Origin of the sequence: Lacticaseibacillus sharpeae JCM 1186 = DSM 20505, assembly GCF_001436225.1 — a bacterium.
GTDB classification, from domain to species: Bacteria; Bacillota; Bacilli; order Lactobacillales; family Lactobacillaceae; genus Lacticaseibacillus; species Lacticaseibacillus sharpeae.
Genome location: NZ_AYYO01000044.1, coordinates 92542 through 150212 on the forward strand (window position 1 = coordinate 92542; position 57671 = coordinate 150212).

Here is a 57671-nt window from a genome sequence, read left to right on the forward strand (position 1 = left end):
CGACACGATGGACTCCATTACTGACGCCATCGAAGACAAGGCTGTTGGTTACGTGCAGGTCATCAAGGAAGTGGAAGCTGACGCTGCCAAAGTCGATGCCGAAATTAAGCGCCTCACCGAACGCAGAAACGGCTACATCCGCAACGCCAAGACACTCAAGCAGGTGCTTATTGGTGCAATGAACGACACCAACGCCAAGAAGTTCAAGACGCCGCTGTACACCATCTGGATTCAGCAGAGCACGTCTGTGGCGATTGATGCAGACGACCCGAAAAAGCTGCCAGTGGATTACGTGCAGACGGTGACAACGTACAAGGCAGACAAGAAGGCCCTTGCCGCTGACCTCAAGGCCGGCAAGGAAGTCAAAGGGGCGAAGCTCGTGTACAACGACTCGCTACGGGTGCGCTAATGGCAGAAGAACAGAAGGCAATTGAACCGACCACAGCCAAGCAGCGACTGATTCTCAAACTGGTGGCGGCTGATAAGATGGTGTCTGGCGTCTACAAGGACGGGGAGAACTCCTTCCAGCACTATGTCTTCCAGTCAGAGGCGGCTATCAAGGACGCCGTGAAGCCGGCACTTAACAGCAATGGATTGACCGTGGTGCCAAAGTACACCATCCTCGGCCAGCGTGACGTGCAGACCAAGAAGGGCATCCAGCACGTGGTGGATGTGATGGGTGAGTTCACCATCTCTGACGGCATTGAGAGCATCACAGGCTCGATGGTGGCAAGTGGTGCGGACACGTTAGAGAAGGCAACTGCCAAGGCGTGCACGACAGCCGAGAAGTACTTCTACAAGCAGCTATTCCACATCACCGACAAGGAGCAGGATCCAGACAGCGAGAATGCTGCCGACAATCAGCAGACACAGTTCCCACCAGCAGACTCGGCAATGATTAATGCGCTCAAGGCGCTGGCAGCGGATACGGCACAGAAGATGGGTGCGGACTACAAGCAATTCTGCAAGAACGTGTTTGTGGCGGCTCAAGTGGATGTACGCAAGGGCTGGAAACTAGATACAGAGGAGTACAAGCGCGTCGACACGACTATCGCGCAAATGACTAAGAGGTGATTGTATGCGGCTTACAGGCAAGCTGACGAAGGTGGAAGGACAGCGGGTGACCGTGGAGCTCGACGACAAGCCGGACGTGTTGAGGCTTAGACAGCTTAGCAACCACAAGAGGCCAAGTGTGCAGGTAGACGTCGAGGACGGGCGCAACATCAGCCCTGACCAGCGTAAGAAAGCTTGGGCGCTAATCAACGACTTCGCCTGGTACACGGGCTACAGTCCGATGGAAATGGAAGAAGTACTCAAGGTTAACTACATGGCGCTCACTGGGGCAGACTACTTCAGCATGGCTGATACCTCGATGGAGAACGCTGCGGGGTTCATCACATCTATTCTTAATTATGGATTTGATAACGAGATTCCGTGGCGGTTGAAGAACATGGACGCAATTCCGGACGGCTATCCGTTGATGATGCAGTGCCTCAAGCATCGCATCTGTGTTATTTGTGGCAAGCACGCAGATATTGATCATTCGCCTTCTGTTGGCATGGGGAACAACCGCGACCACATCGACAATCGTAAGTACAAGTTCATGGCGCTATGCCGTGAGCACCACACATTGCGCCACAACAAAGGGTTGCCGTGGTTCATGGAGTTCTACCATATCAAGCCAGTACGCCTAGACGAGGACACGATTGTCAGCTTGCATCTCAACAGCCGCAAGCAGTTACGAGAATATGATGAAGGGAGTGACACGGGTGCGGAGACTGATTAGCACCGTGGTAACTGATACAGATACTTTTTTGGACATGCCGGCAACGGCACAGAACCTGTATTTTCACCTTAGTATTCACGCTGATGATGATGGATTCGTCGGGAACCCGAAAACATACATGCGAATCTGTGCAGCTAGGGACGACGATTTAAAAATCTTAATTGCGAAGGAATTTCTCATTGCATTCGATAACGGTGTAATCGTGATTAAGGACTGGCGAATTCACAACACCATCCGAAAAGACAGGTATCATCCCACCACTTATCAGGAAGAATTCAAACATTTATCGCTTGCTGAAAATGACTCGTATGTCTATCAGACGGGCATTATCAAGCGGGCTGAGGTGGAAGAACCTAAGACGGTTGACAGTTTGACAACCGCTGGTGAACCATCTGGCAACCAGTCGGCAACCATAACGCGACCGGTGGTTGCCAAACGGTTGCCTGAAGTTAAGTTAAGTAAAGCTAAGTTAAGTAAAGATAAAAAGACATTACGTGGCAAGTCCGACAAGCGGACTTACGCACCCGACTCGGACGAGCTAAAGTTAGCAACCAAACTCTGGGAGAAGATTCTGGAGAACAACCCAGAGGCTAAGTACCCGAACCTACAGAGTTGGGCGAACGATGTGCGGTTAATGCACGAGCGGGACAAACGCACATGGCAGCAGATTAGCAACATGATTGATTGGTGTCAGAATGATGATTTCTGGCAGGCGAACATCTTATCAGCCAAGAAGCTGCGTGAGAAATACGATCAGCTCAAAGCCCAGGCGCTACGGTCTGCGAAGCCGCGCCAGAGCGTGTACGGTCGCCAACAGCGCAAGGAGCCGGTACCTGATTGGGCCAAACCCGATTACAAGGCACCAACCGGTGATATTAGTGCAGAAGCCAAGGCCGCCATTGCCGCAGCCAAAGCACGGCTAGCAGCGGGGGGCACCAATGATTAGCATCGTGATACCGATTGAACCAGTGGCACAAGGCCGGCCAAAATTCGCACGCATGGGGCAAGCGGTGCGAGCATACGACCCCGCCAAGTCGCGGAAATACAAGGCGTTGGTTGCCGGGTATGCTCGGGAGCAGTATACGGCGCAGCCCCTTGGTGGAGCCTTGAACCTGCAGGTGACGTTCTACCGGCCGATACAGACTAGCGGGTCGAAGCGGCTAAAGCACGACAAGGTGGTCGGGGCTGTATTGCCCACCGTCAAACCCGACCTAGACAATTACTTCAAGGCCGTCACAGACGCTTTGAAAGGCATTGTGTGGGTCGATGATAACCAGATTGTTAGCGTGGACATGCGTAAGCTATACGGCACGAAGCCACGCACGGAAATCGAAATCAAGGAGATTAAGCCATGATTAATCAAGTAGCACTGACGGGCCGACTGACCCGAGACATCGAAGTTAAGTACACGCAGAGCGGCACGGCGGTTGGCACTTTTACGCTGGCGGTAACGCGGCGGTTTCCTAACAAGCAGACTGGTGAACGCGAGTCCGACTTTGTGAACTGCGTAATCTGGCAGAAGAGCGCAGAGAACCTTGCAAAGTTCACGCATAAGGGTTCGCTAATCGGGGTGCAGGGGCGCATCCAAACGCGGACGTATGACGACAAGGATGGCAAGCGAGTTTACGTGACAGAAGTCGTAGTTGAGGACTTCGCTTTGCTCGAGAGCCGCAGCACAAGTGAGAATGGCGCCAGCGCTGCTCAAAACGCCCAGCCTAGCGTTCAAGGCCAGAGCCGGGGTAATTATGCCAATCGGCAGCAGAACGTCCCACAGCGCCAGCAGACGTCAAATACATCAGCACGTACAACGCCTCCTGACCCATTTGCAAGTAACGAGCAGTTGGACATCAGTGATGATGACCTGCCGTTCTAGGGGGGTACAGCATGGCAGTTAAGAAGTTGAGTGAAGTACCGGCATATGAGTTGTTCCGCCCTGGTGACCAAGTGATAGTGCACCAGCTGGAAAACCCTGACAGTGGAGCGGTAGTTAGCGGCGCATGGCCAGCAGAAGTGACCGCAGCCCACCTACAGCGAACGGTGGTGGTTACGACAAAACGATTTCCAAAATGGGCAAAGACCGTATTTGGCAGCAAGCACTCAGTTTCCATTAAATGGCTGCAGGTGGTGTCCAGAATGCCCCGGGACAGCAAGAATCCAAACTATGCTGGCATTCTTGGCAAGTCGATGACATCTGTGTATGCAAGTGGCACTGCAAATCAATCTGCGGAAGAACGTAAAAAGATAATCGGTCAGATTAAGCATTGCGCGGCTTACGGCATGGATAAAAAGGCAACCTGTGCAAAGCTCGGTATGACAATGACCACGCTGCAGGCAAACTGCACCAAGGACAACATCAACTTCCCGGCTGAACGGTGGCGCTACCTGAATGATCAGGTTCCACCCATGCTGGCGCGCGGGATGAGGCGAACAGACATTGCTAGTGATTTGCATTGCTCGCTGCACTCTATCGCCAAGATTATCAACGCCGAGAAGGCCGAGGCCCGCCTATGACTTCGCACGAAGATATGCTCGAAGCGTGCCACCTGATGGACGAGCTAAATGCGCAGTACCATAGCAAGCCGTGGCCAGCGACTGACCCACGCGCCAAACGGGTACGATCTATCCTCCGCGTGGGCGAGGTTGCCGACAATTCTGAGACCACCGTGCAAGACCAGAAGCTACTGGATATGTTTTACGCCGGATTGCCGAATGAACGTATCGCCGTCAAGCTAGGCATCAGCGTGCTGCAAGTACGGCGGCTGATTGAGAAACTCCGGCGCACCGGTAAACTGCGTGGGCATCAGGTGGAGCTGTTCCGCTGCGATGACTACACCGGCACGCTGGCCCAGATTGCAGGGCACTTGAACATCTCGATGCAGATTCTGGAACATCGCAGACACGTGGGACTGCTGAAGTTGGTACCAACGGGCATGATGATAATCCAGTATACAAAGCAGCACCGTGGCGAGCACGTGCCCGCTGGTGTGGGTGTGAAGACAACGACGCACAGAGGAGTTGGACGGAAATGAACGAGTTAAAAGACACAGCAGAAGGAATCCCCGCAGGCGCCGCATGGGCGTACGAGGAATGGCTAAGAGAGCAGGAGGAAGAAGAATGAAGAAATTTATGGCAATATTCGCCGCCTTGGTAATGGCGATTATATTGGCCGCATGTGATGAAGATTCGAATGTGACACTGAACAGTGAAACCGACGCACAGATTGGCAAGAAAGCAGCGGTCGAGGCTAAGACGCCAATAACCAAGCGCATTACAATTGCGCACGTGATTGATTTTGACGGAGTGAAAATTCCGCTCACAACCACATACGCGATTGACAAGAGCCTCGCAAACAATTGGCGTTTTACGTATCAGTCGATGGTTGACCTCAAATTGGGAGTCGCAAGCCTGCCAGATAATCTGCAACTAGTTGTTAATAACGTATATGCAAATGTGTCGTTAGTATCAACAAAAATGAGCACAAACGGCGTGCGACAAGACAGCTTGAACCAGAATTATTCAACGTTGCCACAAGGCGGTGTCTCGATTAATGCGGCCAGCGATTACGAAATACCTTTTCAGGTGGAAGGTATCAACCAAAACGAAACCAGTATGACCGTCATCAACGGTTACGGGTCAGCAAACACTTCGCGCGTAACCGAAAGCGACCTTCGTGGCAGAGGAGTGCAAGGCGGAAAGCTAAATGTCGTGTGGACGCTGCTAGTTAAGGCTGGCGACCGGCATTTTGTAAAAACGGTGACTGATCGTATTGGACTGCCGTATGCAGCTAAGGAGTAAGAATAATGAGTGATTTTATTAGGGGATACATGGTGAACAATGATTTAGGGTTTTCCTGGAACTTTAACCGCAATAACGGTTACTTCGGCCTTGCCGTTGCTGGCACAGGCGCGATAACCACCGACCGTGCCGCAGCCGACCACGTAGCCTCAGAACAAGATGGCCACAGGCTTGCTAACACTCCTGACGTCCCAATCACTAAAAACGATCGTGCCCTTATTGTAAAGGCTATGAAGCCAAAAATCATGCTTACTTTAGGTGAATCTGGGAAACTTGAGCCGACTATTTATCATGAAGGCGGAATAGATTATGGTGCCATGGCATTTTCACCGTTAATTAACGGCCATGGGGTGACCGACGATGAGCAATGAGACGAAGCGGGAAGTGTTTAACAGGGCTCTTGATTTTTTCGTAGCGACCGGGCTTGTGAGAAACAGTAACTATAACTTGGAAAGGTATCAATATCTTTCAGAATATGACGCCGCCTTGCCAGATAATCTGCCGGTGATTCCGGAAGACGTTAGTGAATGGTTGACATGGTGCAAAATGAGTCACCATTCGTTAAAGGATGCGCTTGATGGTGAAACGCGCGTCAGCGAAGACGTTTTTGCCCGTGCATGGGCGCTAGGTGTCTGGCAGGTCGAAGAAACAGGCGAAATCGTGAAATTGGAGGCGGAGGACTGATGGCAACTACCACGACAGAAATTTGGGTTGAATGCAATGATGGCCACACGAAACTGTCAGGGCTGAGCGTTGACGGGTTCCCAATCAGCGATATTTGCAAATACACTGGCATTATAAGGTTCGTGCTCACCGAGCATCAGGAGGTGCGAGATGAAGCGGATTAAGCATTTCTCCACGTGGGCAGACAGAATGCTGAACACATACGCGATTGGCCCGACCGAGGCAGAACTCATATCTGGTGTCGACGAAGCAATGGCGAAGAATGGTATCGGCACGCGAGTTCGTCATTTGGTAATTGAGGACCTTTTAAACCAAGAGGTAGTTAAGGGCCGAAGTTATGACCTTGCCAAGGCGCTTGAAAACCTCAAACACCCTGAAAGGTGCTCCTTGACTGAGGCTGAAACGAACACTGCCCTGAAAATTTTAAGCACGGAGGTGACCGACAATGTTAATTAAGCTAGACAGCGGGGACTACATCAACACAGAAGCAGTCGAAGTAATCAAGGGCGGTGACAACCCGTACATCGGATTGCGGAGCAACAATTCGTTCGACATCACTCCCGCCGACCGCGACCGCATCGTGGAAGCGATGGGCGAAAAGCCGAGTGGCGAGTATGGGGAAGTCATTCGGTGGAATATAGCAGGAAATCCATATGAGATAGATCTTGACGGAAAAACCTACACACTCACGGAGGTGGAACGGTGACAGCACACAAATACTACAAGCGCGGTCTCGTTATCGCAGAGCAGTTTGACGGGTCTGCGGAGATGGCAGAAAAGATGCTTCCTGGCTGTGAGCGAGGAAACAATGAGGTCTGGCTCAGGAACGCCTTTGACACAGAAGGCAACTTCATCTATCAAGACGAATTGAAAGTTGGCGACTGGGCTGTGCCTAACGACTATGCCACATGGCTCATGTCTGACGAAGATTTCCATGCAACGTATGCCGAGTTGCCTGTGATTCCGCAGAAGGTAGCTGATTACATCCAGAAGGCCAAGGCTGGCACATGGGGCATCATTGACTGTTACTACCACGTAGCCGATAACGTGACTGCGTGTGGCTTGGATGGCGTGCGGGACTGGGAACGATGGATTGTTGACCATCAAGACACATTTGCTCGCGCATGGCTCGATGGCTACCAGATTGAGGAGGGACAGCATGAAGAAAGTTAACAGCAATCCGGTACAGCTCACCTTGCACACAGCCACGACGAAGCAAACGTGGACTTGGTTCATGGTTATGGATGGCGCCAAGTACTTCCACGGCGTATGGGGCAAGCCTATCGCACCCACGCTCAAACGCTGGCGGCGACTACGGCGGTTACTAATGCAGGAGGAACGAAATGACTGATAAAGACCTTGATACCGTTTTCCAGCGCGCTGTGCCGTCATGGTTAATGCTCCTACTACTCATTCCACTTGGTCTGTTAGACGCATGTGTCGCCAAATATGGCTGGAATACCTTTGTAGTGCCAACCTTCGGTGGTCCACGGCTGACCATCATGGTCACGTGGGGACTGCTGGTATTCTTTAATTACCTGATTACTAAACGTAGAGATATGGAGAACAGCAAAACCTCGTGGAATGAATTAATCGGAGCAGTGTTCATCTGTTTATGGTCGTGGTTAATAATGTTCCTACTACACTTTTTCATCTGAGGAGGCGCGAGAATGACTGAAACCAAACAGGCTTACGCGAAGATTAAAGCTAGTGATTTAATGGACTATTTCCTAAAACGTGCAGCGCAATTGCCGGATGAGTTATCGGCACAGTTTATCGCTGACATTTCATTCGGAATAAACAATGTGCTTAATCCAGACGAAATTTTGCGCATACCAACCAAGGGAGTGATTTACCGATGACTGAAACCAAACAAGACATATTTAACTATCTGGTCAACCGGACGATTGCAATCAGCCTCCAGCTAGGTATGGCTAAGCCGATGACCGAGCAGTTTGAGCGGGACATGCGTGCGCTCTACGATGCCGCCACTGATGGCGACCCTGATTGCCCGTACTGCCACGATGATGATAATTGGATTGCCGATAGTGATGGTTGGAAGCGACTGTATGTTAATCCAAGTGGCGCAGTTGAGATGTGGAACTTTAGCGAACTCATTATCATTCACTATTGCCCTATGTGTGGGAGGCATCTAACCAATTTCAGGCGCGAATGATGGGCGCGCCAGCGTACTTCCGCGACGATAAGCCTGTCAGTATCGGCGACTGGATTATCGGCGGAACTCTGATTATCTCTAACACGGAATTTCGCAAACTGTATGCGGCTGTGAAATGATCAACAAAAATCATCATGTCTACAGCGGAGGAAAAATCTTGGAACGAGCAAAGTTTAACTATCTGATTCAAATCATCAAAGACTACCCGAACGTGCCAAAATATCTGCACGAGCGCGAAGACGAAATCCTCCACCCGTGGCACGAGCAAGACAATAACATCGGAGGCGGCCGTCCTAGCTCTTCTAATGGACAGGAACGTTTGCTGGTGAAGTTATCCGACGACCGGCGTTTAAACGCTATACGGACTCAATATGATGCCGTGGGAAGATGTTTGGCGAATACTGACCCAGACACGTTTCGAATTATCAACGAACTGTATCTCAAGCCACGTACAACGCTAACCGTGGACGGAGTGGCAGACCTACTGCACATGCCCACGCCAACTGTGCGCAAGCGTAAATCACGGTTTGTTGAAACACTTGCTGACGAACTGGGTATTTAATAAATTGTCACAAAAATGGTCTCAATTGCACTTGTCAACGCCTTATATTAGTAGAGTAGACATCTGTTGATTGTTATCTCGCGATTAAGCTCAATATCGTAGTGCCCTATCACTGCGACACCACCCGGTCAGGTCAAACTGCTGGGTGGCATTGTAGTCGGACTCTTCACCGACTACATCTCTCCACACTCACCCGGGCAACCGGGGTACATATTGGAATATAGCCAAGTGGTAAGGCAAGAGGCTTTGAACCTCTAATCGCAGGTTCGAGCCCTGCTATTCCATTAGGTTAAGAAGGTGCGTAGAGCACTAACGTGGTTGACTATCCTCAATACCACAGTGCCAGTAGCCCAGTTGGTAGAGCTTAACGTCGCGGGTTCGATTCCCGCCTGGCACATACGGCACAGCCGTAAATATTTTATTGGTGGACTATCATCCGCACAATACATCTTAACAGTCGATAGTCACTCACATCATGGGTGGCTATTTTTATGTGAACTGGAGGGCTACCATCGTGCAGACTAAGCTCGTATTCATTAATGGTCACCGCAAACTCGTACCACTAGACTATCGTCCGCGTCAGGATTCAGACCGCGCATATAACAGGCACCGGACGCAGACTAACGGCAAGTACGTGGCGTTCTATCGGTCAGCACAGTGGCTACATTTACGGCAACAAATACTGGAGCGTGACAATGGTATCTGCCAACGATGTGGTATGGAGGCAACGCTCGTGGATCACGTTGTTCCAAGCGAAGACGATTGGGATGACCGGCTGAATGCCGACAACCTGCAATCACTGTGCAAGGATTGCCACTATTACAAGACGCGGCGCGAGACGGCTAAGCGAAAGAAAGGTGTGAAGCGTTCGATGCGCATCAACGTGATTGCTGGTTATCCAGCAAGCGGCAAGACAACCTACGTTGCCCACCACTGTGGAAGCCATGACTTAATCTTCGACTACGATGCTATCATGCACGCACTTACTGGGCTGCCTGAACACATCAAGAACATTGACGTTCACGACTATGTAACGCTTATTCGTGAACTGATACTTCGCAAGCTCAAGGCAGAACAAACCTTCGACAACGTTTGGATTATCACAACGTTTCCAGACGAGAAGCTCGATAGTCTGTTAGTCAGTCGAGACTTGCATCATCTCATGCTGAACACATCAAAAGAAGTTTGTATTGAACGATTGAACAAACAACACAGAAACGTTCCTGAACTTGTGAAGGTCATGTCACGGATTGATGAGCAAAAATCGGAAGGAAAATTTTCCGGCTTCGAAATTATCGCGCAATAAAATCCCCACCCCACCCCCGTCTATTTTTTCGGGGGCTACATTTTCGGCTGCTCCTGAACGGACAGCCTCTTTTTTGCATCCCAATTTCCATCAATTTTAGGGGATGTTGTGGTGGTACATCCCATATTCTTACTATTTAGGAGGTGAAAGTGGGTAATGGCTAGAAAACAAAAGATACTGTCCCAATCTCAAGGGCACTTAACCGTACTTCAACAGGAAGCAAAGATGCAGGCCGAGATTTTAGCTGCTGATGGTTTGCCGGAATTGCAGAAGACACCGCCAGCACATCTTGAACCGATTGCTAAAGCCGAATACCGCCGCATCGTGGGCAGTATTGGTAAGCTACCGCTACGGAACTTGGATCGTACTGAACTTGAAGCATATTGCACGTGGTATGCGAGCTATCGTCACATCGTGGACGCGATGAATAAAGCACAGGCCGATGGCAGTACAGAGGAATATTTAGGCTATTTGAGCCAGCTACGCAAGGCTACGGACGCAATCAAGGGTCTGGCGAGCGACTTAGGTTTGAACGTTAACAGCCGTATGGCGATGAATATGCCGAAAGTGGAAAAAGAGAAGAAGTCACTCACGGATATGTTTGGATAGGGAGGTTAGACGATGAAATTCACAGACCCGACCCCAAATTTTATAAAACGTGTGCTGGACGGGCGCTTGCTAACGTCCGCAGCGGTACTGCAGGCGGTCAAACGCCAGGAATCCGACTTAAAACGTACCGACTGGCGCTGGGTATGGGATACGGAGCTTGCTGGCAAGGCTGTGAAGTTCATGGAGCTCCTACCTGAACCGAAATCCGGCAAGGCACAACCACTAGCACCGTTTCAGAAGTTCATTATTGGCGTTTTATACGGCTGGGTGGACAAAGACGACCACACAATCAGACGGTTCACGGATGCGTTTATCAGTATGAGCCGAAAAAACGGTAAAAGTCTGCTAGTGTCGGGTGTTCTACTCTATGAGTTCCTATTCGGCAAGAATCCCGCTAACAAGCGTCAACTATATACCGCCGCCAACGACCGCAAACAGGCCAGCATCGTGTTTAACATGGTCAAAGACCGATTACGGGCGCTCTGCCGAAAAGACCCGGAAATAAAGCGAATGACGAAAATCATGCGTGACGAGATGGCCAATCTGGATGACGGCAGTACCATTCGCAGCTTCTCACGCGATGCGGGTCTAGTCGATGGTTATGAGCCACACGTCGCTGTCGTGGACGAATATGCGAACGCCAAAACAACCGACATGCTCGAAACGCTCGCTTCTGGGCAGGTGCTGTTACCTAGTTATCTGACGTTTATCATCTCCACTGCCGGATTCGACATGAACGTGCCGATGTTCACGCAGAACTACCCATACGCTAAAAAGGTGCTCTCTGGCGAAGCCGAGGGCGAGCGGTATTTCGCGTTTATTGCTGAACAGGAATCAGTCGAAGAGATTAATGACGAACGCCAGTGGATTAAATCGAACCCACTGATGGATGTGGACGTTTTGCATGACCAAATTCACGACTATTTGGCGCAAAAACTCGAACAAGCCCGCGAAGATGGCAGCTTGAACGCAAAATTAGTCAAAAACTTCAATATTTGGCGACAAGCCACCGAGGATAGTTATTTGAACTTTGAAGACTGGAAATCCGCTGAAACGGACGAAAAACCCGATTTGCGCGGCCAAAAAGTCTGGTTCGGCATTGACGTAGGTCGTACAAGTGACTTGTTCGCTATTACGTGGCTGGTTTTGCAAGAAGGTCACTGGTTTGCGGACGGCTATGCGTTCATCGCCAGCAAGGGCGGCATTGAAAACAAGATTAAAACCGACAAAATGGACTATCTAGCTGCCGAAAAACGCGGCGAGTGCGAGATTACCACACTCGAATCCGGAATTATTGACAACGACCGTGTTTATGAATGGCTGGAAGACTTTATCGAACGCAACGACATTGACGTGCAGGGGATTTGTTATGACCCATACCAATTCGGGCCAATGCTAACAACCATTGAAAAGAACCACCCTGAATGGCCGATGGTTGCGGTACGTCAGGGGACGCTCACACTGTCGATGCCAACTAAACAGTTCCGTGATGACATCATCGGCGGCAAAATTCAACACAGTGGTAACCAGCTAATGCAGATGGCCGCGATGAATGCGGTGCTGATTAGCGACAACAACGGTGTGCGGATTAACAAGAATAAATACGCCAATAAGATTGACATGATGGACGCGCTGCTGGACGCATATGCGGTTGCATTTACTGAAGATGTTGACGCGTTTTTGAATGACGAAGACGTGTTCAGCGATGACTTTGGATTTTAAGGAAGGCGATTATATGAATCAAAAAATATTAACCGCTATGTATTGGCTGGTGACTAACATCGCCCCTCTACTTCTGCTTGCGGGGATGGCAATAATCACAATCGCCAGTTTTAGAATCTCCACTACGATCGGTTTGTATACGCTTGGCGGATTAATCGTGCTAGTTGCCACTGTTTTACTGCTCCCCGATGAAAGGGGGTGATAAATAATGAAGCTATTTCGCAGTATTGATTATGCGACTAATACCGACCCACACTGGGCGGGCAGTTTGCTCGATGAAGGAATTTTACCGTCCACACGCCATGGGTACACGGGTATCGGTGCATTGCGCAATTCGGACGTTCTGACTGCCGTTTCGATTATTGCGGGTGATATTGGTCGGTTTCCATTAGTCGTGGAAGACCGCAATAACGACAAAATTGTCTCACTGGAAAACGTTGAGTATCTGATGAACACGAAGGCTAATAACCGGCTGACCGCTTATCAGTGGAAATTCAGCATGGCGGTGAATGCGATTCTGTCTGGTAACGCGTATTCGCGGATTGTGCGTGACCCGTTAACCGGCGAACCGGCGATGTTTGAGTTCTACGCACCATCGCAGACACAGATTGACGACAACGACCCCGCACAAATCGTGTACCGATTCACGCCATACAACTCGGGTGTGCAAAAGGTGTGCGAAGCAGCAGACGTGATTCACTGGAAGTTTTTCAGTTATGACACGATTCGTGGGCGGTCGCCGCTGTTGTCACTGGGCAAAGAAATTAGCTTGCAAGATTCCGGTGTGTCCACGTTGCAAAAGTTTTTCTCTGACGGCCTGAAAGGGTCAATCCTGAAGGCAAAGGGTAAGCTCGGTGCTGATGCTCGCCGTAAAATGCGGCAAGACTTTGAGAAAGCACAGGCTGGTGCCTCTGCTGGTGCGCCGATTGTGGTCGATGACACTATGGACTACACACCGCTTGAAGTTGACACCAACGTACTAAACCTGATTACCAGTAACAACTACTCCACAGCACAGATTGCTAAGGCTTTGCGCGTTCCGGCGTTCCGGTTGGCACAGAACAGCCCGAACCAGTCCGTCAAGCAGTTGTCTGACGACTACGTGCAGAACGATTTGCCGTTTTACTTTATGCCGATTACGACTGAATTCGAGATGAAGCTACTTGATGACCAGCAACGACATAACTATTCAATCAGCTTTGACACTAGTGCCGTTGCTGGGATGTCTGTCGATGACGTAGTTAAGCTCAAAAAGAACGGCGTTATTGTCGGTGATGAAAGTCGCAAGCGTTTGGGCATGAAGGCTACCGGCTTGCCAGATATGAACAAACTGGAAACTGACTTGAACACAATCTTTTTAGACCAGCGCAGTGTTTACCTCGCATCGAAGGGAGGTGATGAAAATGACAAAGGAAATTCGAACAACCACAACGCCAATGGAAATTCGGGAAGCGACTGATGACCAGCCAATGGTGATTGAAGGCTACGCGCTGAAATTCAATCGTGCATCTAGCCCGATGGGTGTTGGCGAATATACATTCCGCGAACGGATTGACCCGCACGCGCTCGACAACACCGACATGCGTAATGCCGTGGCATTGTTCAACCACGATCAGTCGCAAGTTCTCGGACGTAACGGCGTTAACCTTGAGCTTTCTGTGGACGAAACGGGATTGCGGTACAAGCTGACGCCGCCAAACACCCAACTTGGTCGCGATTTGGTTGAAAACGTGCGTGCGGGCATTATCAGTCAGTCTAGTTTTGCGTTTACCATTCCAGACAACACCGATGCCGAAAAGTGGACCCGCGACGGTGATGCTGAAGCTCCGTACAATCGCCTGATTCGGTCAATCGACCATATCTATGACGTTTCACCCGTAACCACGCCAGCATATCCAGACACCGAAGTGAAAGTCAGTGCACGGTCACTAGACGCAGTAAGAGCGCTCGATTTGCCGCCAAAGTGGCAGACTGAACGTGAAAAAATGATTTTGTTGCAAGGTCTCGACTAGTCGGGGCCTATTTTTATACCAAAAAACAGGAGGTCAATCATGACTTTAGATGAAAAACTAGCTGCCATTAAGAAGCAACTCGACGAAAAGCGAGCTTCTGCGGAAGCTCACAAGGCAGAAGTTCGCTCTCTGCTCGAACAGGACACCGAAGACGCCACTGTCAAGGCTAAGGAAGCACGCGCAGCGTTCGACAAGGAATCTGCCGAAATCAAGGACTTGGAAGAAAAGCGCAGCCTTTATGAAGGCGCACTCGAAGGCAAGCAGGAACCCGCTAAGACTGTTGCCCACAAGCCAACCACAGACGAACGCCGCAAGGAAATCAACGCGTTCATCCGTAGCAAGGAACTGGGCAAGGAAATGAATATTCCAGCATACATGCTCCGTGACGGTGAAGCCTCTGCCGACCCTACCACCACCGGTGTTAAGTCCGCGGACAACCAGTTCCTGATTCCAGTTGACCAGTCTTACGTTCCACAGCGTGAATTGCAGACGGTTGTTGACCTCAAGCCATTCACCCACGTAATCCCTGCAAAGCACGCACAGGGTGTTTACCCAACGCTCAAGAACGTTACCAGCGTTCTTCACACTGTGGAAGAACTCGAAAAGAACCCAACCCTTGCTAAACCTGAATTTGACAAGGTTGATTGGAAGGTCGCAACCTACCGTGGCGCTATTCCTATCTCACAAGAAGACATCGACGATGCAGAAGCCGACCTGGTGGGCATCGTCAACGAAAATGGCCAACAGCTCAAGCGCAATACCGCAAACGCAGCAATTGCAGGCGAATTGAAGAAGTTCGCTGCTAAGACTGTTTCTTCCATTGACGACCTTAAGGAAATCAACAACGTAGCGCTCGACCCTGCATACAACCGTGCGCTGATTGTCTCCCAGTCCTTCTACAACTTCCTTGACACCGTGAAGGATGGTAATGGTCGCTACCTGCTCCAAGATTCCATCATTAGCCTATCCGGTAAGACTGTTCTGGGCATGAGTGTTGTGGTCGTCGGTGACACCGTACTCGGCGCCGCTGGTGAAGCTCACGCTTTCCTTGGCGACTTGCCACGCGCAATCATCTTCGCAGACCGTGCCGACCTTGACATTCAGTGGGTTGATAACGACATCTACGACAAGTACCTGCGCGCGGGTATGCGTTTTGGCGTAGCAACTGCCGACACCAAGGCTGGATTCTTCCTGACCTACACAGCCCCAAAAGCGTAGAGCCGGACACTCCGGCGGCTTTTGACCCCAACGGCGACACTAAGCCAACTAGCAGTAACACGGTTGATGAAATCAAGGCATGGCTGACAGCGCACAGCATTGCCTTCACCGGCAAGACTGCGAAGGCTGACTTGCTGGCCCTTGTTCCCGCTGAATAGAGGTGGCGTAAATGGTTGACGAAGTAAAACACGCCGGCCTGACCACGGCACAATTTGCGGTGCTGAAAATGTACTGCAAGATTGACCAAACTGTGGAAGATGACATGCTGGAAGCACTAATCTCCAGCGCATCAACACAGATTGCCAGCGCCGTGCAGACCGGCATTGCCCCTGAATTATTACTCAAAAAGCCTGAAACACGTGACCGATTTTTTACAGCCGTTATTAAGCAGGTCAAGGAAGAGTACGACTATCGCGGTGAAGGTGCAGACGTTATGCGCTATCCGCTGCTAGATACAGTCTCTGCTATCGTTAACCAGCTTCGAACGGAGGTGTCTGACGATGCGAACGACTAACATGCGCGAACGCATTACGTTCATCTCGTATGGTCGGGGCGTTGTGAACGGCGTACCAACAAGCAACACCGAAACCGAGCACATGACGGTCTGGGCGGAAGTGCCTAAGACGCCAATGCGTGAGGCCAGCAATGACTTGGGCATTCGCACCGAAAAACCCACGTTCATCGTACGGTTTTTAACCGATGAGGACATCGAACCGACATGGCGGATTAAGTGGCGTGGCAGTGAATACGAAATCACCGGTCTAGATCCAGATTATCAGCGCCGCGACATTACGACTATTACCGCGAAGAAGGTGGGGTCATGACTGTTACTGGCGATGGCGATTTGCTGGCGAAGATTCAGGCACTGGACAACGGCGTTCAACGTAACGCCCGCGCAGCAATTCGTGACGGTGCAGAGACATTCGCCGATGCTTTGAAGACTGACACGCCTGTCTGGTCGGGTGAAACCGATGCCCCCACCCACATGCGTGACGACATTCGAGCAACGGGTGTTCGCGACCGTGGTGGGATTCTTGAATCTGACGTTGGCTATGGGACAGACACCGGTTACCGCGTGCACTTTCCAAACAATGGGACTAGCAAGCAATCGCCACAGCACTTCGTGGAAGAAACACAGGAACGCACGCGTGGCAAGGTGCTAGAGACGTTTTTATCACACTTAAAGGTAGGTGGTTAAATGCTCGCATTAAATCTGGTTTATGATGCGCTTTTTGGTAGCGAACAATTAACGCAAAAACTCGAAGATGTGCGCGGAACCACCGACCCACTAGGTGGCATTTACATTGGCACACCGGATTTTGACAACACGACCGATGCGGATATTGTTGCACTCTCTCCGTGGATTAGGATTACCGATTTACCGGGGGATGAGACTACGGACGCGGACGATGATCGCTTCCTTGAATATCCACGCGTGCAGGTTGATTTTTGGTGCAAGAATGAACTCTTGCCGCAAGCGTCAGAGATTGACACGCTAATTAGTAAGGCCATGCACGCCGCTGGTTGGGAGCGGGTTTACCATCATTCAGATGTTGACCACGACACACCGCAACTGCGCATGGTAACAGCATATTTTCAATCACAAGGGATTCCCGTTTAGGGGTCTCTTTTTTAATTAGGAGGAAAAAACATGAGTGACGTAACTCCAAAGAAGCAAGCCAAATTTGGTGCTTCTGGATTTGAATACGGGATTGTCGGTGACGACGAACTCGTAAAGACGACAACTAAGGTTCCCGGCCTTAGTTCTGTAAAGATGGACATCACGACCGAAACTAAGACGTTGGCCGCTGACGATGGCCCATACCTGATTCTTTCTGGTGGTATTACCGAAGCCACTGAAACCATCGAAAACTACGATGTTAACAGTCAGATGAAGCAGGACTTGTACAACATCAAGGTCGTAAATGGTGTGGAAGTCTACCCAAAGAACCTCACGCCAAACTACGTAGCAACACTGTTCCGCACCAAGCTATCTGGCGGTGGTTACGTATGGGTTGGGATGCTCAAGGGTATGTTCAAACTGCCTTCCGTTGACACCAAGACGGTTGACGGCACGCCAGACCCAACGGCAGACTCCATCGAAGGTTCCTTCATTCCACGTGGCGATTCTGACAACGGCAACGTTGTGCTGATTGGCCGTGAAGACAACGAAGGATTTAACTTCGAACAGTTCCACAAGTGGGTATTCCCTGCCGAAGCTGACGAAGCAACGATTACTGAAATCCCAAAAGCGTAGCGAATTCTAGATAGACAGCAAGCTCGCCTAGTAAATACACAGTAGGGCAACCGGCGGGCGATGGAGGAAAAAATATGTACGAAATCAGTTTGAACATTAACGGTCAGGTTAATAAGTTTGTGCGCAACGGTGAACCCGGACTGGGTGACACCACTGCCGCACTCAAGGTTCAGCAACAGCAATTACGCATGTACGCCCGTGAAGACGGCCCAACGAATGCCGACTTTGACGCAAACGAAGCCAACCTTGCCAATTTCGCAGTCAACTTCTGGAACGGTCAATTCAGCCGCGTTGACGTAATTGCTGGTGCTACTAAGAGTTTGAAATCCCTTGATTCAATCAACAAGGCCATTGCGGATGCACTGGATGACGGCGAGGAATCGGAAGAACCAGCAAAAAAATCACAGACACGGACGTCCAAGAAGCGCTCAACAACATCTACGACTTCTACAAAGCCAGACTTGCAGACGGTTACAAACTAGCCGACATCGGCAAGATGACGTTCCGTGATTTGAAGACCTTGAATGATATTTACGAAGAAAAGGAAACGACTATCGACAAAGCGTTCCCATTCTTATTCATGTAGAAAGGAGGTAAATTATGGCAGGAAGTTTAGGGCATTTGGCCGCCACTGTCTCACTAAACATTGACCCGTTTAGGGCATCAGCGCGCACGTTATCGTCTACAATCAAAGCCACAACCGCCGAACTGAAAGCGCAGGACATCGCGTTCAAGGGTTCCGAAAAGTCCGTGAACGGGATGAAGACTGTCTACGGAACTTTGGAACGTCAATCCAAGCAACTCCAGGCTCGATTAAAGGCTGAACAGCAGACCTTGAAGGAACGCTCCGAAGCGGTTGCTAAGGGCGGCGATGACATGGAGAAGCTCACTACTCGTGAGGCTAATGCCGCCGCCGCACTCAACAAGACCGCCGCCCAGATTGCCAACAACAAGAATCGCATGGAAGCATTGAACAAAGAGATTCTGCTCCAATCATCATCGTGGACAAAACTCTCTGAAAAGGCGATGGCATTCTCGAAGGTCACCGGTAAGATTGGCGGCGCATTATCCAGCTTTGGCTCTAAGGCAACCATGGCCGTTACAGCACCACTAGCCGTTGGTTTTACTGCCGCTGCTAAGTCAGCGATTGATTTTAACAGTCAAATTAGCAGTATTGGCCCGCTATTGACCAACGGTGGCACGGTTACTGCGAAGTACCGCGCACAACTCGATAAGATGGCCGAATCATCCAAGAAGTGGGCGGTTCAATATGGCACGTCCACGAAGTCAATCAACGACGGTATGTCCGAGATGGTCAAGCGTGGTTATTCGGCTGAACAGACAATGGGTGCCATGCCGTCAATTCTGGACGCAACCAAGGCTTCTGGCGATGACTTCAACGATGTTATGCACGTGTCAACCTCCGTACTCGAACAGTTCGGGTTGAAGTCTAATTCTACCGCCGGGATGCTCAAGAACACGCAACGCGTAACCGACAGCCTGACGCTGATCGCAAACAAAACTGCCGCAGGTTTCCAAGACATGGGCGAAGCCATGACTTATGTTGGGCCAGTGGCTAATTCCGCTGGTATCTCATTGGAACAAACAGCGGCCGCAATCGGTCTCATGTCTAACCAAGGGATTGAAGGTTCGGTTGCTGGTACCGCGTTGCGTGGTGCATTAACCCGATTGATGAAGCCGTCCAAACAGAACGCGCAAGGGTTCAAGGAATTGGGTATTAACGTGGCTGACTTCAAGAAGGGCACGCTGACCTTGCCGGATATGCTGGACAAGATCAAGAAGAACACCACCGGTTGGACGAAAGAACAGAAATCTGCCGCTATTGCTACGGCGTTCGGTACCAACGCGCAAGCTGGTATGAATGTGCTGATTAGCGAAGGTGGTGACGCACTCCGCAAGATGACTTCTGACGCGAAGAACGCTAGTGGGACAACCGCGAAGATTGCTGAATCCATGAATAACACGCAAGCTGCCAAGGTTGCGAAGTTCAAAGAATCAATCAACGTTTTAGGCATTACGATTGGTCAGAAATTACTGCCGACATTGACTCCGCTAATTGACAAAGCAACACAGGTGATTAAGTCATTCTCCGAAATGGACAGCCACACGCAACAGTCAATCATTAAGTGGGGACTATTTGCTGCCGCAGTTGGGCCGGTCGCAAGAACGCTAGGTTCCGTGTTCAACGTGATGCATGGCACCGGTTCAGCTATTGGTGCTGTTACTGGTGGATTAGGCCGAGCAACCACTGCCGCTAAGCTTGGCGCGGGCGGTTTCAGCATCATCAAATCCGCGTTTAGCAAGACAGCTTTTGAAGCACTCAAGGTTGCCCCCGCCGCTGGTGTGGCTGCCGATGGACTAGGTGTTGCTGGTGCTGCTGGCACCGGTTTGCTTGCTTCGTTGGCACCAATTGCACCTGCAATTCTCGGTGTTGCCGCCGTTGCCGGTACTGGCTATGCAGCGTGGAAGCTCTGGGGTGAGGGTGCTGTTGAATCAGCCAACCGCACTAAAGAGTGGGGTAGCGATATTGGTGCTTCTGCCGACAAGTCTGCTGGTGCGATTAAGAAGGCTTCCGGCGAAATCTCGGGTGCACTCGACAACACTAATCAGTCCGCCAAGACTAACGCAAAGCAGATTGCAGAAGGTTTTAATTCGATGACTAAGGCGGCACAAAAGGCCGCCACTGAATCCGATAAAGCCGCTAAGAAACTTGCTAAGTCACTCGGTGGTTCTGCCGGTGACGCGTTACTAAAAGCCGCCGCCAAGGAAAAGGCCGCCGATGATAAACGCATTGCCCAGATGAAGTCCAACACTAAAAAGGCTGAATCCATCACGCGCTCTGCTAATAAGACCGGCGAAGCACTAACTGCCGACCAGATTCAAATTCTGGATAATCTGCGTAAAGATGACGCTCAGAAGGCGATTAAGACCCTGAAGCTGTCTGGTTCCGAGCAAAAAAATGTTCTAAAGGCTATTCTTGGTGAAAAAACCAAGATGACTGCTCAGCAAGCTGCTGAACAACGCCAAGACTCACTGATTGCGTGGCAGCAAGAAGCAATTGACTATAACAAAGCACAAACCAAGATTAAGAACGATGCTAAGCTCACCAAAGCCGAAAAGAACGCCACACTAGAAGGATTAGAGAAAGACCACCAGTCGAAACTCAACACTATCTATCAAGGCGCAATTCAGGCGATGAAGTCGCAAGGCATGAGTAACCATGAAGTCCAGCAACAGCTTCAAAATGACTACGGCCTAACTGAAACCGCCGCTGAAAATTCCATGGATGCATATACCAAGGCGATGAGCAAGGGTGTGCAGAGTAACAAGCAGTTTGCCGCTGCTGTGTCTGACGGCATGTCTGCCAGTGCAAAAAAGGCTGGTAATGCCTGGAACTCGCTGGTACTTAATCCGAAGACGGGGAAGGTTGTCACTAATCTTTCACAGGTGCTCAAGGACACCGCAAACACTAAGGTTGGTTGGAACAAGCTGGTTTTTGAGCTAAAATATGCGAAAATCTCCAGCAATGCTAAGCAGGCAATTGTGGACGCGTTAACCGCAAGCGACCAGTGGAAGTCGATGCCAACGTGGGAAAAGAACGCGGTGATTCGCGTCCAAGGCCGCAATGAACTGGCTGACATCATGGAGGAGTACGTGGACTGGAACTCGCTAAGTCTCAAGGAACAGCGAGCGATTGTTCACGGTGATTACAGCGGGCTGGTAAATGGTCTGGTTGAGGCTGGCAAGTGGCAAAAACTCACGCTGAAACAGCAGCAAGCAATTGTCAAAAACAAGGCAACAGCACCAATCATCTCCGCACTTGCTGAGTCTGGTAAGTGGAACGGTCTGACGATGGAAGAGAAGAGTGCCGTGGTCAACGCCAAGGGCACTCCACAGCTCGCCGACGCCGTTATCAAGTACAAACTCTGGAATCAGCTGCCGGACAAAGAAAAGAAACTGCTGATTAATAACGCCGATGCGCGTAAGAAGTTAGCAGCGTCCAATCTTGATCTAGGTAAGTACAACTCTGTAAAAGTTGCTGAGAAGATGTTCAAGGCAAATGAAAAGAGCGTTAAGACGTCCAGCAAATCCGCTGAAGACCAAATTGCGTTTATCAACAAAATGAAAACCAAGACTAAAGTATTCAAGGGTGACGCCAAGGACGTCAAGAACAAGTCCAAAGAGTCACAGGACGCGGTAAGCAAGAACAACAGCAAAAAAGTTGACACCAAATTTTTCAAGGGTGACTCCAAGAGCATTGTGGCGAGCGGCAAAACCAGCATGGGCACACTCAAGAGTTTCAACGGCACACCAGTGCTGACGAAGGATTATAAGGGTGTTGACCACGCTAGTGCTAACGCCAACCGTGCTACCAAGGCGTCCAAAGAATTTAGCAAGCAGAAAAATCATACAGTTTGGTATAAAGCCATTTTTCAGACAATCAAATCCGTGATTACTGGTAAGCATAAGAAGACCGGTTCAAACGATTTCAACGACGGTCTTGCCGTGGTTAACGATGCCACCGGTGGAACTTTCCGCGAAGCAATCACGCTGCCTTCTGGTGAGACTTTTATCCCACAAGGCCGCAACGTGGTCATGGCACTTCCACGTCACGCGCGGATTGAGACTGCCACTGCTACCGCACGCAAGTACGGGATTCCGAAGTTTGCTAACGGGACGTCTGACTTTACCGGCGCAACCACTACTCTGCAAAATCTCCACAGTGAGACAGTGCAGGCGGTGACCGTTCAGTCCAGCTCCACCACAGATGATGGTGTGGCAAAAGCACTTAAGACACTCAATGTGCTGGTTGCTGAATTGCTGGATTACACGCCGTCAATCGAAGGAGTCGTTCAGCTTGATAACAGTCGTGAAGTTGGCCACTGGGTTGCGAAGAGCGTTACCAATGAGCAAGCGCGGGCAAACAGATTGTACAACCGCAGTAGAGGGGTGAACATCTAATGACGATTATGTATTTTAATGGAAACCAGATTGGTGACCGGTTTTTGCAATTTAATCCAAAACGGGGTGCGCTTCCCGAAGTGGAAAATACGGTGGTCACTGTCGGTCGTTCTAACGGTGGCCGTTTTCAATATGGGCGTTTTAAGCCACGCGTAATTACTGTGGATTATGATGTGTCAACAATCTCACAGCGCGAGTTTGAAAAGCGTATGGCACCGCTACTGTACACTAGCGAACCCGCAAAGCTGGTATTCTCGGATGCACCGAATGAATACTGGATGGCAAAAGTTGATGGTTCAATCAGTTTAGAGCGAGCTTACTACCTTGGTTCGGGTACAATCAATTTCATCGTCCCCGATGGTCTGGCGCACGCGACTACCCCGACAGTAGTCTCTGGACTCTCGCCACTGAAGCTACCGAACGTTGGCACTGCACCAGCGTGGCCGATTTATAAAGTCACGATGAAGTCCGAAAACGGTTATGTGCAGATTGGAACACCGCAGGGCTATGTGGAGTTCGGCGACCCTGAGCAAGTGGATAAGACCGAGCAGAGCAAGGCCAGCAAGGTAGTCAATATTGACTACCGGAGTGAGCCGACCGCTGACGGCTACGCGATGAACGCCAACTGTGTGACGGTCTACCCGCAGCGGCTGTTTAAGGACGGTGACGAGTACACCAATCACATGGTAGGCACCTTGCAGTATGGCGAGGGGCCAACTAAGGAAGCGGCTACCAGCGCGTTCGACGATGGCACGCCGGCCGGTGGCATGGATGTGTCTAACTGGCATGGGCCAGCGGTGCACTTCGATGTACCCGAACCGACCGAAGACCCAGATTCAACGGACTTCAGCTACAAGGCCCGGGCGGAGTTTCAGGCCGGTGACGGTATGGGCCGTGAGGAGTTCACGCTCGAAAGTGGCGGCCTACCGGCATTCTCAATCGTAATTCGCGACTCCAGCAATTATGGGAAGACGAAGATTATAGAGTGCTGGCAAGGGACGACAATCATCGACACGCACACGCTGTCGGCTAAGTCAGGCGCGTTCTTTGAGGCATCAATCACGCGGCAAGGCGACAGCGTGCTGTACAAGTTCGCACAGATTACGAAGCTGACTAGCGACACGTCATATAAGGCGGGTTACACGTACAATCATCCGCTGAATGTCGATGGCTTGGCTGATGTGCCGATTGATGGCATCACCCAGTGGATGATGGCTTACGGCGAGATTATGCCAGTCGATATGTACTGGACGGACACGAAGTTCACATGGACGAATATCGAGTATACGCAGAACGAGCCGAACTTCTTCAACGAAGGCGATGAGTTTGTCGTTGACCCCGCGCACCGTAAGGCTTACCTGAACGGCGTGGAATCAGAGTTGTACACGGTTGGCAACAATTGGGACGCGTTGAAGGTTTATGACCCGTACACCCCGATTGCGGTTATCCCGTCATCATGGGCCGAACCACCGGAAGTCGAAGTCACACTTGAGGAGGCATATTACTAGTGGATTATTTATTTGTGGATAGAATGCGCCGACTGATTGCGACGGTGCCGACAGACAGCGTTGATGGTTTGTGCATTAGTTCTGATGATGAAATTGTGACTATCAATGGTTCACGCAATCTAACATTGGAACTGACTTACAGCGCGGACACAGTACTGTTGGCGGCAAAAACCGGAGCAATTGGTAATCTGGTGATGTATAAGGACGAAGACAAGAATCCCGTTGTGATGGAAATTGTTAAGTCTGTCCGTGACCCACTAAATTACACGTACACGCTGTCTGCTGATACTGCTGGTGCGGATTTAATCGACGAAACAGTAGATACGTATGACGCAGATGATGAATACACAATCGACTACTATGTAGATAAATTCACATGGGACAGCGGTTGGGAAATTCGGCTTAATCAGGTTACCGAAAAAGCACTGAAACTAAAGTATGACAACGAGGACGAAACTGCGCTTGCTCGGGCACTAAATGTGGCGTCTGATTTTGGAGCAGAGCTAGACTTCGCCTTCACCATTGACACCGACCACACGGTGCACAAGTACATTGACATCTATGCCGCACGTGGTTCACAGACCAACGCTGAACTGGTACGGGATATCAACGTAAACAACGTGACCAGCACCACCGACATCTACGACATGTTTACCAGCGTCAAGGCCAAGTCTGACGTTAATGATAAAGACGGTAATCCAATCACGCTTAAGGGTATGACTTGGCAGAGCGATGATGGCCGCTACGTCCTGGGGTCTGACGGCATTCTCCGGGACACCGTGGCCGTGCATAAGTGGAGTCGGATTCTGTCAGAGGATAACCCCGACCCGTCCACGCACCACCTACAGCGGGTTAAGAAGTATACAACCGGACTGGACACGGCTTCAGACGATAATCCAAAGTACAAGCAGTACCCGGATAAAGTCGAAGCTAAGAACAAGGACATTGCGTCCCAGAAGAAAAAGATTACCGCGACCGACGCATATATCAAATCGCAGAACGGTTACATTGCGAAGAAGCAGAAGTACATTGCTGAGTGCAACGCACGCATCGCAGCGTATGAGAAGAAGCAGAAGTACACATATCCTGCGAAGAAGGCCGCTTATCTGGTGAAAGTCAAGTCATTGCAGGCTGAACTTGCTAAGGGTGGGACAGCAAGCCATGTAAAATCGCTGGCGAACCAGATTGCTACTCAGCAACGGCTGGCGGCAAATCAGGACAAGTATGCGGCAAAACAGAGCAAGTATATAGCTAAGCAGCAGGCTTACATCAAGGCTGCCAATGCAGCGATTAAAGGATATAAGAAGAAGATTGCGGATTACAACGCCAAGATTAAGGGCTACAACGCGACCATCGACAAGGATAACTCTGACATCACTGACCTGAACGCTGGTAAAGTCGCACTCTACAACGACGTGCAGTCTAAAACGCTAGATCTAGCACTTGCCGACCTCAAGGCTCACAACGAACCGGCGGTTAACTACGAGACTGACATTGCACTGCTACCTGACACGGTGCGTCTAGGCGATACCGTCCACATCGTCGATGACGAAGAAGGCACGTACCTGAGTAGTCGGGTGCTGCAGATTGAGACGTCGCGCGCGGCGGGCACACGGGTGGCTACCATGGGTAACTATCTGATTGAGCAGCGACAAGCGGAGAACGCGGACGCCGCACTGGCACAGAAGATTGACTATGCGACGCAGGGTCTCCAGAAGGACTCTGCGCAGGGTAAGAAGTTTCAGGCCGAGATTGATGAGCGGCTGGCAAACGCAGACACTGAGGCCGCACAGCTTGAGCAAAAGCTGACTGACAATAAGGCGTACTACGACAAGGAGGTTTCTGACCTCAATGCCGCTGTAGCTACCGCTCAGCAAGCTGCTATCGACACCGCTAAGACTGACCTCGAGACAACTATGGGGACGTACAAGGGCGAGGTTGATAAGCAGTTTAAGGAGTACAACGACGGCTACGACTTGAAGCTCACTGAAGCGGACGGACGTATCAGCACGCTGACTGACTCAATCGATGGCTTCCAAGCCAAGGTTGAGGACACTGTCACCGGCATATCATCGAAGTTTGATGTGCTGTCGGACTCGGTTAACGCAACCATCAGCAAGGACAACCTCCAAGCACTCTTTGCGGTGCAAATCCAAGACGGCACGGCGTCCATCGTCGACCGCCTGACTGACGCAGAGGGCAACATTGAGGCAACCACCAAGCTCGCCAACGGGATTCAGCAGAGTGTGGAGAGCTTGACGACCAACACTTCCACGCAAATCAACCAATTATCGGACTTAATCGACTTGCGGGCGACGAGTGCGGACGTGAAAGCCCAGATTGATGTGGCGACCAAGGGGCTTAACGCCTCAATCGAGAGTGTGGACGGAAAGACAGTCAATCTTGGTGCCACGATTGATGACATTACCGGCTGGCAGGCAACGGTTGACGATTCGGTGAGCGGACTAAAGAACCAGATGACCAGCACAACCGATACGTGGAACCAGAAGTTGACGGACGCCAAGAACAGCCTAACCACGCAGATTAGCTCCAGTGTGGCGAACGGGCTGGCAAGCATTGACCTGAAGGCTAATGGTGGTTACTTATCAATCGCCGGTAACGGGTCAACCAGCAAGGTTTGGCTCGGCGGGGACAATCTTTACCTGACCGGTGACACGCATGTGGAAGGGGATTTCTTCCTGACAGAGGTCAACAACAGTCTGGACAGCTTAAAACTAGATACCTCAGGCATGTTTTTAAAACAAGGTGGAGATGACATCGGGTGGATTCACACCAATAACCTGGTCGACCACGAACAATACGATGGTTTGCTGTTCGATTTGAAAGCGAAGGGTGATTACATGGCATGGGGCGCGCAGAATGCTAACGGTCCAGATGGCGATTACCCCATTAAATTAGCATGGTGGCGCAGCGACGTAGCCAAAGCAATCGGCGACGACACCGTGGCCGGTTTTCAATTCAGCGACCCGGTTCAATTTGACAAAAATATTCACATTCCAAATGCTAATGGGGAATTATCGTTTGCTAAAACAAATCTCAGCGGCAACGCTACGACGTCTCCTTACCCGTATTTCGGGCGTGCAAGTGGTAATGCAGGATTCGCGTATGGCTCTAGCGCCGTTTACATGGTTCAGGGCGGTAATTGGAGCCGAGTGGTGAACACTCATGACCCGTTCAAGCCGGATGGCGGTGCTTATCAGAATTTGCAATTTACGACAATGGTATCTAACAACACGTATTATCCTGCATTAACGAATCAGGAAGGCAAGGTCGGAATACTTTTTGGTTCAACCGAATTGTATTTGATGAGGGACGGGAAACCATACCCGCTCAGCGGAATTCTTAAATAGGAGAAAAAATATGAATAACGAACATAACGATTTTGCAAACAAGGTAGCCAGCAACCTAGCAGTTAAGCTTGCCCGCATAGAGGTCAATAACTCTGCGCTAGAAGTGCAGCGTGACAGTCTGGCAGCGCAGGTTAAGTCATTGACGGACGAGATGGCTAAGGCGAAGGAGGCACAGACTGATGGAGACACCGACATTTCCGCTGCTGACGCTGACGGTAGCAAGTAACTCCGGCATTCCACAGGAGCGCTTCGCAACGCAGGGCGACAAGGGACGCCAGCAACTGCTGGTCATTACGGACGGCGGTACAATCGGAGCGGATTCACTCGGATTCCGTGCCAGTCTGCCCGATGGTAATTTTGTCGACGTACGCGAAGGGTTCACCGTCAGCGATGACCAGATTCAATTCGCGATTCCAGACCAGACATTTTCGGCAAACGGCAGGGTGACCTGCTATTTTTATGTGTTCGATGGCGACACGATTCTGGCGTCCACGAACAAGTTCACGTATATCGTGGCTCCGCAGTTTGAGCGCGGTGTGGGTGGGTCAAGCTACAGTAAGACGCTGGAGACGCTCAAAGCCGACATGGAGTCCACGCTGGCCGACCTCAAAACAGAGGTGTCTAAGTGGATGGCGTCTGCCGACGTGGAGGGTGAGGTCAAGCGGCAACTGGCGTCCACGCTGTCTGCTATCCAGAGCTGGGAGCAGACACAGAAAACGGCGCTGGACGCTAGTGCTAGTGAGCTGACCAAGGCCCAAGCGCAGTGGATTGACGAGTACAACACTCTGACCGCAGAATTGGCAACACTCAAGACTGCACAGGCCAACGCCGAGAAGGCCACGTCTGACGCTACGACAGCCACCACGCAAGCCACGCAAGCTGCGACTACCGCCACCGCATCAGCCAAGGCCGCGGACACCAGCAAGGCTAACGCAGACAAGGCAGCATCCACAGCCACGCAAGCCGCCACGGACGCAAGCAAGGCCACGACCGACAGCAAACAAGCTACCGCAGACGCCAAGGCTGCTACCGAGCTGGCTAAGCAAGCCGCCGATAATGCGAATAACGTTTCGGCGACTATCACGGATGCAGATTTGGCCGCATGGATTACACAGGAAGCAGGTAAATAGAATGAACTGGACAGAGAAACTAGCTAAGATTTTACGCGATAAAGTAGTACGGTCAGTCAATGGCGTGACGCCGACTGACGGGGAGGTGGCACTGGTATCGAGTCCTTTCAATTTGCTGCTGGACTCGAACCAAAGCTTGATGCCCTTCAATAATAAAAGTTGGACACATGACAGCAAGTTTGTTACTGGCGAAAGAGCAGTTGCACTTGCTGGTAAGACGGTTTCTGTCTCAGTAGACATTGAAAACGGGCCAGAACAGAAAACACATCTAGGTGTTTTCTACCTCAACGCCAGTGGTGCCCGCACTGTTATAAAGGTTCCGGTCACACCAGCATACATTGAAGCGGGGGCAAGTGGGACATTTACGACAACTCTTGTGGTTCCTACGGACATCACCGACAGATTGGAAGTTTGTGTACTTGGCGCGATACAAGATTGGACGGCTAATATCGGCCACGAGATGATAAATCTTGGTAACTACCCTATGCCATACGCTCCGGCGGTGGTCACTAGTTTCGGTGGGCAGCTGCCTGATAGCGAGGGCAACATCGATATGAGCGCGTATGCTACGCAGAGCGGGGACAATGTTTGGAGCGGGCACAACGAGTTTACTGGTACCGGCGGGCTCCCGAATGCAGAGGCCTTTAGAAAGGGAACGTTTGATTTCAACGCCACTTCGGGGTCATTCATCATGCAAATCGAGTCAAGTGCGGGGACATACAAGAATGGGCCGACTAATCCCGGGGCCGATGAGGGGGAGTTTGGTTGGGGGACCGCAGTAGCCTTCGATGACGGCGTTCAGGGTACACAGCTTGTGTTTCCTGACAACGGACAGTATGTACACATGAGAATTCGAGACGCCAATGGAAAATGGAAAGTTTGGACGAGACTGGCAACCGACAGCGACATCACCTCGTTAAATAACAAGATTTCCGCCCTCGAAGCCCAAATTTCGGGGGGGGCAGTAAACCTGATTGACAGAACAGGGGAACTGGTTGGACAGATGTTGAGTGCTGATGGGACACAGCAAGCGTTTGACGCTTCTGACTTGATGGCAAACCACATACCGGTGCAGCCAGGCCATATCCTGAAATTTGCAGTCACCGGGGTTTACCTGAACAATTCGTATGCTTTCCGATGGAATTACTATGACTCCACAGGGCAGTATATGGGCCGTCAATCCACTGCCATTAATAATTTTGAGTGGATAGTCCCTGATGGCGTCGCGTCAATCTGGGTCAGCTACCCAAGCACCGGCGAAGTAAGCTTAACCGATGTAACGATCATTGAAACTCGCATTGAATTGCTAGAAGCAAAAATGGTGGCAACTACCGCCACAACCACCACAGCATAAGGAGGAAACTAACATGACAAAAACAATCTACCGCTTTTACTCTAAGGCGGAATTTAAACGCACTGGTATGTCTTACACCGCGCTGACCACAGATGATGACACTTACAAGCCATCATATCCATACACGGACACCGCAGTGCCAGAAGAACTGCAGGCGCCCGATAAGGTGCCATTCTACGTGCCAGAGCACGCACAGTGGGAAGACATGTCAGAGGATGCACAGATTATCGCTGACAAGCAACAGGCCGCTGATTTAGCCACTGCTAAGCAGGATGCCAAGGAGGCCAAGGCGCAAGCCACTAGCCTGCAAGCTGCACTGGATAAGGCCAACTCAGACATTGAGTTGAGCAATCAAGCGACGACCGAGCTGACTAACCTGCTCTTTATCGTGGCTGACCAAGACAAGCTGGCCGCTGCTATGGGCATGACCACAGACACAACCACACAGGAGGCGACACAGAATGCCTAACGCACTTATTGCATTACTAGCTAAGCAGAAACAATCTGACCCGTCCACACCAGTACCTGCACTATTGCAGACGGCAGTACAGGCCAAGATTGAGGCACAGCCCCAGACCAAGGTCACGAATACTGACCCGGGGGTAGCCGTCAAGGTGGCCGCACCGACCGAAGCGCCACACGTAGACGCTACGACTGATACAACACAGGAGGCATAACCGTGACTTACGAAATCACATCTAACGATGCTACCTTTGACGGCTCGCACCGTGTAACACTTAAGGGCACTGGCGACGCTGGTCAGTCACTTATCTACACGCAGAAGCTCACTGACACCGACATCGACGGCAAGACGTGGGGTAGCGTGACCGGTGACGAGCTGGTGACCATCATGACCGCACGACTTGCCAAGGCAATCGCAGGAACCGAGGCGTAACCATGCTGGCAATCGTTGGAGCAATCACATCATTATTCACGCTCGTCGGCTCCATCTTTGCCGCAATCAAGTCCTGGCGTGGCTTCGTCAAGGAACAGCGCGAAGACCGCGAGCGGGCACGGCGCGAAGCAGAGGAGGCCCGCAACATGCAAGCCAAGGCCGACGCTGAATGGCGGAATAGCGTGGATAACCGCATGGACAAGCTGTATGACTCACAGCAGGCGTTTGGACACGACCGTATTGTTGCTGAGTGCAACCGGCATCTGCATAACCACTACATCACCACGGTAGATCTAGATAACATGATGCACCTCATGCGTGCTTACGAGGGCGTGGGCGGTAACGGGACGGCACACATGCTCTGGGAGAAGGTCAAGCAGTTGCCGATTGACGACAGCAAAGAACCTGACGCCATTCGCGGGGAGTACGACGCACAGACTCGACAAGAAATCAAAGAATTCATGGAGGTAAAAACAGCATGATTAATTGGCTCAAGAAGATTAACTGGGGCGTGCGTTTCAGCGACCCCGGCAACATGTTTCGACTGGTGCTGGTCGTAGGTGCGCCAATCCTGACGTACTACGGCTTGACCGCCACCGACCTCACATCGTGGGGCGTGGTTATCGGCACACTGGGCAAGGCGCTCAGCAATCCATACGTACTCGGCACCGTGGCCGTCAGCTTCTACGGCTGGCTGGTTGACCCGACCACCGCGAACACGTCTGACAGCAAGCAGGCGCTGACCTACACCACGCCGAAGGAGGACAAGTAATGGTTAGCATCAAGACCGATTACGTAATTTCCCCCGGCACGGCTAAGACCACCGGTCACATCTTAGTAATCCACGCCACCGCCGACAACAACGCCACTGCCGCCAACATTGCGGCCTACGAGCACCGCACGTGGCACTCTGCGTTCGTGCACTACGCCGTGGACGACAAGGGTGCATACCAGATTGGCAAGCCGGGTTACAAGGCGTATGGTGCGGGGAACGTCAACAAGTACGCGCCCGTGCAGATTGAACTCTGCCAGTTTACCGACAAGACCCGGGCACGCAAGGCGTACAGCAACTTCGTGGCACTGGTCAAGCAGATGTGCGCTAAGTATGGTATCCCGCTGACTCTGGACTCCAGCGATAAAACGGCCGGTATCAAGTCCCACGACTGGTGCCGCAAGACTTACGGCGGGACAACCCACACCGACCCGTGGGCATACCTGACCAGCATCGGCATCAGCAAGGCGCAGCTCGCCAAAGACCTCAAGGCCAAGACGACCAGCAAGCCCGCTACCAAGTCATCCACTAAGTCCACATCTAAGGTAGACGGCTACTGGGGGCCAGCTACCACGCTGGCGCTTCAAAAAGTCTACAACATGAAGTACCAGGACGGGAAGATTTCTGGTCAAGGACACAACGCCGTCACTGACGCAATCACTGGCATCACGTATGGCACTGGTGGCAGTCCGTTTGTGACTGTGTTGCAGAAGCACGCTGGGGTTAAGCAGGACGGCAAGCTCGGCCCCGCCACGCTCAAGGCCATGCAAAAAAAGATGGGTACGGGTGCAGACGGGAAACTGTCTAAACCATCCGCGTTCGTCAAGGCAATTCAGAAGGATGCGTTCGCTGGCAAGAAACCGTTCTAGCTCATTAAAGCTATGCACAGCTCATCAAATTAGCCTCACTCTTAATTGAGTGGGGCTTTTTTGTGTGCGCTAAAATAAATTTAAAAAATAGGTTCACAAACGGGACCTGTGAACCCTTTGTGAACCTATGACTCTAGAAATTCAGTCATATCAAGGGCCTAGAGCCTGGTTCGATTCCCCTCATCTCCATACTAGTTCTCCGATATTGCGGCAAACGTTAATTGAACGCTTGCCGTTTTTTATTGCGCCAAAAACTCGGGGACAAACGGCTGGCTGATCTCGCTGTACTCATTGCTGACACCGCGGTCGGCCGTCAGCAGAATCACACTCACGGCATTAGTCTGGGCGGCATCGCGCGCCACGGTCAGGAAGCGCTGGGCTTCCGGGCCGCTGAGCTGGCTGAAGATATCGGCGATGATAATGTACTTTTTGCCCGCCAGCACGCTGCGGAAGAACTCGATGTAGAGCCGTTGCAGCGCGCCAAGGGCGTTCGCCGGTCCGTTCAGGAAATCGAAGTCGGTGCGCATTTCTGCTGGCAGCGCGAAGAGGTCGTGTTCGGGTCCGTCGATGTAGATGTTTGCCCGGACGGTGAGGTAGGGGACGATGGCGCTATCCGTGCCAATCACCCCGGTGGTCTTGCGCAGCGTTGTCTTGAGCATAGTGCGGACGTAATGCGTGAATGCCTGGCGGGCGTCTGGCGTGTACATCAGGTGCAGGCCGGCATCCGCTAGGTTGGGCGTCACGGCGCATTGCAGTTTTGCTTTAGGTTTAAACAACATGGGTGACACCTCCTGTTTCGTTTTTTACAGTGCCCGCCGCACGCGGTGCGCCTGTAGTAGTGTGGCTAAAAATGGGAGCAAGATCACGATGGTTGCCCCGATGAGGAACGTGATGCTGTAACCGGATAGCGAATCCAGCGTCCGGTTGCCGAAGTCATGGCCAACCAGCAGCGAGCGGCTCGTGAAGTCCGTCATGTGGTTATGGAACATGCTACTCAGTGAGTTCTCCACCGCGGTCTGGGACTTGCCCGTGGCCGAGGTGAGCACCTGGATGAACGTGGTCCGGTTCAGGTGCTGCATAACCTTCATGATTTGGGTTGAAAACAGCAGGCTAATCAGCGTGACAATGGCGAAGGTGCCCCCGAAGCTGATGAAGCTCTCGGCCCCGCTTTGGAACGCGATGGTGCCGGGGTGTTTGCCCACTAGCATCAGTGCCCGTGTTTCGTCCCGGTTTCGCCGGGCAAGGCGGAAGGCAATGAACATGATCGCGATGATGAATACGCCGGTGCTCAGCCAGAAGATTAACTGGTAGAGGTTCGTTTGCGACTGGTAGATTTTGGCGATGCGTTTGGCCACGCCCTTTTTGATGACGGTGGGGTGCTTACCCGGCATGCCAGTTTGCGGCGTTGCCGTGGCGCCGTTAGTGTTCGCTCCGGCGGCAGAACCGGAAGTGCCGTTTGCCGCCTGTTTACCTGCACTAGGCATGCGGCCAGTACCCGAATCGGTGCCAATTGACAACTGGTTAAGGCGCTGGTTGAAGGTCATCCGGGCCTGGTTTTCCAGCATCAAGTTGGTCTGCAGGAATAAACCGGCCGTTGTGAACAGCACGGTCAGAATGATAATCGCAATGTGGGCGCGGCGGTGATACCTCATACCCATGATTACGCGCTCGAGGAATTTCATTTTTACCCCCCTTTGCCTGGGCGCTCTCGCCCAGGCGGTTTTGTGGTGCAACCCTAGCCAACTGAATAACCACAGTATAGTGGGAATTCATGAACAAAGTATGAACGTTTAATGCAAGAAAACAGATTTCACGCCTGCGAAATCTGTTTTCTCCGGAATTATTTAATTAAGTTACTTAGCGACTGAACTCCGCTTGGCACTGGAAATCATCGATTCCATTGGTGTCTCCGTCGTGTTCGCTTGCTTGATGACCTTCTTCGGGTACTGGGTGAGGACGGAGCGGTTCTTAGCGAGCTCGGGGGAATCGGACTGGTAATTCGCGGCGGCGTTGGTGCTACCGTCCTGCGAATATTGGCTCGTGCTGGTTGCAGACAGACTGCGCTCGATGGCGAGCATCCGCTGCAAACTGGTATCGTAATCCGTCGCGTCACCATCAACGGGGGTGAAGCCCGCCGGAGTGTAGAAGCGCAGCAGGTTCTTGTTGGCCAACGTATCCGAGAGGCGCAGTTCTTTGTTGACCTTTTTCTCGTCGGCAGCCAGGGCCTTCTTATCGGCTGGCGCCAGGTTCGTGGCCTCACGTCCGGCATCGGTGCCCGTGTTTACGTACGGGGTTTCGCTGATCACGCTGTATTTGGGCGTGATGAAATTCCCGTTGCGCTGGGCGACCACCTGACTGTGCTGGCGGCTCAGCAGGTCGGTCCCGAACTGGACGTATTTTTTCGTGCTGACGCCGAGCAGGTGCATGAGGGTCGGCAGAATGTCGACTTCACCGCCATAAGTCTTGTTTTGACCGCCCTTGAGCCCCTTCATGCTGAAGATGAGGGGCACCCGCTGCATTTGCAGGTTGTCGTAATCCGACCAGGTTTCCGCATTCTTCCCGAGCAGCGGCGCCAGTGACTTGTTGCGGGTTGAGCTCAGGCCGTAGTGGTCCCCGTAGAGCATGACGATGGAATTATCGTACAGACCGGACTGCTTAAGGTAGGTGAAGAATTCCTTGAGCGCTGAATCCAGGTAGTTAGCAGTCTTGAAGTAGTTGTTGACCGTTGTGTCGTCCGTGCCCGCATCCGGGAAGTCGGAGTCGGTACTGGAAATGGTGAACGGATCGTGGTTCGAGGTGGTGATGATCTTGGCGTAGAACGGCTGCTGCATGTGCTCCAGGTACTTGGCGCTTTCGGCGAGCATCAGCTTGTCCTTAATCCCGTACTGGGTGTTGGCGTCGGCACTGTGGGCGAAATAATCGCCGTCGAAATAGTACTGGTAGCCGAGGTTCTTGTAGGTGTCGGTCCGGTTCCAAAACGACCCTTTGCCCCCGTGGAGGACGGCGCTGGAGTATCCGGCCGTCTGGTCCAGAATTGCGGGTGCGGCCTGGAATGTGTTGGTGCTGCCGAGGGCGGAGAAGAGGGAGCCGTTGTTGATGCCAAAGGTGCTGGTTTCGAGCATGTTCTCGGCGTCAGAGGTTTTGCCCTGACCAACCTGGTTGAACATGTTGCTGAAGCTGAGTGTGGATTTGTCCTTAATCAGTGAGTTCAAAAATGGCGTGACTTCACGGCCGTTAATCTTCTGGCCAATTAGGAACTGCTGGAAACTTTCAAGGTGGATGATGATGACGTTCTTGCCCTTGGCCACGCCGTAATACTTCGCGTTGGGCTTGGCGTAGTTCTTGCGGACGTAGCTCAGAATCTTATCGGCATCCGCACTGTCTGCAGACGACCGCACCGTGTTGGTCTGTGCCGTCTTAACCCCATCGTAAACGGTGAATGGCGCCAGGCCCAGATACTTAACGATGTAAGAGCGGTCGAAGGTACGCGAAAGCAGTTGCGGCCGGTTAAGTTCACTGACGGCGAGGGTCACCATGAACAGCGCTAGTCCGACGACGGTGGTGGCTTGGGGCAGGTGGTAGCGTTTCTTGGTGGCACCAAGATGAATGCCGAATGTTGGCCAGGTCAGGGGCTGGCGCTGAAGGTAGCGCCAAATGTTGACGATGGCGTACACGCCGAACACGCCGGCGATGATGAATTGGTCGAGCAGGATGACGATATCCTTGAAGGCCATCATCGACGAGCCGCTCGCCCCCAGTCCCTGGACCACCTTTGGCAGCGCCAAGATGGTGTTAATCGTGATGAAGTCCGTGAATTCACGGTAGTACAGCGCATTGGCCAGCAGCAGTGCGCACAGGGCGGTGTACACAATCAGGCCTGCGATAATGACGTTGCGTGATTTTTTGAAGTACAGGGCAATCGACATTAACAGAATCGCCGAGCCCAAGGGATTAATAATCAGTAATATGTATTGCAGCGGGTCATCAAGGCCGAGGTTGAAGTCAACAAAGTAGGCGAAGACAGTCTTCGCCCACAGAAGAATGACCAGAATCGAGATGAACCCGAGCCGCGTGTGTGTCAGTTTGTGTAGCTTTGCCAATAGGTTTGACCTCCGAGTTGTGCTGGAGACTATTCTACATGATGTTGTGCAAACAGTAAAAGATTCCAGTAATGAGCGTTGCCGTCAGGACTGCGCGTGCGGCCAGATGAACATGCGCAGGCGGTGCAGGCAGACGTAAATGATGGCGCCGATAAACGCGCCAGTGGTGTTAAAAATCAGATCGTCGACGTCCGCAATCCCCGTGTGCATATAGAACTGCATGGTTTCGATGAACATCGACATGAGCATCCCCCAGAAGACCACGTGGATTGCCTTGTGCCGTGGCCGCAGCAACAACGGCAGCATCATGCCAAAGGGGATGAACCAGACCACGTTGCCGAGGGACTGGTAGTAAAAGTCGAAGTGGGAGAGCCCTAAGCGTAATTTCCAGGTTTCGGCCAGCACCGTCCAGTTCGCTTCGTGCCAGTCGCGGCCCCAATCCATCGTAATCTGCCAGGGGAAGTACGAGTGGCGGAAGACGGTGAGGAATAATAGCAGCATCACGTAGGCAGTGAAGGTGAAGACCAGTAGTTCGTGGCCCAACCGAATGCGCTTGTGCCGCCGCCAGAGCCACAGGCCGCGCAGTACTGCGAAAATCAGCAGGTAGAGGATAGTCTTGTCCACACTGTACGTCACGAGACGAATGAGTGGAAAATGATTGATGCGCTCCGCATAGTTGGCTTCTAAAAAGCGGTAAACTGGCCCGAGAAAAATCATTGCTTGTCCTCCATGTAGACCATTGTACCAAAGGGTGACGGCCATGTTCGGATAGTTAAATAATATTATTCAAATTACAATTTTTTGGTAACCGTACGTTCTTGCGACCACAAAAAAAGAAGGACCGTGAAGTCCTTCTTTAAAAGCTAAATTACTTGGTTACTACGGAGTCAACAACTTCAATGTTGTCGAGACCACCGTACCAGCTGTACCAAGGCTTAGCGTACTTGTCCAGGATCTGGTTGAGTTCTTCAACGTTTTCCTTACCAGTCGTTTCAAGCCACTGGGTGAGTGCTGCTTCACCGCCATCAGCGAAGACCTGAATCCCATCCTTCCAAGTTGCACGGCCACAGAGGATACCGTTGTACTTGTTGCCAGATTCACCGGCGAATGTGAGTTCTTCACGGAATGTTTCGGCTGGAACACCAGCGGAAAGGTAGATGAATGGACGGTCAACAGTTTCGTTAACCTTCTTGAAGATGTCAGCAGCTTCTGCTTCGGTGTAAGCAGGAGTTACGCCGTCAGCAGTGTGACCTTCAACAAATGACCAGTTAACTGGGATTTCTGCCTTGAGGACGTCAACACCGTACTGAGGCTTGGTGAATTCTGCCAGTGCGTCAAGTACCAGGCTTGGCTTTGCCTTTGCGTATTCGAAGCTCTTTGCGTCAGGAATAGCGTCGTCGTAGGTAACAACTTCGAGGAAGAATGGCATGTCAGCGCCGCGGCTTTCGTTAGCCAGACGTTCTACAAATGCCTTCTTGACGTCGTTGATTTCGTCCTTGTCGTGTGGGTTGTAGTATACAAGTACCTTAACGGCATCTGCACCCTTGGCAGCGAGACGTTCGATGCTTTCACCGGTGAGCAGTTCTGGGAAGCGACCAACAGTAGTAACGTCGTAACCAGTCTTTTCGTATGAAAGAATCAAACCAGAGCTAGGGTCCTTGGCAGCCATTGCCTTGAAGCCGAGTTCTTCATCTGTCAGGATGGAAGAAGCGTACTTTGTGAGTTCCTTGGATACCAGTTCCTTGAACTTGTAGATCTGTTCAAGACTGTATTCGGTGCCGGCCTTTTCGTCAGCAGCCGCCATCATTTTCTTCATTGAGCCACGCTGGTCAATTGCCAGGGCAGCGATAACGCCGCTCTTGTTGGACAACTGCTGCAACTTCTCAAACTTACCGCGAGTAATGACTTTCTTTGCCATATGGATAATCCCTCCAGAGATAGAAACAATTGATTTAACGACTTCATTGTACATAATGAAATCGGTATTATCAAGTCAAATGAACAAAAGTGCGCTTTCTTTTGAGATTCAGAAAACGTGTGCAGGCACGGCGCCGTACCCGTTTAGCGTTTTCACGAAAATTCCGTACAAAATGTGACACCGGTATCATTTGTAGGTTGACCGTTTTCAAAACTTCCGGTACAATTTATTTTCAGATTCGCATTTTGCTTAACGGGATTAGGTTCCGGCTTAACCCCATTTTGACGGGCGCGAACGGCAGTTTTTTGCATATATGATTGTGAAACCGCATCCGTGCGGTCAATGTGCAAAATTGTGCAAAAAAGTTCAAAAAAATGTTTTCACTAAACAAATTTGAACTTTTTGGCTCTGCTTGGGGCGAATTTGGCCTCAAGCAGAGCCAAATAATGTTGGCTTTGTTCATCGGCGGCAGCGTGTATCCGGCACGCGCATCCGACATCAATATATAAAAGAGGTAGATAGGGCACATGGGTATTTTGATTGCTTTGATTCCAGCGATTGCCTGGGGATCAATCGGACTTGTTAGTGGTAAGATGGGCGGAAATGCATACCAGCAAACGCTCGGGATGACAATCGGCGCACTGTTCTTCGGGATTGGGACGCTCATCGTTGCTCGGCCTACCATTGATACTAACACTTGGATTTTTGGGATTGTCTCAGGTTTGTTCTGGGCGCTGGGTCAAGGTAACCAGTTCCGCTCAATGAAATTCATGGGTGTGTCCATGGCCGTGCCAATGTCCACGGGGCTGCAGCTGGTTGCTAACGCCCTGGCTGGCGCATTGCTGTTCCACGAATGGAAGTCTGGCCACGACATTACCCTCGGGCTCATCGCGGTTGTTGTTTTGATCATCGGGGCAACACTCACTTCCCACCGCGACAAGGTTGCAGGTGGGGCAGCGTCCAGCCACAACATGCCGGCCGGGATTCAGGCACTGATTATTTCTACTATTGGTTATGCCGGCTACACGATTGTTTACACGTGGGCGGGGCTTGACGCCACTGCGGTTGTGTTGCCACAGAGTATTGGGATGCTGGCGGGGGCCATCGTGCTCTCCGCTAAGCACAACCCAATCGCCAAGGGCACGGCCAAGAACATTCTCACCGGGATTTTCTGGGGCGTCGGGAACATCTTCATGTTGATGGCCACCAAGGATGTCGGGCTCGCAGTTGCGTTCTCCTTGTCCCAGATGGGGATTGTCATCTCCACGTACGGTTCCATCTTCCTGCTGGGCGAACACAAGACCAAGCGCGAAATGGTGTACGTGACCGTGGGGAGCCTGCTGGTAATTGCCGGTGGGGTAATCTTCGGGATTATGAAGGCCTAACTAATTTAATCATGATTACGACAGCACGGCGCAGACTTTTGCGCCGTGTTTTTTTGACGGCTGCGTGTCACTTTTTGCGTGCTAGATTGGTGTTCAAACTGTGCGATAAAACGATTTTTTGGCGAATTGGTAGCATTATCTGATTCTGATGCAAGCCGCGTCGGTCTGGCTTTAGGGGGCGCCGCGGAAGGGATTGATATATATGTATGTACAAATGCTTAAAAATGTTGCGCGTTGCACTTTGTTCGCTTGATTTTTTGGTCCTGTCAGTCTAGAGTAAATAGTGGTTTTAGTGAAAATTAGGAGGAACCTAAATAATGGCTCACATTTCTTTTGATTCATCTAAGTTGGGCAAGTTCGTTCACGAAAACGAACTTGGCCAGATGCAAGCATTAGTTACGGCTGCTGACAAGGAATTGCGTGAAGGTACCGGTGCCGGTGCTGACTTCCGCGGCTTCCTTGACCTTCCTGTTAACTACGATAAGGACGAATTTGCTCGCATTAAGGCTGCAGCAAAGAAGGTTCAGGAAGATTCCGAAGTCTTCGTTGCTATCGGTATCGGTGGTTCATACCTCGGTGCCCGTGCCGCAATCGACTTCCTCAGCCACACCTTCCGGAATGCTGACCCATCCCGCAAGCTCCCCGAAGTATACTTTGCTGGTAACTCCATCAGCAGCACATACCTCGCTGACTTGCTCGATGTCATCGGCGACCGCGACTTCTCCATTAACTGCATCAGCAAGTCCGGGACCACAACCGAACCTTCCATCGCATTCCGCGTATTGAAGGCTAAGCTCATCGACAAGTACGGTAAGGAAGAAGCTGCCAAGCGCATCTTCGCTACTACTGACCGTGCTAAGGGTGCCCTGAAGGTTGAAGCCGACGCTGAAGGTTACGAAGAATTCGTTGTGCCTGACGATCTTGGTGGCCGCTTCTCCGTTCTCTCTGCTGTTGGTCTGCTGCCAATCGCCGTTGCTGGCCTTGACATTGACGCCCTCATGCAGGGTGCTGCTGATGGTCGTAAGGAATACAGTTCCGATGACCTGAGCAAGAACGAAGCATACCAGTACGCTGCAATCCGTAACATCCTCTACCGGAAGGGTTACACCACTGAACTGCTCGAAAACTACGAACCAACGCTCCAGTACTTCGGCGAATGGTGGAAGCAGCTCATGGGTGAATCTGAAGGTAAGGACCAGAAGGGTATCTACCCATCATCCGCTAACTTCAGCACCGACCTGCACTCTCTTGGTCAGTACATCCAGGAAGGCCGGCGTAACCTCATGGAAACCGTCGTTTGGGTTGACCAGCCTAACCGCGACGTTAAGATTCCTACCGACGCCAAGAACCTGGATGGCCTTGGCTACCTTGAAGGCAAGACCATGGCGGAAGTTAACCGTAAGGCCTACGAAGGGGTTGTCCTTGCCCACACTGATGGTGGCGTGCCAGTTATGACCGTTTCCATCCCTAAGCAGGACGCTTACACCCTGGGTTACCTCATCTACTTCTTTGAAGCAGCTGTTGCCGTATCCGGCTACCTGAACGGGATCAACCCATTCGACCAGCCAGGTGTTGAAGCATACAAATCCAACATGTTCGCACTTCTTGGCCGTCCTGGCTACGAAGAAAAGACTAAGGAACTGAACGCACGCCTGTAATTCACGGTTTGCATTAAGTTCAATGAATCCTCCACGTTTTGGCGTGGGGGATTTTTTTGTGTTGACGCCAAAAGAGCACGAAAAAACGTCCACCCAAATGCGGATGGACGCGGCGATGTTAGTGTGCCAGGCGAGACTCGAACTCGCTACCTACAGTTTAGGAAACTGTTGCTCTATCCAGGTGAGCTACTGGCACGTGAACTTAATTAGTTTATAGCATGCGGCGGCTTCGTGCAAGCAACCAGCGGGGAGCGTGGGCATTTGGCCGGCCGTAAGCAGCCTAGTTTGTGTAGATTCGGCTAAATTCGGGTGTTTTCCTGGTAATACGAACCGACGTTTGGTAAAGTCGAACTAACAGCATTTAGCGACAGATAGATTGCGGAGACAAAACATGATACATAAATTAATTCGGCGACTTTTTCGCTTCCTCTTCATATTAATGATTCTTGCTCTGGCTTACGCGCTGTATGGGCGCGATGTTGTGCCCGCCAACTGGCACAGCATCTTGGACCCGACCAGCTTTGTGGTCATTGCGCTCTTCACCGTGTGGGTGGCAATCTGGATTTTCCAGCGCCACTTCCGTTACCGGGACCTATCGCTGGAACGTATCGATGACATGGATGGTTTTGATTTCGAACGTTTTTGTGCGTACCTACTGAAGCGTAACGGGTACCGGCACATCACGGTGACGCAGGAAAGCGGTGATCAGGGTGTGGATATCATCGCCACCAAGGACAAGGTCAAATACGGCATTCAGTGCAAGCGGTATAACGGCTTCGTTGGCAACCGCGCCGTTCAGGAAGTCTGGGCGGGCCATGAATACTACGAACTTGATGGTGCCATCGTGCTGACGAACAGTACGTTCTCGGACTCGGCCATCGAACTTGCCGATGAATTAGGCGTGACGCTCATTGACCGGGACGAGTTTCGCAAAATGCTGCGGCGTCTGCCCAGTTAGAGGCAAAATAACCGCGGGCAGCTTGCCGCGGTTATTTTAGTACAACGGCCTGATCTTTGAAGCTGCAGCCGAAGATAATTCGCGCGGGTGCGTTGGGGACGTCAACGCGCTGAACGCGGATGGCTAGCTGACGAATCTGGGGCTGCTGGGCTAGTTGGAAGAAACTGGCCAGGGTTTTGGCCGTGCCCACTGCGCGTGCCTGGAGGATTAATGTGTGGGCGGATTGATCGACATAGAAGTTAGTGATGTTCAGCAACTCTGCGTCCGCCTTGGTTTTCAGGGGCGCGCTGCCTTTGAGGTCGGCGGTGAGTGCCCATAAGTCGATTACACGCATGGTATTCCTTTCCGTCGCGCGGGGCGACAAGTTCTTAAGATTTTTCCTAGTGCGGCAGTATTTCGCTGCCGTTTCCAGTATAGTTGAGTATAGGCATTTTTGCGGCGCGGCTGGGCCAGTGCATGCGTTTTGACCGCGTTTATGTTGCCAACATTGTCGTGATTGCTTATTATTAAAAGTAACCAGGTATTATACGTCGCGACTTTGCGCGCGGCGCAGAATGATTTTCTCAAGTGTAAAACAGAACGGTAAATGTGTAAATCAAGGTTGAATTAGGTAGTCGGCCGGCGCAGGTGCGCTGGCGGGCGGAAGGAGTCATTGTGGAAGTTGTAATTGCCGGGGCCGTACGTACCCCAATCGGAAAATTCGGTGGCGCTTTGGCTAGTTTGAACGCTGTACAGTTGGGCACCGCCGTTGCTAAGTCAGTATTTGAACGGACGGGTGTTGATCCAGAGAAGGTTGACCAAGCAATCTTCGGGAACGTGTACCAGGCGGGTTCAGGCCAAAACGTGGCGCGCCAGATTGCCGTGCACGCCGGTATGCCGGTGACCAGCACCGCGATGACCATTAATGAGGTCTGCGGTTCCGGCCTCAAGGCAATTCGCCTAGGCCAAGCTGCCATCGCGATGGGGGATGCAGACATCGTCCTGGTTGGGGGCACCGAAAGCATGACCAACGTGCCTTACTACGACACCAGTGCACGCTGGGGCGCGAAGTTCGGTGACCGGGAGTTAGTCGATGGCCTGGTCAAGGATGGCCTGCAGGATGCCTTTTCCGGTGTGGCCATGGGCATCACCGCTGAGAACGTGGCGGCGCAGTACAACGTGACCCGCGAAGAGCAGGATGCGTGGGCGCTTGAATCTCACCGCCGTGCGATTGCCGCTCAGGATTTCGGCAAGTTCGAGGACGAAATCGTGCCCCTGACCATTAAGACACGTAAGGGCACAGTGGTGGTCAAGGAAGACGAAGGTCCGCGGCGCGATACCAGTTTGGAAAAATTAGCGCGGCTGCGCACCAGCTTTACCAGTGCGGGTACCGTGACGGCCGGCAACGCCAGTGCCTTGAATGACGGGGCCAGTGCCATGTTGTTGTTGCGGCGTGATGTTGCCGACGCGATGGGAATTAGGTACGACGCCGTTCTTGACGCTTATGCCGAAGCCGGCGTTGACCCCCAGGTGATGGGTTATGCGCCATACTACGTGGTTAAGCGCCTGCTCAAGAAGACCGGCAAGGACAAGGCCGACATCGACCTGTTTGAACTGAACGAAGCTTTCGCCGCTCAGAGTGTGGCGGTCACGCGCGCACTGGATTTGGATTCCGCGAAGGTGAACGTGAACGGGGGCGCGATTGCGCTCGGGCACCCACTCGGTGATTCCGGGGCGCGGATTGTCACCACGCTCATTCACGAACTGAAAAACAGTGACAAGAAGACCGGGATTGCGGCCTTGTGTATTGGGGGCGGCCTTGGGGTCGGCTTCCAGCTGCACGTGGTCGACTAGCAATTTCTGGTGCGGGCAAGAATTGGTACCACCCGTTTTTGCCTGGAACCAGTAACGGACCGTGATGGTGCAATCATTACGGCCGTTTTTTATGGGGGAAAAATTTTGCCAAAAAAATTCTACCAACTATCCCGCGAGGAACGCCTGCAGCAACTGGTGGCCGAGGGGAGCTTAGCCGAAAATGACGCGGACTACCTGGCCGCCAATCACGTGTTGCCCAGTGCTGTTGCCGCCCATCTCGGCGAAAACCAGCTGGGCCAGTTCCCCCTGCCGTACGGAATTGCGCGGACGCTAATGGTCAACGGGGTGACGCGCAACGTGGCGATGGTGGGCGAGGAACCCAGCGTCGTGGCTGCTGCCAGTAACGGGGCGCGGATGGCGCTGGCCGGTGGCGGGGTACAGGTTGCGGTGCCGGAACATACGGTAACCGGGGAAGTCGTGTTCGCGGACGTGGCGGACCCGGATGCCGCCGTTGCGCTGATCAGCAGTCGTGAGGACGACATCTGGGACGCGGCGGCGTACGCGCACCCTTCCATTATCGGCCGGGGCGGCGGGCTGAAGCAGGTTCAGGTTCAGGCAATCGGGCAGTTCGTTAAGATTCGGCTGGTGATTGACCCGCAAGCCGCAATGGGCGCGAACATGGTCAACACGATTGCCGAAGCTGTGGCGCACATGGTGGGGCAGTGGCTGCACCAGGAGGCGTTGTTGGCCATCCTGAGCAACTACACGGATGACCCAGTTGTGGCAACGGTGGCAATTCCAGTTGCGGCGGTGGCCACTAAATCGCTTCCTGGATCAGTGGTTGCTGCGCGCATTGCGGCCGCCAGTGCGTTTGGCTTCATCGATGAAGAACGCGCAACGACGAATAACAAGGGCATCATGAATGGAATTGAAGCAGCCACGATTGCGCTGGGCAACGATTACCGCGCCGTGAGCACGGCAGTGCACGCTTATGCAGCGCAATCTGGTGCATACCAACCCTTGACCCGGTGGACGACTGACGGCAAAATGCTGCATGGGCAGTTGCGGGTACCGTTGCAACTAGGCGTGGTTGGCGGGGCCACCGCGGCGTTACCCCTGGCGCAGATTGCCATGCGGTTAGGCAAGATTGCCACGGTGGCCGACGCCCAGGCGGTGCTCGCGGCGTTAGGGCTGGTGCAGAATTTGGCCGCCCTGCGTGCACTGGTGGGCCCGGGCATTCAGTCGGGGCACATGGCGCTGCAAGCCGGAGCACTGGCGATTGCGGCGGGCGCCACGGGGACAGAGATTGATGCATTAACGCATTTGCTGCAAACAACCGACAAGACAATTGGCCGGGCAAAAGAATTACTGGCGCAGCTGCGTGCAGACAAACAGAGTGAGGAGAATGACAATGAAGATAGGGATTGACCGTTTGGGGCTCTACTCCCCGAATTACTACGTAGACTTGGCAGAACTGGCGGTGGCGCGCGGTGTTGATCCGAACAAGTTCATCATCGGCATTGGCCAAAGTGAGCAGGCGGTGCCGCCTGCAGCCGAAGACGTGGTGACCATGGGGGCCAACGCTGCCAGTGAGTTCATCGATGACATCGATAAGAGTCAGCTCGGTCTGGTCATTCTCGGCACGGAAACCGGCATCGATTCCAGTAAGTCTGGGGCGGTGATTATTCAGCGCCTGCTCGACTTGCCCCGCCACGTGCGCACCTACGAAATCAAGCAGGCCTGCTACGGCGGCACGGCGGGCCTCATGACCGCGCGTGATTACGTGGCGGCGCATCCGGACCGGACGGCACTCGTGATTGCGGCCGACATTGCGCGCTACGGTTTGGCCAGCGGTGGTGAGGTCACCCAGGGCGCAGGTGCCGTGGCGATGCTGATTAGCGCGAACCCGCACATCATGACGGTTGAAGATGATTCCGCCTTTTTGAGTGCGGACATCATGGACTTCTGGCGGCCCGTATACACCGACCTGGCACTCGCAAAGGGCAAGTACTCGACCGAAAAATACATCGAATTCTTCCAGCAGGCGTGGGCGGAATACAAGCGCAACACCGGTCTGGACCTCAAGGACTTTGCCGCCATCAACTGCCACTTGCCGTACACCAAGATGGGGATGAAGGCGCTGAAGACCGTCTTACCGGACGCTGATGCCGCTGACCAGGACCGCCTGAACGCGAACTACGCACTGTCGACCAACTACAGCCGGCGCATCGGGAACATCTACACCGGTTCCCTGTACCTGGCACTGCTGAGTTTGTTGGAAAATGCGGCCACGCTCACTGCCGGTGACCGCATTGGTATGTTCTCCTATGGTTCCGGTGCGGTGGGCGAGTTCTACAGCGGATACTTGCAGGCTGACTACCGGGATTACCTGAATGGTGCCGCCCACAAGGCGTACCTGGATCAGCGGGTTAAGCTTAGCGTTGCGGATTACGAGGCAATGTTTAACAGCAAGCTGCCGTATGCGCCCGACGACGTGGTCACGGATGCGGCCCTCACGACCGGCAAGTTCCGTTTGGCCGGCGTTAAGGATCAGGAACGCCAGTACGTCCGTCTCTAAAATAACACCGAACATTTTGAATTAGCTGTGCAGAATAGCACCAGACCCAGAAATTTTGGGTCTGGTGCTATTTTAGTTGACGCAGCCCTGTGCAACCGGTTACAATAACGGTAGAAGACTGTTACTAAAAATAAGTAAATATCAAAATGGATTGGAGGAAATTTCTATGGTTAAGCAGATAAATGCGGCGGACGCGATGATTAAGGTGCTCGAAGATTGGGGCATTCACCAAATTTACGGGATTCCTGGTGGGTCGTTTGACTCGACGATGAACGCGTTGCATAACAGGCGCAACACGATGCGCTACATTCAGGTGCGCCACGAAGAAGTCGGTGCGCTCGCGGCGGCGGGGGAAGCGAAGATTACCGGCAAGATTGGCGCGACATTCGGCTCTGCCGGTCCGGGGGCGGTGCATTTGCTCAACGGGCTGTATGATGCCAAGCACGACCACGTGCCGGTGCTGGCGCTAGTTGGGCAGGTAGCCACCAGTGCGATGAACACGGATTACTTCCAAGAGATGAATGAAAACCCAATGTTCGCCGACGTTGCGGTGTACAACCGCACGGTGATGACCGCGCAGCAAATGCCCCACGTGGTGGACGAGGCAATTCGCCAGGCGTACAAGCACAGCGGCGTGGCGGTGGTGACCATTCCGACCGACCTCGGGTGGGTCGCGATTGATGACGATTACGTTTCCTCAGCGAAGTTGTATCAGCGGCCGTTGTTGCCGGTTCCGGATGTCGGTCGCATCGACCAGGCACTGGCAATTTTAGGTGCTGCAAAACGGCCGGTGATGTACGTGGGACAGGGGGCCAAGGACGCTGCGGATGATGTGCTGACGCTGTCGGCCAAACTCAGCATTCCAATTGTCGTGACGGCACTCGGCAAGGACGTGATTCCTGACGACTACAAGGCCAACATGGGCAGTGCGGGCCGGGTGGCAACTAAACCAGGGGTCGAAACCGCACGGGCGGCGGATGCGGTCCTGTTTTTGGGGTCCGACTTCCCGTTCCAGCCGTACTTCATTAATCCAGATGCCAAGTACATCCAAGTCGACATTGATGCCAGCAAGTTTGGCCGCCGCCACACGGTCGACGTGGCCATCTTGGGCGATGCCAAACAGGTTGTTGCCAGCATGTTGGCGCGGTCGCAGGCCAAGAAGCCGACGAGTTGGTACAATGCCGCGCTGGCAAACAAGGCCAACTGGGCGGCGTGGATCCGCAGCTTTGGCGAATCGGCAGCGGAACCAATGCGCGTTGAACCAATTTTCAAGCAGATTAACGCCATGGCGACCGACGACGCGATTTTCCAAGTGGATGTCGGTAACGTAACGATTGATGGCATGCGGTTCCTCGACACGAGCAAGCAGCAACGGTTCACGACCTCGGGCTGGTACGCGACGATGGGGTACGCGCTGCCGGCGGCCATTGGGGCCCAAGTGGAATTCCCGGACCGGCAAGTGTGGTCCATCTCTGGGGACGGTGGGTTTGCCATGGTCATGCAGGACATCATCACCCAGGTGAAGTACAAGCTGCCAATCATCAACGTTATCTTGAGCAACGATAGTCTGGGCTTCATTGAGGCCGAGCAGGATGATACGCGCCAGCCGCACAGTGGGGTCGACCTGCTGCCGGGGATGCGCTACGCTGATGCGAGTGCCGCGCTGGGGGCCGCGGGCTATGAGGTGCACAATCTGAAGGAGTTGAAGACGGCTTTCGCTGCGGCTCAGCACCGCACCGGGCCAGTGGTGATCAATGTGCATATCGCCAATACCCGGCCGTTGCCAGTAGAGCAGCTGGTGCTCGACCCCGAGGTGAACACGCAGGAAGAGGTTGACGCCTTCGTGAAGCAGTACCAGGCTGGCGGGCTCGTGCCCCTCAGTGAACTACTGCGGCGCGCTGAAGCCGGAGTTGAGCCGGAAGAGCATTTAGGTGACTAATATCTTAATTGTTACGCCGCGGCGGGAACACATTTTGGTTCCCGCCGCGTTTTTGTGTGGTATCCTATTTTTAGAGAAAAAGGAGGCGGTTTCGTGTCTGTAAAGGGAAACTTTTTGGGGGCCGCAAACGACCTGGCAGTTGCTGAACGGCGAGTGGCAGAGTACATTGTTGAGAATCCGGAAGTCGTACTAACGATGAACGTCCAGGAGCTAGCCGCAGCCGCGGATACGAGTGCCGCCACGGTCAGTCGCGTGGTGCGGCGGCTCAACTTCCCGGGTTATAACGAGCTCAAGTTGCAGCTGGCAACTGACATTAGCAACGGTGCGGATGCCGATAACGTAGATGACGCAATCCGGCCGAATGAGGAGCTGCACTCGCTGAAAACCAAGCTGCTCGCGAATGCAGAGCGGTCACTGCGCGAGACGGTGGATCAAGTGCACGAAGGGGATTTGGCCGCAATCTTGCCGCTTCTGCACGGGGCGCGGCAATTGCTGTTATTTGGCGTCGGGGCGTCGTACCTGGTGGCCCAGAACATTGCGCAAAAATGGTCACGCCTGGGTTATGCCTGCACGGTGAGTGATGATTTGAACGTCTTTTTGCCCCCTGCGATGGCTACTGATCCTAAAGATGCGGTTGTTTGGCTGGTTTCCAATTCTGGTGAATCACCAGAAGCAGTGCTGGCGGCCAAATTAGCCCAAAAGGCCGGCTTGCGCGTGATTGCGACGACGCGGATTGGCCAGAATTCGCTGGTGAAGTACGCGGATTACACGTTGCAAACCTCGCAGCCCCGGGAAGGCCAGCACCGCTTTGCCGCCACCCAATCCCTGCACGCGCAATTCATGCTGATTGACATCGTCTATTATTATTTCGTTAGTCGCTACTACGACGAATCTGCCCGGTCAGTGAACGTTTCGCGGGAAGCCGTTGCTGAGTATAAGCGCTCGCTGAAGAACGGTTTTAAGTAGCTGATACCCACATTCTTTGATCCCGCTCCGAAGTTGGTCACGAACTTCGGAGCGGGATTTTTTTGTCGGGCACTGTTGCAATTTGTTGTAGATGAAACTGCATAACTTGATAAATACAAAATGGTTGAAATCCTATTTCGTGAATGGTATGCTATGTGCATAGTTGAAAAGGCTTACAAATCTGGATTTAAAAAACGTCCAATTTGGTTAAAGCCGTGGCCAACTGTGCACAGATGACTAAGCTCACGCGGTGCACGGACGGAAAAGTGCTTAAATGAATCTGAAATTGGTATAGCTGTTCCTACGCTGCCACAAATTCAGGATGGACATCTTCGACTATGCGTGTAAAATCCAATTGTGAAAGGGGAAATTGCATGTTTGGCTTTTCAGTTTATCTCAATCAAGCGTTAGATAATGATACATTGGTATATATCGATTCGATGAAGCGAGCCGGATTCGGCGGCGTGTTCACCTCACTGCATATTCCGGAAGACGACGCAAACGTGCTTGCTGACCGGCTGGCCGCACTGCAAGCTGCATGTGCTAAAGCCGAATTAACCCTCACTGCAGATGTGTCGCGAACTGGATTAGCGCGGATGGGGGTCGATTTTACAGATCCGGCTGCACTGCGCAAGCTCGGTGTTTCGTGCTTGCGGCTTGACTACGGGTTTACCAATGCCGAAATCGCGCAGATGTCGCGGGTGTTGCCGGTTGCGCTCAACGCTAGTACGCTGAGCGCCGATGACCTAACTGCGCTGCAAGTAGCGGGGGCCAACCGCGCTAATGTTGAGGCCTGGCACAATTACTACCCCCGGCCGGAAACCGGGCTGGAGACAAGCTGGTATCTGGCCAAAAATCAGTGGCTGCACAAGCAGGGCATCACGACCATGGGCTTTGTCCCCGGCGATGGCCAGTTGCGCCTACCGCTAAAAGCAGGCCTGCCGACACTGGAGAAGCACCGGCAGATGCAGCCACTCGCGGCGGCCCTAGATTTGACCCAGTTAGCAACCGACCGCATTTACATCGGTGATAACACTGTGTCTGCAACTACCATTAATGAGTTTGGTGCCTACCTTCACGATGGTATCCTGACGCTGGAGGTTGCAGGCAGCATGCCGGAAGCGCTGCGCCAGGTTTGGCATAACCGCCCGGATGTGGCGCGCGATGTTGTGCGGCTGGAGGAGTCCCGGGCCAAGCAAGTGCTGGCCACAGCCGCGGAGCCCGCATTTGCCCGCCAAGCTGGCACTATCACCGTAGACAATACGGAATACGGACGCTACGCCGGCGAAATTCAGGTGACCAAGGTGAACTTGCCAGCTGATGCGCGGGTGAACGTGGTTGGGCGGCTGACGGCTAAGAGTCGGGAGCTGCTCCCATACATTGGTGCGTGTCAGGCCGTGACATTCGTGCCGGCACCCGAACATGATTAGAACTAGAAAGTAAGAGGATAAGCGATGAGCGAATTGAATTTAGGGGGCCTCACCACTGAGACCCGGAATCAAAAGACAATGGATTTAGACACCATGGGCGTGCACGATTTCGTCCGCGTCATGAACGCCGAAGATCAGACCGTCGCTGTCAGTGTCAGTCACGCCTTGCCCGCAATCGAAGCAGCCATTAACGCAATTATTGATTCCTTTAACCAGGGCGGCCGGTTGTTTTACATCGGTGCCGGCACTAGTGGCCGGCTGGGCGTGCTGGACGCCGCTGAATGCGTGCCTACTTTCGGGACCGCACCGGAAATGGTGCAGGGCTTCATTGCTGGCGGGGACGATGCCATGCTGGTGGCTGTTGAGGGCGCCGAGGACTCGGCTGAACTAGGTGCAGCAGATTTGCGTAAGGCTAAACTAACGGCCGAAGACGTCGTGGTCGGCATTGCCGCGAGCGGCCGGACGCCGTATGTGGTTGGCGGACTTGATTATGCCCAAAAAGTGGGGGCGCAAACCATCAGCTTGGCAGCCAACGCGGATGCGGTCATCAGTCGGCACGCCCAGATTGCCATTGAGGTGCCTGTGGGGCCCGAAGTTTTGACCGGCTCCACGCGGCTAAAGTCGGGGACGGCCCAAAAGCTGGTGCTGAACATGCTGTCAACGGGGGCGATGATTGGGATTGGCAAGGTCTACAAGAACCTCATGGTGGACGTCAAGCCGACGAACGAGAAGCTAGTCGAACGGAGCAAACGCATCATTCAACAGGCGACCGATTGTGACCAGCAGACCGCCGCCAAAGCCTTTGCGGATGCTGATGAAGACGTCAAGTTAGCCATCGTCATGGTGTTGACGGATTTGCCCAAGGATGAAGCGGCTGCCCGCCTGCAAAAAGGCAAGGGTTTTGTTCGCCAGGCAGTGCGTGGTTAATTAAAACCGCCGCTGCCGGTTGCTGTGGTAACAGATTGCCTCCCGTGCCGATTGGTGTAGCGGGAAGAACAGGAGAAGAATATGGCTGAAGATAAATACAGTGTTATTGGCCAGGGCATTTTCGATCATGTTGGCGGCCCAGGCAACGTTGAGAAGTTGATTCATTGTATGACGCGCGTGCGGATGACCATTCGCGACTACGACAAAGTGGACATCGCGGGCCTGAAGAAGGTGCCCGGGGTCCTGGGCGTGGTCGAAGAGGACACGCTCCAAGTTGTGATTGGCCCCGGCGCGGTCAACAAGGTGGCCCAGGCCATGGTTGATAGTGTCGGCGTGGAACTAGGCGAAACTTTCCCAGGCGGTCACGAAAGCAACAAGGAAGCCGTTGAAGCGAAGGCGGCGCAAGTGCACGCGGAGCAGAAGGCGAAGTTGAAGCAGACCTGGTGGCGCAAAGTCCTCAAGTCAATCAGTGGCATCTTCATTCCGCTGATTCCAGTCTTCGTTGGGGCGGGGCTTGTTTCCGGGATTGCCGCAATCCTGTCCAACTTGATGGTTGCCGGGACGATTGGCAAGAACTGGACGGACATCATCACCGTGCTCAAGGTTATCAACGGGGGGCTGTTCTCCTACCTGGCCATCTACGTCGGGATTAACTCCGCCACCGAATTCAAGAGCACACCGGGGATTGGTGGGGCCATCGGGGCGATGACGCTGCTCCCCGGGGTGGTCGCGCCTGTGACCATCACGAACATCTTCAACGGCCAGCCGCTATCTGCTGGTCAAGGGGGGATTATCGGGGTAATCTTCGCCGTTTGGATTGCATCCATGGTTGAGCACAAATTGCACAAGTGGATTCCCGACGCTGTCGACATTATCTTCACCCCAATGCTCACCTTACTGATTGTCGGTGCGTTCACGATCTTCCTGGTAATGCCAGTTGCCGGGGTGATTTCAAGTTCTCTGGTCGGTGCGATTCAGTGGGTTCTGAACGTTGGTGGGGCCTTCTCCGGGTTCGTACTCGGGCTGTTCTTCCTGCCAATGGTTATGTTTGGGCTGCACCAAGTATTAACGCCAATCCACGTGGAAATGATTAACAAGCTGGGCTTCACGCCATTGCTGCCAATTCTGGCCATGGCTGGTGCCGGTCAGGTTGGGGCCGCAATCGCTCTGTGGATTCGGTGCCACAAGAATAAGAAACTGACGGGTCTGATTAAAGGGGCGTTGCCAGTTGGGATTCTTGGTGTTGGTGAACCTTTGATTTACGGGGTGACACTGCCCCTTGGCCGGCCATTCATCACTGCATGTATCGGTGGTGGGATTGGTGGTGCGGTTATCGGTGGTCTCGGTAACATCGGTGCCATCGCCATTGGCCCTTCTGGGGTAGCGCTGATTCCGCTGATTGCTAACGGCCGCTGGTTCGGTTATGTGCTTGGTCTGCTTGCTGCATACGCTGGTGGGTTTGTTGCAACCTACTTCTTCGGGGTCCCAAAGACTGCTTTGGTTGACGAAGATGCAGCGACGACGAGTGAACCAGTTGCCGCAGTTGCTACTGCTACCAGCGCACCTGCTGATGCAGCTCCAGTGCAGAAGGTTGCTGGCCCGGCTGACTTAGTTGCCACGGCCACTGGTGATTTGCTGCCAATGGAAGAAGTGCAAGATGATGTCTTTAGTAAGAAGATGGTTGGTGATGGTTTTGCCATCAACCCATCCATGGGGACTGTGGTTGCACCGGCGGACGGGACGATTGTCAGTGTTGCGGACACCAAGCACGCAATCATGATGACCACGCCAAACGGGATGGAACTGCTGATCCACCTGGGCCTCGATACCGTTGAACTTGGCGGGAAACCATTTACCGTCGACGTTAAAGCGGGCGCGACGGTTCATGCCGGTCAGCAAATTGCCCTGATGGATTTGACCGCCATTAAGCAGGCGGGGAAGCTTGCCACCGTAATCACCGCGGTAACCAACATGGATGCCGTTAGCAGCATGACGGGCGTGCAGCCCGGCAAGGTTGATGAAGGCGCCAAGGTCGAAACGGTGACGACTAAATAATCTTGTTGTACACTAAAAAATCGCCCCAACTCAAACACTGAGTTGGGACGATTTTTGGGTTTCCGGAGTGCTTACTTGGCCAGCTGGGCTTTGACCGCGTTGATGAGCGCATCCGTGGTGTTCACGATGGTCCCGTTCAACTTGATCAGACCGGTTGTGTACAGGTTTAGGTAGTGGAACTGGTTTTCGGCGATGGTTTGCAGTGCAGCCAGCTTCTTGTTGTTGGTAGCACCCTGCTGCCGCGAATCAGTGTAGAGACCGATGACGGGGATGCCCTTGGCGTAGGCCACCCCGATTTCACTCGCGACCCCGGCGTCAATCGTGATGCCGTCGAGAACGGCAATCACCAGCTGGCTGGATGTGAGCTCATCAGTGTCGGCCTGGGCAATCATCTTGGAGTCGGCGTAGGCCTGCTTATCGTTGATTGCGGCATTTTCCTGGGGCAAGTAGATATTGATGGCCGGAATCTGGTCGCGCAATGCGGCAACGATGCGGGCGTTGAATTCGAAATCGGCCTGACTGAAAAGGCCGTTGGCAAAGTAAATTTTCATGTGCGTCTTCCTTTCAAATATCCTGGCTACTTACGCAAACTAAGCTTGACGACTGCTTCAACGCGCGCGGTTTCGGGGAACATGTCGACGGACTGAATGTAATCGACATTGTAGACCTTGCTGAGGCGCACCAGGTCGCGGGCGAGCGTGGAGGGGTTACAACTGACGTAGACGAAGCGCTTAGGGCGGGCCTTGAGCAGTGCGGGGATGAAGTCCCCTTCAAGCCCCGTGCGCGGCGGGTCAACGATGACCGCGTCCGGCTTGTAGCCCTCGCTAACCCACTTGGGCAGCACCAGTTCGGCCTTGCCGACTGTGTACTCGGTGTTGGTGAAGCCGTTTTGCGCCGCGTTTTCCTTGGCGTCCTCGATGGCGGCGGGGATGGTATCCATCCCGCGGACGGAACCAGCCTTTTTAGCCAGCGCCAGCCCCAAGGTGCCGACCCCACAGTAAGCGTCGACCAGCTTGTCACCCTTGCGCAGATTCAAAGCTTCTAACGCCTGTGCATACAGCACGGCGGTTTGCTCAGGGTTAAGCTGCAAGAATGCCTGCGGGGACAGGTTGTAGCTGACCCCATTGATGACTTCGGTGATGTAGGCACTACCGGCGAGCAGCGTGGTTTCAGCGCCCCAAACCTGACTGGTGCGGCCTTTGTTGACGTTTTGGGAGACGCTGATGACCGCGGGCAGCTCGGTGGCAATGGCTTCCAGCAGTTCCGCCTTCTTGGGCAGCTTAGCCGAATTGGTGATGAATGTGACCTGCACCTGGCCAGTGGCGGCGGATTCGCGCACGACCAGCGTCTTGATGATGCCAGAGTTAGCCTTTTCGTCGTAGACCGGGATGTTCAAGCGTTCGATAATCTTGCACAGACCATTGATGACGTGCATCGTCAGCTTGCGTTGGGTGGCAAAAGTCTTAAGGGATACTAATTCGTGGGTACCCGGCTTGTACATGCCGGCGCGCACGTGTCCGTCAAGCATACGCACGGGGAACTGGGCTTTGTTACGGTAGTGCAGCGGATTTTCCATGCCGATGGTGGCGCGCACGTCGTAGTTTTGCCATCCTGCCGGCTTGTACTTGGCCAAGGACTGGCGGATAACGTCGGTTTTGAAGCGGAGCTGGGCGGGGTAGCTGAGTGCACCCAGCTCGACGCCGCCGACAATCCCGTAGTTGGGGTCAACGGGTGGCACCCGGTCAGGGGAACTCTTCCGAATCCGGTGGGTCTTGGCCTCGAGGTACCGGTCGTGAATGGCGGTCACTTCGGCCACGACCACTTCATCGGGCAGGGCGCCAGTAACGAAGGTGATTTTGCGCCGGTAGTAACCGATGCCGGCCCCATTGATATCGAGGCGCCGAATGGTGAGGGGGAAGCGGTCACCGATTTTTACTTCTTGATCCATAATTTCTCCTTTTGCGCCCAGTAGCTGGGCACTTGTGCAGCTGGCAGGCAATGCGTTGACGCGGCCGTTTGTGTGGATGGACAAATAATTGGCCATTTAACTGCTCTTTTTGCCTGCACCGTTAAAAATATTATCCCACAAATCCCCGTAATTCGGTATAATGGTTGAGTGAGAAAGCGAATTCGTAAATTTCGCTGAGGCCAAGTTCGCGGCCGGGAAGGATTTTGTAATGAAGATAACTCTACTCAAACCAACATCAAAGAAGACCACCGCCACGGTTTGGCACAATGATGAGGAACACATTCTGGTTGCGGGTGCGCCACTCAAGCTGAACGTGAAGCGGGGCGACACCGTGAAGTACCGGGTTGGCCGGTTCGCGGCGGTGCACACACTGCAGTACCAGTCACCAGATGCTGCGTTTGACATCGAACCAGACCAGAAGCTGCAGGCGATTGCGTTTGGGGTTGTGGCGCTGGCATTAATTATCTTGTACTTTATGGGCCTGCTCGATAACGCGCTAATCACCACCCCCGTCGTCATCGTCTGGCTGATTGGTTATGAAGTCGCGCTGTATTACTTCTCCTACAAGGCGCAGGTACAGCACTGATGCTGTGGCTGGTCTATGCAGCGTTAATCTTACTGGCCATTGCTGGTTACTTGATGCGCAGCGCCGCATTCCTGGGGACGGTGCTAACGGGTTTGGTCACATTAACCACCTTCCTGCTGGTGAGTCGGCATAAGCACTAAAAAAGACACCTGACTGGTGTCTTTTTTAGTGCTCTGCTAGCAGGCTTAAAATTGGGGCGGGGCCGCGGCGGCTTTGGCGTGCGCCTTCATGGTTAGTTGTTTGAGCAGGTTGTACAAATCCTGGTCGTGATTATCGGAGCCCCAGTAGAATGTGGGTACGCCGCTATCGACCGAGTCGTGGCCGTTCATGTTGTCATACATCCCCGTGATGTTCGGCACCGAGGTGATAATCAGGTCGGGCACTTCCTGGGTGTCGGAA

65 protein-coding genes and 3 tRNA genes (2 of these 68 only partly in view) are annotated in these 57671 nt (G+C 52.7%); 58 read left to right on the plus strand and 10 right to left on the minus strand.

Going from position 1 to position 57671, the window contains the following annotated elements; all coding sequences use genetic code 11:
- From FC18_RS08835 to FC18_RS09060, 45 genes are all read left to right on the plus strand, one after another.
- Positions 1–409 carry the 3' portion of a siphovirus Gp157 family protein gene (locus tag FC18_RS08835; RefSeq protein WP_054677313.1) on the plus strand. It extends 86 nt beyond the left edge of the window, so 409 of the gene's 495 nt are visible here — the last part of the coding sequence; its start codon lies beyond the left edge, outside the window; the stop codon is at positions 407–409.
- On the plus strand, positions 409–1074 hold the full coding sequence (locus tag FC18_RS08840; protein ID WP_056976104.1) for an ERF family protein: 666 nt from the start codon (positions 409–411) through the stop codon (positions 1072–1074). Before FC18_RS08835 ends, FC18_RS08840 begins: the two co-directional genes overlap by 1 nt.
- Before the next feature lie 4 nt (positions 1075–1078).
- Positions 1079–1786 carry a putative HNHc nuclease gene (locus FC18_RS08845; protein WP_056976107.1) on the plus strand — a complete coding sequence of 236 codons (708 nt, stop codon included), beginning with the start codon at positions 1079–1081 and terminating at the stop codon, positions 1784–1786.
- Positions 1770–2732, plus strand: coding sequence for a hypothetical protein (locus FC18_RS08850; RefSeq protein WP_054677321.1), 963 nt, complete (start codon positions 1770–1772; stop codon positions 2730–2732). The genes FC18_RS08845 and FC18_RS08850 overlap by 17 nt, the downstream gene beginning before the upstream one ends.
- Complete coding sequence (locus FC18_RS08855) at positions 2725–3141, plus strand: RusA family crossover junction endodeoxyribonuclease (protein WP_054677324.1); 417 nt, start codon at positions 2725–2727, stop codon at positions 3139–3141. Before FC18_RS08850 ends, FC18_RS08855 begins: the two co-directional genes overlap by 8 nt.
- The gene (ssb, locus tag FC18_RS08860) at positions 3138–3659 is read left to right on the plus strand and encodes a single-stranded DNA-binding protein (protein WP_056976109.1); all 522 of its coding nucleotides are present in this window, start codon (positions 3138–3140) and stop codon (positions 3657–3659) included. Before FC18_RS08855 ends, ssb begins: the two co-directional genes overlap by 4 nt.
- Before the next feature lie 11 nt (positions 3660–3670).
- Positions 3671–4297 carry a hypothetical protein gene (locus FC18_RS08865; RefSeq protein ID WP_056976111.1) on the plus strand — a complete coding sequence of 209 codons (627 nt, stop codon included), beginning with the start codon at positions 3671–3673 and terminating at the stop codon, positions 4295–4297.
- Positions 4294–4815, plus strand: coding sequence for an Lrp/AsnC family transcriptional regulator (locus tag FC18_RS08870; protein WP_054677327.1), 522 nt, complete (start codon positions 4294–4296; stop codon positions 4813–4815). The genes FC18_RS08865 and FC18_RS08870 overlap by 4 nt, the downstream gene beginning before the upstream one ends.
- Positions 4816–4900: 85 nt before the next feature.
- Positions 4901–5581, plus strand: a complete 681-nt coding sequence (locus FC18_RS08875; RefSeq protein ID WP_054677330.1) for a hypothetical protein — start codon at positions 4901–4903, stop codon at positions 5579–5581.
- Between the two features lie 5 nt (positions 5582–5586).
- Positions 5587–5952: a hypothetical protein gene (locus FC18_RS08880; RefSeq protein ID WP_225353654.1), complete on the plus strand. Its 366-nt coding sequence runs from the start codon at positions 5587–5589 to the stop codon at positions 5950–5952.
- Entirely contained in the window at positions 5942–6265 is a 324-nt protein-coding gene (locus FC18_RS08885; RefSeq protein ID WP_054677332.1) for a hypothetical protein, read from the plus strand. Before FC18_RS08880 ends, FC18_RS08885 begins: the two co-directional genes overlap by 11 nt.
- Positions 6266–6415: 150 nt before the next feature.
- Positions 6416–6721 (plus strand): hypothetical protein, encoded by a 306-nt coding sequence (locus FC18_RS08890; RefSeq protein ID WP_054677334.1) that lies wholly within the window; start codon positions 6416–6418, stop codon positions 6719–6721.
- Positions 6711–6971 carry a hypothetical protein gene (locus tag FC18_RS08895; protein ID WP_054677335.1) on the plus strand — a complete coding sequence of 87 codons (261 nt, stop codon included), beginning with the start codon at positions 6711–6713 and terminating at the stop codon, positions 6969–6971. Before FC18_RS08890 ends, FC18_RS08895 begins: the two co-directional genes overlap by 11 nt.
- Positions 6968–7438, plus strand: a complete 471-nt coding sequence (locus tag FC18_RS08900; protein ID WP_054677337.1) for a DUF1642 domain-containing protein — start codon at positions 6968–6970, stop codon at positions 7436–7438. Before FC18_RS08895 ends, FC18_RS08900 begins: the two co-directional genes overlap by 4 nt.
- Entirely contained in the window at positions 7425–7616 is a 192-nt protein-coding gene (locus FC18_RS08905; protein ID WP_054677339.1) for a hypothetical protein, read from the plus strand. Before FC18_RS08900 ends, FC18_RS08905 begins: the two co-directional genes overlap by 14 nt.
- A complete protein-coding gene (locus FC18_RS08910; protein ID WP_054677341.1) occupies positions 7609–7923 on the plus strand; it encodes a hypothetical protein in 315 nt (104 codons plus the stop codon). Before FC18_RS08905 ends, FC18_RS08910 begins: the two co-directional genes overlap by 8 nt.
- Before the next feature lie 12 nt (positions 7924–7935).
- Entirely contained in the window at positions 7936–8127 is a 192-nt protein-coding gene (locus FC18_RS08915) for a hypothetical protein (RefSeq protein WP_054677344.1), read from the plus strand.
- The gene (locus tag FC18_RS08920; RefSeq protein ID WP_054677346.1) at positions 8124–8441 is read left to right on the plus strand and encodes a hypothetical protein; all 318 of its coding nucleotides are present in this window, start codon (positions 8124–8126) and stop codon (positions 8439–8441) included. Before FC18_RS08915 ends, FC18_RS08920 begins: the two co-directional genes overlap by 4 nt.
- 157 nt (positions 8442–8598) lie before the next feature.
- Positions 8599–9003: a hypothetical protein gene (locus tag FC18_RS08925; RefSeq protein WP_054677348.1), complete on the plus strand. Its 405-nt coding sequence runs from the start codon at positions 8599–8601 to the stop codon at positions 9001–9003.
- Positions 9004–9217: 214 nt separating this feature from the next.
- Positions 9218–9288: transfer RNA gene (locus FC18_RS08930), tRNA-Gln, on the plus strand.
- 54 nt (positions 9289–9342) lie between these two features.
- A tRNA-OTHER gene (locus FC18_RS08935) sits at positions 9343–9400 on the plus strand.
- A gap of 114 nt (positions 9401–9514) precedes the next feature.
- Positions 9515–10309, plus strand: coding sequence for an HNH endonuclease (locus FC18_RS08940; RefSeq protein ID WP_156300817.1), 795 nt, complete (start codon positions 9515–9517; stop codon positions 10307–10309).
- Between the two features lie 156 nt (positions 10310–10465).
- Entirely contained in the window at positions 10466–10918 is a 453-nt protein-coding gene (locus FC18_RS08945; protein ID WP_054677352.1) for a P27 family phage terminase small subunit, read from the plus strand.
- A gap of 12 nt (positions 10919–10930) precedes the next feature.
- Entirely contained in the window at positions 10931–12640 is a 1710-nt protein-coding gene (locus FC18_RS08950) for a terminase large subunit (RefSeq protein ID WP_056976113.1), read from the plus strand.
- A 208-nt stretch (positions 12641–12848) separates the two neighbouring features.
- A complete protein-coding gene (locus FC18_RS08960; protein WP_056976114.1) occupies positions 12849–14099 on the plus strand; it encodes a phage portal protein in 1251 nt (416 codons plus the stop codon).
- Positions 14044–14652: an HK97 family phage prohead protease gene (locus tag FC18_RS08965; RefSeq protein ID WP_054677357.1), complete on the plus strand. Its 609-nt coding sequence runs from the start codon at positions 14044–14046 to the stop codon at positions 14650–14652. Before FC18_RS08960 ends, FC18_RS08965 begins: the two co-directional genes overlap by 56 nt.
- A 39-nt stretch (positions 14653–14691) precedes the next feature.
- Positions 14692–15870, plus strand: a complete 1179-nt coding sequence (locus tag FC18_RS08970; protein WP_054677359.1) for a phage major capsid protein — start codon at positions 14692–14694, stop codon at positions 15868–15870.
- Positions 15871–16039: 169 nt separating this feature from the next.
- Positions 16040–16384 carry a head-tail connector protein gene (locus FC18_RS08975; RefSeq protein ID WP_054677361.1) on the plus strand — a complete coding sequence of 115 codons (345 nt, stop codon included), beginning with the start codon at positions 16040–16042 and terminating at the stop codon, positions 16382–16384.
- Complete coding sequence (locus tag FC18_RS08980) at positions 16371–16694, plus strand: head-tail adaptor protein (protein ID WP_054677363.1); 324 nt, start codon at positions 16371–16373, stop codon at positions 16692–16694. Before FC18_RS08975 ends, FC18_RS08980 begins: the two co-directional genes overlap by 14 nt.
- Entirely contained in the window at positions 16691–17068 is a 378-nt protein-coding gene (locus FC18_RS08985; RefSeq protein ID WP_054677365.1) for an HK97-gp10 family putative phage morphogenesis protein, read from the plus strand. Before FC18_RS08980 ends, FC18_RS08985 begins: the two co-directional genes overlap by 4 nt.
- Positions 17069–17491 (plus strand): phage tail protein, encoded by a 423-nt coding sequence (locus tag FC18_RS08990; protein WP_225353657.1) that lies wholly within the window; start codon positions 17069–17071, stop codon positions 17489–17491.
- Positions 17492–17521: 30 nt separating this feature from the next.
- Positions 17522–18127 carry a major tail protein gene (locus FC18_RS08995; RefSeq protein WP_054677366.1) on the plus strand — a complete coding sequence of 202 codons (606 nt, stop codon included), beginning with the start codon at positions 17522–17524 and terminating at the stop codon, positions 18125–18127.
- A gap of 74 nt (positions 18128–18201) precedes the next feature.
- Entirely contained in the window at positions 18202–18609 is a 408-nt protein-coding gene (gpG, locus tag FC18_RS09000; RefSeq protein ID WP_054677369.1) for a phage tail assembly chaperone G, read from the plus strand.
- A gap of 118 nt (positions 18610–18727) precedes the next feature.
- On the plus strand, positions 18728–23110 hold the full coding sequence (locus FC18_RS09005; protein ID WP_056976116.1) for a phage tail tape measure protein: 4383 nt from the start codon (positions 18728–18730) through the stop codon (positions 23108–23110).
- Positions 23111–23118: 8 nt separating this feature from the next.
- Complete coding sequence (locus FC18_RS09010) at positions 23119–24618, plus strand: distal tail protein Dit (RefSeq protein WP_225353662.1); 1500 nt, start codon at positions 23119–23121, stop codon at positions 24616–24618.
- Entirely contained in the window at positions 24618–27989 is a 3372-nt protein-coding gene (locus FC18_RS09015; protein WP_156660900.1) for a phage tail protein, read from the plus strand. Before FC18_RS09010 ends, FC18_RS09015 begins: the two co-directional genes overlap by 1 nt.
- Before the next feature lie 10 nt (positions 27990–27999).
- Entirely contained in the window at positions 28000–28215 is a 216-nt protein-coding gene (locus tag FC18_RS09020) for a hypothetical protein (protein WP_054677376.1), read from the plus strand.
- Positions 28169–29119 carry a BppU family phage baseplate upper protein gene (locus FC18_RS09025; RefSeq protein ID WP_054677379.1) on the plus strand — a complete coding sequence of 317 codons (951 nt, stop codon included), beginning with the start codon at positions 28169–28171 and terminating at the stop codon, positions 29117–29119. Before FC18_RS09020 ends, FC18_RS09025 begins: the two co-directional genes overlap by 47 nt.
- A gap of 1 nt (position 29120) precedes the next feature.
- Positions 29121–30473, plus strand: coding sequence for a hypothetical protein (locus tag FC18_RS09030; RefSeq protein ID WP_054677380.1), 1353 nt, complete (start codon positions 29121–29123; stop codon positions 30471–30473).
- Positions 30474–30486: 13 nt separating this feature from the next.
- Entirely contained in the window at positions 30487–30942 is a 456-nt protein-coding gene (locus tag FC18_RS09035; protein ID WP_054677382.1) for a hypothetical protein, read from the plus strand.
- The gene (locus tag FC18_RS09040; RefSeq protein WP_054677384.1) at positions 30935–31150 is read left to right on the plus strand and encodes a hypothetical protein; all 216 of its coding nucleotides are present in this window, start codon (positions 30935–30937) and stop codon (positions 31148–31150) included. Before FC18_RS09035 ends, FC18_RS09040 begins: the two co-directional genes overlap by 8 nt.
- 2 nt (positions 31151–31152) lie before the next feature.
- Positions 31153–31368 (plus strand): hypothetical protein, encoded by a 216-nt coding sequence (locus FC18_RS09045; RefSeq protein WP_054677386.1) that lies wholly within the window; start codon positions 31153–31155, stop codon positions 31366–31368.
- 2 nt (positions 31369–31370) lie between these two features.
- A complete protein-coding gene (locus FC18_RS09050) occupies positions 31371–31850 on the plus strand; it encodes a hypothetical protein (protein WP_054677388.1) in 480 nt (159 codons plus the stop codon).
- The gene (locus FC18_RS09055; protein ID WP_054677390.1) at positions 31847–32140 is read left to right on the plus strand and encodes a phage holin; all 294 of its coding nucleotides are present in this window, start codon (positions 31847–31849) and stop codon (positions 32138–32140) included. Before FC18_RS09050 ends, FC18_RS09055 begins: the two co-directional genes overlap by 4 nt.
- Positions 32140–33009: a peptidoglycan recognition protein family protein gene (locus FC18_RS09060; RefSeq protein WP_054677392.1), complete on the plus strand. Its 870-nt coding sequence runs from the start codon at positions 32140–32142 to the stop codon at positions 33007–33009. The genes FC18_RS09055 and FC18_RS09060 overlap by 1 nt, the downstream gene beginning before the upstream one ends.
- 239 nt (positions 33010–33248) lie before the next feature.
- On the opposite strand, the gene FC18_RS09065 is transcribed toward FC18_RS09060, so the two are convergent.
- The 5 genes from FC18_RS09065 to FC18_RS09085 form a co-directional block, all read right to left on the minus strand.
- Positions 33249–33788: a hypothetical protein gene (locus FC18_RS09065; RefSeq protein ID WP_054677394.1), complete on the minus strand. Its 540-nt coding sequence runs from the start codon at positions 33786–33788 to the stop codon at positions 33249–33251.
- A gap of 24 nt (positions 33789–33812) precedes the next feature.
- Positions 33813–34691, minus strand: a complete 879-nt coding sequence (locus FC18_RS09070) for a hypothetical protein (RefSeq protein ID WP_054677396.1) — start codon at positions 34689–34691, stop codon at positions 33813–33815.
- Positions 34692–34862: 171 nt separating this feature from the next.
- The gene (locus tag FC18_RS09075; protein ID WP_054677398.1) at positions 34863–37109 is read right to left on the minus strand and encodes an LTA synthase family protein; all 2247 of its coding nucleotides are present in this window, start codon (positions 37107–37109) and stop codon (positions 34863–34865) included.
- A gap of 84 nt (positions 37110–37193) precedes the next feature.
- Positions 37194–37826, minus strand: a complete 633-nt coding sequence (locus FC18_RS09080; protein ID WP_082403902.1) for a VanZ family protein — start codon at positions 37824–37826, stop codon at positions 37194–37196.
- Positions 37827–37977: 151 nt separating this feature from the next.
- Positions 37978–39027 carry a tagatose 1,6-diphosphate aldolase gene (locus tag FC18_RS09085; protein ID WP_056976120.1) on the minus strand — a complete coding sequence of 350 codons (1050 nt, stop codon included), beginning with the start codon at positions 39025–39027 and terminating at the stop codon, positions 37978–37980.
- 527 nt (positions 39028–39554) lie between these two features.
- Here FC18_RS09085 and FC18_RS09090 point away from each other — a divergent pair.
- Positions 39555–40412 carry a GRP family sugar transporter gene (locus tag FC18_RS09090; protein ID WP_054677400.1) on the plus strand — a complete coding sequence of 286 codons (858 nt, stop codon included), beginning with the start codon at positions 39555–39557 and terminating at the stop codon, positions 40410–40412.
- A gap of 317 nt (positions 40413–40729) precedes the next feature.
- Positions 40730–42070, plus strand: a complete 1341-nt coding sequence (locus FC18_RS09095; protein WP_054677402.1) for a glucose-6-phosphate isomerase — start codon at positions 40730–40732, stop codon at positions 42068–42070.
- A 122-nt stretch (positions 42071–42192) separates the two neighbouring features.
- On the opposite strand, the gene FC18_RS09100 is transcribed toward FC18_RS09095, so the two are convergent.
- Positions 42193–42266 (minus strand) — tRNA-Arg (locus tag FC18_RS09100).
- A gap of 198 nt (positions 42267–42464) precedes the next feature.
- On the opposite strand from FC18_RS09100, the gene FC18_RS09105 reads away from it, so the two are divergent.
- Positions 42465–43028 (plus strand): restriction endonuclease, encoded by a 564-nt coding sequence (locus FC18_RS09105; protein ID WP_156300818.1) that lies wholly within the window; start codon positions 42465–42467, stop codon positions 43026–43028.
- A 31-nt stretch (positions 43029–43059) separates the two neighbouring features.
- Here FC18_RS09105 and FC18_RS09110 read toward each other — a convergent pair whose 3' ends face one another.
- Entirely contained in the window at positions 43060–43362 is a 303-nt protein-coding gene (locus FC18_RS09110; protein ID WP_054677406.1) for a hypothetical protein, read from the minus strand.
- 317 nt (positions 43363–43679) lie between these two features.
- On the opposite strand from FC18_RS09110, the gene FC18_RS09115 reads away from it, so the two are divergent.
- The 8 genes from FC18_RS09115 (at position 43680) to FC18_RS09150 (ending at position 54717) form a co-directional block, all read left to right on the plus strand.
- Positions 43680–44861, plus strand: a complete 1182-nt coding sequence (locus FC18_RS09115; RefSeq protein ID WP_056976132.1) for a thiolase family protein — start codon at positions 43680–43682, stop codon at positions 44859–44861.
- 105 nt (positions 44862–44966) lie between these two features.
- The gene (locus FC18_RS09120) at positions 44967–46250 is read left to right on the plus strand and encodes a hydroxymethylglutaryl-CoA reductase, degradative (protein ID WP_056976122.1); all 1284 of its coding nucleotides are present in this window, start codon (positions 44967–44969) and stop codon (positions 46248–46250) included.
- Positions 46234–47400 carry a hydroxymethylglutaryl-CoA synthase gene (locus tag FC18_RS09125; RefSeq protein ID WP_054677408.1) on the plus strand — a complete coding sequence of 389 codons (1167 nt, stop codon included), beginning with the start codon at positions 46234–46236 and terminating at the stop codon, positions 47398–47400. The genes FC18_RS09120 and FC18_RS09125 overlap by 17 nt, the downstream gene beginning before the upstream one ends.
- 166 nt (positions 47401–47566) lie before the next feature.
- Positions 47567–49339 (plus strand): pyruvate oxidase, encoded by a 1773-nt coding sequence (spxB, locus tag FC18_RS09130; RefSeq protein ID WP_056976124.1) that lies wholly within the window; start codon positions 47567–47569, stop codon positions 49337–49339.
- Between the two features lie 93 nt (positions 49340–49432).
- Complete coding sequence (locus FC18_RS09135) at positions 49433–50305, plus strand: MurR/RpiR family transcriptional regulator (RefSeq protein WP_054677411.1); 873 nt, start codon at positions 49433–49435, stop codon at positions 50303–50305.
- 374 nt (positions 50306–50679) lie between these two features.
- The gene (locus FC18_RS09140) at positions 50680–51735 is read left to right on the plus strand and encodes a MupG family TIM beta-alpha barrel fold protein (protein WP_054677412.1); all 1056 of its coding nucleotides are present in this window, start codon (positions 50680–50682) and stop codon (positions 51733–51735) included.
- Positions 51736–51759: 24 nt separating this feature from the next.
- Positions 51760–52662, plus strand: a complete 903-nt coding sequence (gene murQ, locus FC18_RS09145) for an N-acetylmuramic acid 6-phosphate etherase (protein ID WP_054677414.1) — start codon at positions 51760–51762, stop codon at positions 52660–52662.
- A gap of 81 nt (positions 52663–52743) precedes the next feature.
- Positions 52744–54717, plus strand: coding sequence for a glucose PTS transporter subunit IIA (locus tag FC18_RS09150; RefSeq protein WP_082620496.1), 1974 nt, complete (start codon positions 52744–52746; stop codon positions 54715–54717).
- A gap of 71 nt (positions 54718–54788) precedes the next feature.
- Here the strand turns inward: FC18_RS09150 and FC18_RS09155 are convergent, their stop codons facing one another.
- Together FC18_RS09155 and rlmD are read right to left on the minus strand one after the other, a co-directional pair.
- On the minus strand, positions 54789–55268 hold the full coding sequence (locus FC18_RS09155) for a nucleoside 2-deoxyribosyltransferase (RefSeq protein WP_056976126.1): 480 nt from the start codon (positions 55266–55268) through the stop codon (positions 54789–54791).
- A gap of 26 nt (positions 55269–55294) precedes the next feature.
- Positions 55295–56665, minus strand: a complete 1371-nt coding sequence (rlmD, locus tag FC18_RS09160) for a 23S rRNA (uracil(1939)-C(5))-methyltransferase RlmD (RefSeq protein ID WP_054677438.1) — start codon at positions 56663–56665, stop codon at positions 55295–55297.
- 229 nt (positions 56666–56894) lie between these two features.
- Between rlmD and FC18_RS09165 the strand changes: the two genes are divergently transcribed.
- Entirely contained in the window at positions 56895–57272 is a 378-nt protein-coding gene (locus tag FC18_RS09165; RefSeq protein WP_054677417.1) for a hypothetical protein, read from the plus strand.
- Positions 57272–57412, plus strand: coding sequence for a hypothetical protein (locus FC18_RS12120; protein ID WP_156300813.1), 141 nt, complete (start codon positions 57272–57274; stop codon positions 57410–57412). The genes FC18_RS09165 and FC18_RS12120 overlap by 1 nt, the downstream gene beginning before the upstream one ends.
- 45 nt (positions 57413–57457) lie before the next feature.
- On the opposite strand, the gene FC18_RS09170 is transcribed toward FC18_RS12120, so the two are convergent.
- Positions 57458–57671, minus strand: partial view of a helix-turn-helix domain-containing protein gene (locus FC18_RS09170; RefSeq protein ID WP_056976128.1) — the final stretch only. The gene runs 1463 nt beyond the window's last position; 214 of the gene's 1677 nt are visible here — the last part of the coding sequence; its start codon lies beyond the right edge, outside the window — the gene reads right to left on this strand; the stop codon is at positions 57458–57460.

Coding starts and splice junctions, on each gene's coding strand:
- FC18_RS08960 (WP_056976114.1), top strand. CDS start 12,849: ATGAAGCTATTTCGCAGTATTGATTATGCGACTAATACCGACCCACAC.
- FC18_RS08840 (WP_056976104.1), top strand. CDS start 409: ATGGCAGAAGAACAGAAGGCAATTGAACCGACCACAGCCAAGCAGCGA.
- FC18_RS08875 (WP_054677330.1), top strand. CDS start 4,901: ATGAAGAAATTTATGGCAATATTCGCCGCCTTGGTAATGGCGATTATA.
- FC18_RS09025 (WP_054677379.1), top strand. CDS start 28,169: ATGGAGACACCGACATTTCCGCTGCTGACGCTGACGGTAGCAAGTAAC.
- FC18_RS09030 (WP_054677380.1), top strand. CDS start 29,121: ATGAACTGGACAGAGAAACTAGCTAAGATTTTACGCGATAAAGTAGTA.
- FC18_RS08895 (WP_054677335.1), top strand. CDS start 6,711: ATGTTAATTAAGCTAGACAGCGGGGACTACATCAACACAGAAGCAGTC.
- FC18_RS08890 (WP_054677334.1), top strand. CDS start 6,416: ATGAAGCGGATTAAGCATTTCTCCACGTGGGCAGACAGAATGCTGAAC.
- FC18_RS09140 (WP_054677412.1), top strand. CDS start 50,680: ATGTTTGGCTTTTCAGTTTATCTCAATCAAGCGTTAGATAATGATACA.
- spxB (WP_056976124.1), top strand. CDS start 47,567: ATGGTTAAGCAGATAAATGCGGCGGACGCGATGATTAAGGTGCTCGAA.
- FC18_RS09035 (WP_054677382.1), top strand. CDS start 30,487: ATGACAAAAACAATCTACCGCTTTTACTCTAAGGCGGAATTTAAACGC.
- FC18_RS08950 (WP_056976113.1), top strand. CDS start 10,931: ATGAAATTCACAGACCCGACCCCAAATTTTATAAAACGTGTGCTGGAC.
- FC18_RS08885 (WP_054677332.1), top strand. CDS start 5,942: ATGAGCAATGAGACGAAGCGGGAAGTGTTTAACAGGGCTCTTGATTTT.
- FC18_RS09155 (WP_056976126.1), bottom strand. CDS start 55,268: ATGAAAATTTACTTTGCCAACGGCCTTTTCAGTCAGGCCGATTTCGAA.
- FC18_RS09055 (WP_054677390.1), top strand. CDS start 31,847: ATGATTAATTGGCTCAAGAAGATTAACTGGGGCGTGCGTTTCAGCGAC.
- FC18_RS08980 (WP_054677363.1), top strand. CDS start 16,371: ATGCGAACGACTAACATGCGCGAACGCATTACGTTCATCTCGTATGGT.
- FC18_RS08965 (WP_054677357.1), top strand. CDS start 14,044: ATGACAAAGGAAATTCGAACAACCACAACGCCAATGGAAATTCGGGAA.
- FC18_RS09085 (WP_056976120.1), bottom strand. CDS start 39,027: ATGGCAAAGAAAGTCATTACTCGCGGTAAGTTTGAGAAGTTGCAGCAG.
- FC18_RS09010 (WP_225353662.1), top strand. CDS start 23,119: ATGTATTTTAATGGAAACCAGATTGGTGACCGGTTTTTGCAATTTAAT.
- FC18_RS08985 (WP_054677365.1), top strand. CDS start 16,691: ATGACTGTTACTGGCGATGGCGATTTGCTGGCGAAGATTCAGGCACTG.
- FC18_RS09020 (WP_054677376.1), top strand. CDS start 28,000: ATGAATAACGAACATAACGATTTTGCAAACAAGGTAGCCAGCAACCTA.
- gpG (WP_054677369.1), top strand. CDS start 18,202: ATGTACGAAATCAGTTTGAACATTAACGGTCAGGTTAATAAGTTTGTG.
- FC18_RS09065 (WP_054677394.1), bottom strand. CDS start 33,788: ATGTTGTTTAAACCTAAAGCAAAACTGCAATGCGCCGTGACGCCCAAC.
- FC18_RS08945 (WP_054677352.1), top strand. CDS start 10,466: ATGGCTAGAAAACAAAAGATACTGTCCCAATCTCAAGGGCACTTAACC.
- FC18_RS09090 (WP_054677400.1), top strand. CDS start 39,555: ATGGGTATTTTGATTGCTTTGATTCCAGCGATTGCCTGGGGATCAATC.
- FC18_RS09005 (WP_056976116.1), top strand. CDS start 18,728: ATGGCAGGAAGTTTAGGGCATTTGGCCGCCACTGTCTCACTAAACATT.
- FC18_RS09150 (WP_082620496.1), top strand. CDS start 52,744: ATGGCTGAAGATAAATACAGTGTTATTGGCCAGGGCATTTTCGATCAT.
- FC18_RS08880 (WP_225353654.1), top strand. CDS start 5,587: ATGAGTGATTTTATTAGGGGATACATGGTGAACAATGATTTAGGGTTT.
- FC18_RS08970 (WP_054677359.1), top strand. CDS start 14,692: ATGACTTTAGATGAAAAACTAGCTGCCATTAAGAAGCAACTCGACGAA.
- FC18_RS09125 (WP_054677408.1), top strand. CDS start 46,234: ATGAAGATAGGGATTGACCGTTTGGGGCTCTACTCCCCGAATTACTAC.
- FC18_RS09080 (WP_082403902.1), bottom strand. CDS start 37,826: ATGATTTTTCTCGGGCCAGTTTACCGCTTTTTAGAAGCCAACTATGCG.
- murQ (WP_054677414.1), top strand. CDS start 51,760: ATGAGCGAATTGAATTTAGGGGGCCTCACCACTGAGACCCGGAATCAA.
- FC18_RS08990 (WP_225353657.1), top strand. CDS start 17,069: ATGCTCGCATTAAATCTGGTTTATGATGCGCTTTTTGGTAGCGAACAA.
- FC18_RS09050 (WP_054677388.1), top strand. CDS start 31,371: ATGCTGGCAATCGTTGGAGCAATCACATCATTATTCACGCTCGTCGGC.
- ssb (WP_056976109.1), top strand. CDS start 3,138: ATGATTAATCAAGTAGCACTGACGGGCCGACTGACCCGAGACATCGAA.
- FC18_RS08920 (WP_054677346.1), top strand. CDS start 8,124: ATGACTGAAACCAAACAAGACATATTTAACTATCTGGTCAACCGGACG.
- FC18_RS08870 (WP_054677327.1), top strand. CDS start 4,294: ATGACTTCGCACGAAGATATGCTCGAAGCGTGCCACCTGATGGACGAG.
- FC18_RS09110 (WP_054677406.1), bottom strand. CDS start 43,362: ATGCGTGTAATCGACTTATGGGCACTCACCGCCGACCTCAAAGGCAGC.
- FC18_RS09040 (WP_054677384.1), top strand. CDS start 30,935: ATGCCTAACGCACTTATTGCATTACTAGCTAAGCAGAAACAATCTGAC.
- FC18_RS08845 (WP_056976107.1), top strand. CDS start 1,079: ATGCGGCTTACAGGCAAGCTGACGAAGGTGGAAGGACAGCGGGTGACC.
- rlmD (WP_054677438.1), bottom strand. CDS start 56,665: ATGGATCAAGAAGTAAAAATCGGTGACCGCTTCCCCCTCACCATTCGG.
- FC18_RS08975 (WP_054677361.1), top strand. CDS start 16,040: ATGGTTGACGAAGTAAAACACGCCGGCCTGACCACGGCACAATTTGCG.
- FC18_RS09070 (WP_054677396.1), bottom strand. CDS start 34,691: ATGAAATTCCTCGAGCGCGTAATCATGGGTATGAGGTATCACCGCCGC.
- FC18_RS09165 (WP_054677417.1), top strand. CDS start 56,895: ATGAAGATAACTCTACTCAAACCAACATCAAAGAAGACCACCGCCACG.
- FC18_RS09095 (WP_054677402.1), top strand. CDS start 40,730: ATGGCTCACATTTCTTTTGATTCATCTAAGTTGGGCAAGTTCGTTCAC.
- FC18_RS08915 (WP_054677344.1), top strand. CDS start 7,936: ATGACTGAAACCAAACAGGCTTACGCGAAGATTAAAGCTAGTGATTTA.
- FC18_RS08910 (WP_054677341.1), top strand. CDS start 7,609: ATGACTGATAAAGACCTTGATACCGTTTTCCAGCGCGCTGTGCCGTCA.
- FC18_RS08995 (WP_054677366.1), top strand. CDS start 17,522: ATGAGTGACGTAACTCCAAAGAAGCAAGCCAAATTTGGTGCTTCTGGA.
- FC18_RS08855 (WP_054677324.1), top strand. CDS start 2,725: ATGATTAGCATCGTGATACCGATTGAACCAGTGGCACAAGGCCGGCCA.
- FC18_RS08905 (WP_054677339.1), top strand. CDS start 7,425: ATGAAGAAAGTTAACAGCAATCCGGTACAGCTCACCTTGCACACAGCC.
- FC18_RS12120 (WP_156300813.1), top strand. CDS start 57,272: ATGCTGTGGCTGGTCTATGCAGCGTTAATCTTACTGGCCATTGCTGGT.
- FC18_RS09060 (WP_054677392.1), top strand. CDS start 32,140: ATGGTTAGCATCAAGACCGATTACGTAATTTCCCCCGGCACGGCTAAG.
- FC18_RS08865 (WP_056976111.1), top strand. CDS start 3,671: ATGGCAGTTAAGAAGTTGAGTGAAGTACCGGCATATGAGTTGTTCCGC.